53 protein-coding genes and 1 pseudogene (2 of these 54 running past the window's edge) are annotated in these 57,671 nt (G+C 44.8%); 18 read left to right on the top strand and 36 right to left on the bottom strand.

Annotated features, from left to right (window positions below):
* Positions 1 to 500: the 3' end of a hypothetical protein gene (locus tag NSQ58_RS25430; RefSeq protein ID WP_053325381.1), read on the top strand. It extends 913 nt beyond the left edge of the window; 500 of the gene's 1,413 nt are visible here — the last part of the coding sequence; its start codon lies beyond the left edge, outside the window; it ends in the stop codon at positions 498 to 500.
* Positions 501 to 717: 217 nt separating this feature from the next.
* Positions 718 to 1,152, top strand: a complete 435-nt coding sequence (locus NSQ58_RS25425; protein WP_279835996.1) for a VOC family protein — start codon at positions 718 to 720, stop codon at positions 1,150 to 1,152.
* A 61-nt stretch (positions 1,153 to 1,213) separates the two neighbouring features.
* Here NSQ58_RS25425 and NSQ58_RS25420 read toward each other — a convergent pair whose 3' ends face one another.
* From NSQ58_RS25420 to NSQ58_RS25405, 4 genes are all read right to left on the bottom strand, one after another.
* Positions 1,214 to 2,221 (bottom strand): FecCD family ABC transporter permease, encoded by a 1,008-nt coding sequence (locus NSQ58_RS25420; RefSeq protein ID WP_023988496.1) that lies wholly within the window; start codon positions 2,219 to 2,221, stop codon positions 1,214 to 1,216.
* A complete protein-coding gene (locus NSQ58_RS25415) occupies positions 2,218 to 3,243 on the bottom strand; it encodes a FecCD family ABC transporter permease (RefSeq protein ID WP_025721067.1) in 1,026 nt (341 codons plus the stop codon). Before NSQ58_RS25415 ends, NSQ58_RS25420 begins: the two co-directional genes overlap by 4 nt.
* A gap of 33 nt (positions 3,244 to 3,276) precedes the next feature.
* Positions 3,277 to 4,260 (bottom strand): ABC transporter substrate-binding protein, encoded by a 984-nt coding sequence (locus NSQ58_RS25410; protein WP_316243662.1) that lies wholly within the window; start codon positions 4,258 to 4,260, stop codon positions 3,277 to 3,279.
* A gap of 132 nt (positions 4,261 to 4,392) precedes the next feature.
* The gene (locus NSQ58_RS25405) at positions 4,393 to 4,842 is read right to left on the bottom strand and encodes an Imm63 family immunity protein (protein ID WP_028541366.1); all 450 of its coding nucleotides are present in this window, start codon (positions 4,840 to 4,842) and stop codon (positions 4,393 to 4,395) included.
* A gap of 179 nt (positions 4,843 to 5,021) precedes the next feature.
* Between NSQ58_RS25405 and NSQ58_RS25400 the strand changes: the two genes are divergently transcribed.
* A complete protein-coding gene (locus NSQ58_RS25400; protein WP_028541367.1) occupies positions 5,022 to 5,453 on the top strand; it encodes a hypothetical protein in 432 nt (143 codons plus the stop codon).
* Between the two features lie 51 nt (positions 5,454 to 5,504).
* Here NSQ58_RS25400 and NSQ58_RS25395 read toward each other — a convergent pair whose 3' ends face one another.
* The 11 genes from NSQ58_RS25395 to NSQ58_RS25345 form a co-directional block, all read right to left on the bottom strand.
* A complete protein-coding gene (locus NSQ58_RS25395) occupies positions 5,505 to 6,425 on the bottom strand; it encodes an aminoglycoside phosphotransferase family protein (RefSeq protein WP_075154170.1) in 921 nt (306 codons plus the stop codon).
* Between the two features lie 190 nt (positions 6,426 to 6,615).
* Positions 6,616 to 8,637 carry an NAD(P)/FAD-dependent oxidoreductase gene (locus NSQ58_RS25390; protein WP_341058426.1) on the bottom strand — a complete coding sequence of 674 codons (2,022 nt, stop codon included), beginning with the start codon at positions 8,635 to 8,637 and terminating at the stop codon, positions 6,616 to 6,618.
* A 279-nt stretch (positions 8,638 to 8,916) separates the two neighbouring features.
* Positions 8,917 to 9,447, bottom strand: coding sequence for a hypothetical protein (locus tag NSQ58_RS25385; protein WP_341058424.1), 531 nt, complete (start codon positions 9,445 to 9,447; stop codon positions 8,917 to 8,919).
* A gap of 141 nt (positions 9,448 to 9,588) precedes the next feature.
* Positions 9,589 to 10,464 (bottom strand): N-carbamoylputrescine amidase, encoded by an 876-nt coding sequence (aguB, locus tag NSQ58_RS25380; protein ID WP_025721082.1) that lies wholly within the window; start codon positions 10,462 to 10,464, stop codon positions 9,589 to 9,591.
* Positions 10,465 to 10,493: 29 nt separating this feature from the next.
* Positions 10,494 to 11,525, bottom strand: coding sequence for an agmatine deiminase family protein (locus tag NSQ58_RS25375; RefSeq protein ID WP_023988489.1), 1,032 nt, complete (start codon positions 11,523 to 11,525; stop codon positions 10,494 to 10,496).
* Between the two features lie 118 nt (positions 11,526 to 11,643).
* On the bottom strand, positions 11,644 to 12,195 hold the full coding sequence (gene yfcE, locus NSQ58_RS25370) for a phosphodiesterase (protein ID WP_076160914.1): 552 nt from the start codon (positions 12,193 to 12,195) through the stop codon (positions 11,644 to 11,646).
* A gap of 154 nt (positions 12,196 to 12,349) precedes the next feature.
* Positions 12,350 to 12,937 carry a sugar O-acetyltransferase gene (locus NSQ58_RS25365; protein WP_023988487.1) on the bottom strand — a complete coding sequence of 196 codons (588 nt, stop codon included), beginning with the start codon at positions 12,935 to 12,937 and terminating at the stop codon, positions 12,350 to 12,352.
* 99 nt (positions 12,938 to 13,036) lie between these two features.
* A complete protein-coding gene (locus NSQ58_RS25360) occupies positions 13,037 to 13,417 on the bottom strand; it encodes a VOC family protein (protein WP_023988486.1) in 381 nt (126 codons plus the stop codon).
* Positions 13,418 to 13,722: 305 nt separating this feature from the next.
* A complete protein-coding gene (locus tag NSQ58_RS25355; protein ID WP_071559638.1) occupies positions 13,723 to 15,138 on the bottom strand; it encodes a glycoside hydrolase family 1 protein in 1,416 nt (471 codons plus the stop codon).
* Between the two features lie 211 nt (positions 15,139 to 15,349).
* Positions 15,350 to 15,958 (bottom strand): DUF1349 domain-containing protein, encoded by a 609-nt coding sequence (locus tag NSQ58_RS25350; protein ID WP_013310225.1) that lies wholly within the window; start codon positions 15,956 to 15,958, stop codon positions 15,350 to 15,352.
* A 35-nt stretch (positions 15,959 to 15,993) separates the two neighbouring features.
* Complete coding sequence (locus NSQ58_RS25345) at positions 15,994 to 16,902, bottom strand: ROK family protein (protein WP_025721092.1); 909 nt, start codon at positions 16,900 to 16,902, stop codon at positions 15,994 to 15,996.
* A 283-nt stretch (positions 16,903 to 17,185) separates the two neighbouring features.
* Between NSQ58_RS25345 and NSQ58_RS25340 the strand changes: the two genes are divergently transcribed.
* The 3 genes from NSQ58_RS25340 (at position 17,186) to NSQ58_RS25330 (ending at position 19,327) form a co-directional block, all read left to right on the top strand.
* Complete coding sequence (locus tag NSQ58_RS25340) at positions 17,186 to 17,551, top strand: ribosomal protein L7/L12 (protein WP_068938727.1); 366 nt, start codon at positions 17,186 to 17,188, stop codon at positions 17,549 to 17,551.
* 17 nt (positions 17,552 to 17,568) lie between these two features.
* Entirely contained in the window at positions 17,569 to 18,048 is a 480-nt protein-coding gene (gene ybaK / locus NSQ58_RS25335) for a Cys-tRNA(Pro) deacylase (protein WP_023988482.1), read from the top strand.
* Between the two features lie 88 nt (positions 18,049 to 18,136).
* On the top strand, positions 18,137 to 19,327 hold the full coding sequence (locus NSQ58_RS25330; RefSeq protein WP_053325374.1) for an oxalate decarboxylase family bicupin: 1,191 nt from the start codon (positions 18,137 to 18,139) through the stop codon (positions 19,325 to 19,327).
* Between the two features lie 64 nt (positions 19,328 to 19,391).
* Here the strand turns inward: NSQ58_RS25330 and NSQ58_RS25325 are convergent, their stop codons facing one another.
* Both NSQ58_RS25325 and NSQ58_RS25320 read right to left on the bottom strand, forming a co-directional pair.
* Positions 19,392 to 19,568, bottom strand: a complete 177-nt coding sequence (locus tag NSQ58_RS25325; protein ID WP_226887860.1) for a hypothetical protein — start codon at positions 19,566 to 19,568, stop codon at positions 19,392 to 19,394.
* Positions 19,569 to 19,661: 93 nt separating this feature from the next.
* Entirely contained in the window at positions 19,662 to 20,381 is a 720-nt protein-coding gene (locus NSQ58_RS25320; protein ID WP_013310214.1) for a YebC/PmpR family DNA-binding transcriptional regulator, read from the bottom strand.
* 218 nt (positions 20,382 to 20,599) lie between these two features.
* Between NSQ58_RS25320 and NSQ58_RS25315 the strand changes: the two genes are divergently transcribed.
* Positions 20,600 to 21,364 carry a spermidine synthase gene (locus tag NSQ58_RS25315; protein ID WP_028541373.1) on the top strand — a complete coding sequence of 255 codons (765 nt, stop codon included), beginning with the start codon at positions 20,600 to 20,602 and terminating at the stop codon, positions 21,362 to 21,364.
* Here NSQ58_RS25315 and NSQ58_RS25310 read toward each other — a convergent pair.
* The 4 genes and pseudogenes from NSQ58_RS25310 to NSQ58_RS25295 all read right to left on the bottom strand — a co-directional run bounded on the left by NSQ58_RS25310 (position 21,361) and on the right by NSQ58_RS25295 (position 26,771).
* Positions 21,361 to 23,099, bottom strand: a pseudogene (locus NSQ58_RS25310) (proline--tRNA ligase). The gene NSQ58_RS25315 and the pseudogene NSQ58_RS25310 sit on opposite strands and share 4 nt — an antisense overlap.
* A gap of 320 nt (positions 23,100 to 23,419) precedes the next feature.
* Positions 23,420 to 24,115 (bottom strand): adenylate kinase, encoded by a 696-nt coding sequence (locus NSQ58_RS25305; protein ID WP_028541375.1) that lies wholly within the window; start codon positions 24,113 to 24,115, stop codon positions 23,420 to 23,422.
* 97 nt (positions 24,116 to 24,212) lie between these two features.
* Positions 24,213 to 25,256, bottom strand: a complete 1,044-nt coding sequence (locus NSQ58_RS25300; RefSeq protein ID WP_023988477.1) for a carbohydrate kinase family protein — start codon at positions 25,254 to 25,256, stop codon at positions 24,213 to 24,215.
* Between the two features lie 225 nt (positions 25,257 to 25,481).
* Positions 25,482 to 26,771: a glycoside hydrolase family 27 protein gene (locus tag NSQ58_RS25295; RefSeq protein WP_103744891.1), complete on the bottom strand. Its 1,290-nt coding sequence runs from the start codon at positions 26,769 to 26,771 to the stop codon at positions 25,482 to 25,484.
* Positions 26,772 to 26,981: 210 nt separating this feature from the next.
* On the opposite strand from NSQ58_RS25295, the gene trhO reads away from it, so the two are divergent.
* The gene (gene trhO / locus NSQ58_RS25290; protein ID WP_028541377.1) at positions 26,982 to 27,875 is read left to right on the top strand and encodes an oxygen-dependent tRNA uridine(34) hydroxylase TrhO; all 894 of its coding nucleotides are present in this window, start codon (positions 26,982 to 26,984) and stop codon (positions 27,873 to 27,875) included.
* A gap of 209 nt (positions 27,876 to 28,084) precedes the next feature.
* The gene (locus tag NSQ58_RS25285; protein WP_028541378.1) at positions 28,085 to 29,011 is read left to right on the top strand and encodes an AEC family transporter; all 927 of its coding nucleotides are present in this window, start codon (positions 28,085 to 28,087) and stop codon (positions 29,009 to 29,011) included.
* 17 nt (positions 29,012 to 29,028) lie between these two features.
* Here the strand turns inward: NSQ58_RS25285 and NSQ58_RS25280 are convergent, their stop codons facing one another.
* Together NSQ58_RS25280 and NSQ58_RS25275 are read right to left on the bottom strand one after the other, a co-directional pair.
* A complete protein-coding gene (locus NSQ58_RS25280) occupies positions 29,029 to 29,808 on the bottom strand; it encodes an ABC transporter ATP-binding protein (protein ID WP_023988473.1) in 780 nt (259 codons plus the stop codon).
* A gap of 194 nt (positions 29,809 to 30,002) precedes the next feature.
* Positions 30,003 to 30,551 (bottom strand): CGNR zinc finger domain-containing protein, encoded by a 549-nt coding sequence (locus tag NSQ58_RS25275; protein WP_023988471.1) that lies wholly within the window; start codon positions 30,549 to 30,551, stop codon positions 30,003 to 30,005.
* A 138-nt stretch (positions 30,552 to 30,689) separates the two neighbouring features.
* On the opposite strand from NSQ58_RS25275, the gene NSQ58_RS25270 reads away from it, so the two are divergent.
* The gene (locus NSQ58_RS25270) at positions 30,690 to 31,172 is read left to right on the top strand and encodes a DinB family protein (protein WP_023988470.1); all 483 of its coding nucleotides are present in this window, start codon (positions 30,690 to 30,692) and stop codon (positions 31,170 to 31,172) included.
* A gap of 87 nt (positions 31,173 to 31,259) precedes the next feature.
* Here NSQ58_RS25270 and NSQ58_RS25265 read toward each other — a convergent pair whose 3' ends face one another.
* Positions 31,260 to 32,123: a YheC/YheD family protein gene (locus NSQ58_RS25265; RefSeq protein ID WP_071558790.1), complete on the bottom strand. Its 864-nt coding sequence runs from the start codon at positions 32,121 to 32,123 to the stop codon at positions 31,260 to 31,262.
* 208 nt (positions 32,124 to 32,331) lie between these two features.
* Between NSQ58_RS25265 and NSQ58_RS25260 the strand changes: the two genes are divergently transcribed.
* Together NSQ58_RS25260 and NSQ58_RS25255 are read left to right on the top strand one after the other, a co-directional pair.
* Positions 32,332 to 33,168, top strand: coding sequence for a DUF6492 family protein (locus NSQ58_RS25260; protein WP_071558791.1), 837 nt, complete (start codon positions 32,332 to 32,334; stop codon positions 33,166 to 33,168).
* A gap of 60 nt (positions 33,169 to 33,228) precedes the next feature.
* The gene (locus tag NSQ58_RS25255) at positions 33,229 to 34,572 is read left to right on the top strand and encodes a sugar phosphate nucleotidyltransferase (RefSeq protein ID WP_071558792.1); all 1,344 of its coding nucleotides are present in this window, start codon (positions 33,229 to 33,231) and stop codon (positions 34,570 to 34,572) included.
* 225 nt (positions 34,573 to 34,797) lie between these two features.
* Here the strand turns inward: NSQ58_RS25255 and NSQ58_RS25250 are convergent, their stop codons facing one another.
* Entirely contained in the window at positions 34,798 to 35,541 is a 744-nt protein-coding gene (locus NSQ58_RS25250) for a succinylglutamate desuccinylase/aspartoacylase family protein (protein ID WP_076265377.1), read from the bottom strand.
* A gap of 5 nt (positions 35,542 to 35,546) precedes the next feature.
* Positions 35,547 to 36,581 (bottom strand): glycosyltransferase family 4 protein, encoded by a 1,035-nt coding sequence (locus NSQ58_RS25245; RefSeq protein WP_023988465.1) that lies wholly within the window; start codon positions 36,579 to 36,581, stop codon positions 35,547 to 35,549.
* 353 nt (positions 36,582 to 36,934) lie between these two features.
* Here NSQ58_RS25245 and NSQ58_RS25240 point away from each other — a divergent pair, with 353 nt between their 5' ends.
* Positions 36,935 to 37,408, top strand: coding sequence for a C40 family peptidase (locus tag NSQ58_RS25240; RefSeq protein ID WP_028541384.1), 474 nt, complete (start codon positions 36,935 to 36,937; stop codon positions 37,406 to 37,408).
* Between the two features lie 46 nt (positions 37,409 to 37,454).
* Here the strand turns inward: NSQ58_RS25240 and NSQ58_RS25235 are convergent, their stop codons facing one another.
* Positions 37,455 to 38,831 carry a sensor histidine kinase gene (locus NSQ58_RS25235; RefSeq protein WP_028541385.1) on the bottom strand — a complete coding sequence of 459 codons (1,377 nt, stop codon included), beginning with the start codon at positions 38,829 to 38,831 and terminating at the stop codon, positions 37,455 to 37,457.
* A complete protein-coding gene (locus tag NSQ58_RS25230) occupies positions 38,831 to 39,541 on the bottom strand; it encodes a response regulator transcription factor (RefSeq protein WP_341058414.1) in 711 nt (236 codons plus the stop codon). The genes NSQ58_RS25235 and NSQ58_RS25230 overlap by 1 nt, the downstream gene beginning before the upstream one ends.
* A gap of 147 nt (positions 39,542 to 39,688) precedes the next feature.
* On the opposite strand from NSQ58_RS25230, the gene NSQ58_RS25225 reads away from it, so the two are divergent.
* Positions 39,689 to 40,339: an undecaprenyl-diphosphatase gene (locus NSQ58_RS25225; protein ID WP_341058412.1), complete on the top strand. Its 651-nt coding sequence runs from the start codon at positions 39,689 to 39,691 to the stop codon at positions 40,337 to 40,339.
* A 42-nt stretch (positions 40,340 to 40,381) separates the two neighbouring features.
* Here NSQ58_RS25225 and NSQ58_RS25220 read toward each other — a convergent pair whose 3' ends face one another.
* The 3 genes from NSQ58_RS25220 to NSQ58_RS25210 all read right to left on the bottom strand — a co-directional run bounded on the left by NSQ58_RS25220 (position 40,382) and on the right by NSQ58_RS25210 (position 42,671).
* The gene (locus NSQ58_RS25220; protein ID WP_338533548.1) at positions 40,382 to 41,056 is read right to left on the bottom strand and encodes a phosphatase PAP2 family protein; all 675 of its coding nucleotides are present in this window, start codon (positions 41,054 to 41,056) and stop codon (positions 40,382 to 40,384) included.
* A 486-nt stretch (positions 41,057 to 41,542) separates the two neighbouring features.
* Complete coding sequence (gene yidC, locus NSQ58_RS25215) at positions 41,543 to 42,376, bottom strand: membrane protein insertase YidC (protein WP_023988458.1); 834 nt, start codon at positions 42,374 to 42,376, stop codon at positions 41,543 to 41,545.
* Positions 42,342 to 42,671, bottom strand: a complete 330-nt coding sequence (locus NSQ58_RS25210) for a hypothetical protein (RefSeq protein WP_231118746.1) — start codon at positions 42,669 to 42,671, stop codon at positions 42,342 to 42,344. The genes yidC and NSQ58_RS25210 overlap by 35 nt, the downstream gene beginning before the upstream one ends.
* A gap of 223 nt (positions 42,672 to 42,894) precedes the next feature.
* Between NSQ58_RS25210 and NSQ58_RS25205 the strand changes: the two genes are divergently transcribed.
* On the top strand, positions 42,895 to 44,250 hold the full coding sequence (locus NSQ58_RS25205) for an outer membrane protein assembly factor BamB family protein (RefSeq protein ID WP_023988456.1): 1,356 nt from the start codon (positions 42,895 to 42,897) through the stop codon (positions 44,248 to 44,250).
* 43 nt (positions 44,251 to 44,293) lie between these two features.
* On the opposite strand, the gene nadA is transcribed toward NSQ58_RS25205, so the two are convergent.
* Entirely contained in the window at positions 44,294 to 45,400 is a 1,107-nt protein-coding gene (nadA, locus tag NSQ58_RS25200; RefSeq protein ID WP_341058410.1) for a quinolinate synthase NadA, read from the bottom strand.
* A gap of 166 nt (positions 45,401 to 45,566) precedes the next feature.
* Between nadA and NSQ58_RS25195 the strand changes: the two genes are divergently transcribed.
* Both NSQ58_RS25195 and NSQ58_RS25190 read left to right on the top strand, forming a co-directional pair.
* Positions 45,567 to 46,721, top strand: a complete 1,155-nt coding sequence (locus NSQ58_RS25195; RefSeq protein ID WP_341058409.1) for an IscS subfamily cysteine desulfurase — start codon at positions 45,567 to 45,569, stop codon at positions 46,719 to 46,721.
* Entirely contained in the window at positions 46,718 to 47,257 is a 540-nt protein-coding gene (locus tag NSQ58_RS25190) for a transcription repressor NadR (protein ID WP_028541390.1), read from the top strand. Before NSQ58_RS25195 ends, NSQ58_RS25190 begins: the two co-directional genes overlap by 4 nt.
* Before the next feature lie 133 nt (positions 47,258 to 47,390).
* Here NSQ58_RS25190 and greA read toward each other — a convergent pair whose 3' ends face one another.
* On the bottom strand, positions 47,391 to 47,870 hold the full coding sequence (gene greA / locus NSQ58_RS25185; protein ID WP_013310174.1) for a transcription elongation factor GreA: 480 nt from the start codon (positions 47,868 to 47,870) through the stop codon (positions 47,391 to 47,393).
* A 365-nt stretch (positions 47,871 to 48,235) separates the two neighbouring features.
* Here greA and NSQ58_RS25180 point away from each other — a divergent pair, with 365 nt between their 5' ends.
* Positions 48,236 to 48,583 (top strand): hypothetical protein, encoded by a 348-nt coding sequence (locus tag NSQ58_RS25180; protein ID WP_023988452.1) that lies wholly within the window; start codon positions 48,236 to 48,238, stop codon positions 48,581 to 48,583.
* A 310-nt stretch (positions 48,584 to 48,893) separates the two neighbouring features.
* On the opposite strand, the gene NSQ58_RS25175 is transcribed toward NSQ58_RS25180, so the two are convergent.
* The 3 genes from NSQ58_RS25175 to NSQ58_RS25165 all read right to left on the bottom strand — a co-directional run.
* Positions 48,894 to 51,929: an endonuclease gene (locus NSQ58_RS25175; protein ID WP_341058407.1), complete on the bottom strand. Its 3,036-nt coding sequence runs from the start codon at positions 51,927 to 51,929 to the stop codon at positions 48,894 to 48,896.
* Positions 51,930 to 52,028: 99 nt separating this feature from the next.
* Positions 52,029 to 53,930: a serine hydrolase domain-containing protein gene (locus NSQ58_RS25170; protein ID WP_341058406.1), complete on the bottom strand. Its 1,902-nt coding sequence runs from the start codon at positions 53,928 to 53,930 to the stop codon at positions 52,029 to 52,031.
* Between the two features lie 265 nt (positions 53,931 to 54,195).
* On the bottom strand, positions 54,196 to 57,671 hold the 3' portion of the coding sequence (locus NSQ58_RS25165; protein ID WP_341058404.1) for an amino acid adenylation domain-containing protein. It continues 7,738 nt past the right edge of the window; 3,476 of the gene's 11,214 nt are visible here — the last part of the coding sequence; its start codon lies off the right edge, out of view; the stop codon is at positions 54,196 to 54,198.

Raw genomic sequence — 57,671 nt, 5'->3', positions numbered from 1 at the left:
CTGCACTTTTGGAATTCGACCAAGCTGGAGCATGGGCAGAAGTCATTGAATCGGAAGTCGACAAGGATCTATCAAATATTAAGCTTAACGGCAGAGCCATCGACGCTAATACAGCAAAACGTTCTGCACGAATTGTAGCTGAAGCCATTATGAAGACTAAACTTGCAAGCCTTGAAAATCACAGTCTGGATGAAATCCAAAACTGGAGAAACGAGGATGAGAGCGTCGCCGCACTTTTACGTACCTTGCTGCAAACCACCGGTTCTCTTACCGACGAGCACCGCTCTGGTTTCTACGCCGCGCATGTGGTAGCTGCTGCTGTTACTGAGGGACTTTCCCGGGAAGCGGATCTGCAGGTTATATTTAATCGGATGCTGTCCCTGTTAAAGCTGATGCACGATACCAATCCTGCTTGGGGACCACTTTTCGTACAGCATCCCGGCGATATTTCACGTCATCTGCTCTATCACCCTGCCACTCCAAACCTGATTTCCCTCTAAACAAGCCATAATCAGAACCCGCAAAATAGTTTGCTTAAGGACAAGCAGCCTTTTTGCGGGTTAGTTTAATTCTAATCCCTAAAAAAGACGCTAACATCCCCCTCAACGGCTACACGTTAGAAAGTCCATGAACACTTGGTATTTTTGCTTCTGCACAGGCTAATAATGATAGGTGAGAATTTGCAAGTAAAAAATCAGCCATAAAGGAGTGAAACACATGTCTGTTGATGTTTATCTTAACTTTAATGGAAACTGTCGCGAAGCAGCGGAGTATTACGCAGAGGCATTTGGGACTGAGAAACCACATATCATGACGTTCGGTGAAGCACCACCCAATCCCGATTATCCTCTACCAGAAGAAGCCAAAAATTTGGTCATGCACACGCGGCTTCAAATTGATGGTAGTAATGTCATGTTTTCAGACGTTTTTCCTGGTATGCCTTTCGTAGCCGGAAACAACATCAGCCTCGCCATCGTCAATAAGGACGAAGAGAAAATTCGATCGTACTTTCATAAGTTAAAAGAAGGGGGGACCGTAAACATGGAGCTTCAAGAAACATTCTGGAGCAAATGCTACGGTAGCCTTAAAGATAAGTTTGGAATTGAATGGCAATTGAGTTATGACAATGAAGAATCGCCCAAAGAACAATAAAAAAGACGTTAACCCAGCCATATTTTGCATGGACATGGGTTAGCGTCTTTTCATTATGCATTTAACTGGCTTTCGACAGCAAGTAAAGGAAATAAGGGGTAACCAGTATGGTGATAATAATTCCGGTTGGAATATCAGCTCCAAAACTAATCGTCCGAGTAAGTGTGTCAGCAATCAAAATGACGAGTGCACCAACTAATGCCGTCGTAGGTAGCAATAGCTTATGATTGGGTCCTACTAGCTTGCGTGCTAGATGGGGACTGACCATGCCTACAAAAAAGAAATTTCCGCCAAGTGCCACGCTACCAGAAGCGAGCGCAACGGCAGCAATCGTCAAGCCGATAAACTCTCTTTTAATTGCTACGCCGAGCCCCGATGCTGTCTGATTCCCCAAATTCAACGTATTGAGTGTGTTCGACCTGTAAAAAACGTAAAAGCAAATGATAAGCACCCACGGGAGCAGCACCATAATATAGCTCCAGTCGTCCCCCCACAGGTCTCCAGCCTGCCATCTCAGAGCAAAGTCATACTGTTGCTTGTCTAGCCGGAGTGTCAACATCAGAGATAATGCGCTGTAGCCACTGCCCATAGCGACACCGGTTAAAATTAAGCCTGTAGGCGAGATGTCTCTTCCCCGCCTGAAAGCAAACATAAAAATCAAAAATGCTGCCGTAAGGCCGCCTGCAAAAGCCAGTCCTGGAAGAAGAATAGGCGATAGCAATCCTTCACTAGCGAACAACGTAATATACATAAGTACAAATAACCCTGAGCCTGAGCTGATGCCGAGCGTCCCCGGGCTGGCCATGTCGTTTTTGAGCAAGCTTTGCATAATACAGCCTGATATCCCCATGCCAATACCTACCAATATAGAAAGCACAATACGTGGCAGTCGAAAGTCAAACACGATCAGGTTCTGTTTGCTCGTTCCTTCGCCAATGATGACCTTGAAAACTTCGAGTGGAGAAAGGTTCATTTTCCCAACATTCATACTGAGTACAGCCACTAGCAGCGTCAGCACTACTAACAGTAAAATAATGCTAATCCCCCTGGTATTACGGGACAGTTTCAACTAAACTCCCTCCTCTGCTTGCGCACAAGGTAGAGAAAATAGGGTACGCCCACCAAGGCAAAAATAATGCCAAGAGGTGTTTCGTGAGGGCGATTGATCAGTCGTCCGAGTAAATCTGCCGCCAACAGAAAGACTGCTCCATACAAAGCTGAGGCCGGGATAATATACCGATAATCCGTTCCGACCAGATGGCGCATAATGTGTGGCACGATCAAACCAACGAAGCCAACAGGGCCGACCACAATAACCGATAACCCTGTTAAAATTAATACAATTAAGGTTGAAAACAGCTTAATCCTATTCGCACGAATACCCAAGCCTGATGCCACATCCTCCCCGAAGCTCAAAATCGTAATCGAGGGAGAAAGCGCGATGGCACAGACCAAACCCACTACAAACAGTGGCGCAATAAAAGCTAATTCGCCCCACTTGGCACTGGCTGTACCACCAGCAGACCAGTAATCAAGGGCTTGGCCAATCTCATACTTAATAGCGATAAACGTACTAAACGCACCAAAAAGCATGGAGATGGACATTCCTGCTAACACCAGTCGCTGAGGCGTCATTCCTCGCTTGCCTATAGATGCGATGTAATACGTAATGCCTGTAGTGATTGCTGCACCTAGGCAAGAATACAGCATGGTTTCTCCGTAAGTGCGACCAGGCAAAAAGGCCATACATAACGCAATAGCAAATGTCGAGCCTGAACTTATGCCAATGAGTCCCGAATCCGCTAGTGGATTACGAGTGGTTCCCTGCATAATTGCCCCACACACAGCCAAGCTGCACCCTACTATGATATCTGCCACGGTACGTGGAAAACGCAAGGTGTGAATAATCTGATGTTCCGTAATGTTGGGATCAAACTGAAATATAGCCCCCCACGCCAGCTTCAAGCTCATTTCCGCAGCACCAAAGGTAATAGATGCTGCGGTAACCACCAGGAGCAGGAACACGCCCATGATCATATAGCCTATAAAATGAAATATTCCTTTTTTATTTGGTTCTTTGTGAGTAGACATCGATTACACCCTTAGTTGGTCAATTATGCAACGTTACTTAGTCTGTTCCAGCAATTTGCTAATAATATAATCTAGCTGCCCCGTCATACTAGCAACGTCCGAATAATAGAACAGTCCTGCATATTCCGCTGGAATTTCGATGATATGTCCGTTTTTAACGGCTGGAATACTGCTCCAGATTTTTGTCTTCGCATATTCGGATTCCTTGCCTTCCTGCTTAAACCAAAGGACATAATCTCCAAAGTATTCAGCAGCTACCTCGTAGGATAAAGAACCTCGACGCTCTCCGGAGCTTTTAACCAATGTGTTGAGCTTTTCCGGTTTGTGAAGTCCAAGATAATTGTAAAGCAACGTTCCTCCACGTGAGCCTGTTTCATAATAAATTCCATAGGAGCCACTGCCCCAGTCCTCGAAAATGCTAAACGTTTTGTCCTTGAATATGTCGGAATTTAGTTTTTCTTTGGCCTGACTCAGCTTGCTTTCAAACAGTGAAATCACTTTGTCTGCTTCTGCTTCATGTCCTGTGGCCTGACCAAGAAATTTCAAACGTTCTAGGGAGGTCATTTTATCCTCAGGTATCACAAGAACAGGCGCAATTTTAGAGAGCTTATCATAATCCTTTGTATCATATGTAATGATGAGATCAGGATCATACTTCATAATTTCCTCAGTTTCCCACTTTTCGATATTGGGGATGTCGTTAAACTTATCGTAAAAAGGCATCGTTTCTTGTTTCCACCCCATGACTGCGGCCGGCTTAATCCCTAGTGTAAATACATCGCCAACATACCAGTTCACTACTACCCGTTGAGGATTAGCGGGCACCTTCACATCTCCTTTTACCGTAGAGACTGTACGCGTATCAGAATCACTGCTTACCTCTTCCTTCGTGGGCGACGCGGGTTTAGCAGATGAATCAGAGGAACTGCCAGCATTCCCACAACCTGAAATAACAAAAATCACTACGAATAGTGCACATAAAATCATGTGAAATTTCTTGTTCATCATACGATGCATGTTGTAAATCTCCTTTGAAATATAGTAAGTGCAAAACATACTTAAAATTAGTGATATTGATAATCATTATCACTAATATAAAATTGTAAATTTTATATTAGTGATTGTCAACTGTTTCTTTATTTTTTTGTTTTACTTTAATGGGTTCTCCAGTGCTCCCCTTCTATTCGCTTCATGCCATTCCTGATAGATTCCTCCAATTTCATAAAATGCTTTGTTCATTGCAGTTGTCAGCTCCTTCGTGATTTCCTTGGTATATTTTAAATGAGTATTTATGTTATCCACTTTATATTTGCGAAGCAAATTTAGATGAGCAATGATGTGAATTGTATCTTCGATGATCCAATAAATCACATCCTCTTCCTCTTTCGTAAGCTTGTTCAGCATCTGTATGCCTCTTTCATACATCTGGAGCGTATAACCCCGCTTGCCCACTTGCACATACGGGCTCAGATCATCATAAAAATCCGTACGGAAAGGTCGTCTTACATATTGCTCATACTGGTCTTCATATATTGAAGTTTGTTCAAGCTGTTTAATAGTCATATCTATGAGTTCTTGTTCGCTATATATTTTTTTCATCAGATTTTCCCTTCCCTTTCTCTACTAAATAAATTCAAGTCATAATCATGTTAGATCACAAGTGATGCAATAAGAAGTCAAATTCTTTTTTTACCAACCATTAACAATTCTGTTTGATGCAAACGATAATTAGAATAGAGGGAATTTCCTCAATATATCCAACTGAAGGAGACAGGCGAATGAATAGAGTATGGACGAAAGCATCAGCTATTCTATTGGTAGTGGTATCCTTAATATTCAACGGAACGTACGCACTCGCAGCTTCGGCAACATCAACGTATATCGTTACGTTTCAACAAGCAACCTTGGTATCCAACGATCACGTAGGCAACGAATGGGCCATTGCTGCCCAGGTGGCAGATCAATCCATTAGTGAAGGTAACAGCGTGAAGGTGAAGGTCAAATCGAATGGTAGCATAAAGCTGTATGCGTACGCTGAGGAACAAGACAAAATTCCTGATGAAGGCGAAGCCACCAAGAATGTAAAGGTCTCCTCGGTTTCTGCTAAAGGTTCTACCGTTAAGTTAAGAGTGACGGTTACTGAAAACCGTGGACGTTATTCAGGTCATCAAGCCGTTTGGGAATTTACGTACAAGATTAAGAAACAATAATAGAATGCTAAAAAAAAGACCGTCACTCCCCAGGAGCGGCGGTCTTCGCTTTTACAAGTCGCTGTAACTGGGCACGTACCATTTCGGTATATAGGTTTGAAAGTAATTATACGCCTCCAAAACCTCTTCAGCTCGTTGCACCATATCGTCTACCTCTTCTTTGCCAAATGGAATGGCCCAGTGAATCGATGAAAGCTGATTGCTTGCAATATACAGAGCCATTAATCTAAAAAATAAATCAGGTACATGGTTATTAAAATAACTGTGGATACGGCCCGAAGCGAATAAAGGACTTAATGCTGCACACCAGGTAATTCTATTGAATTCCTCCCAAGGATCACCATAATCCATTCTATTAAAATCAATGATACCCAGTTCACCAGATGGGTTAACCACCATATTGCCTACATGATAATCCCCATGCTGAAAAGTCTGGGGACGATTTTCTAATAGATGGCGGTTTTTCTCAATAAAGCTTATGGCTTGATCTGCTCCCTTTAGGGGAATACCGCATGACTTATAGTTTGTAATATATCTGTTGATTTTGGCATTATAATGTTCAGCCCATGGGACTCGATCTTGCTCCGCATGAATCTCATGCATTTTTTTTAGTGCATCTCCTGCCTGAACTCCGAGTTGATACTGTTGTGCTGCGGTTAACGTGAGGATAATCTCTTCAGCATCTTTCCCTTCGATCCAGGTGAACAGAGAATACACAGATTGACCATCATGACAAATCCCAAATTCAAGCGGCCGGGACATGAACAGATTCTCCACGTGATTCAACTTTGTTACAGCTTCAAACTCGCGTTTCTTTTTATCATAATGAACCATATCCGACATTCTTAGCAGCAAGTCCCTACCGTCAGTGGTTTGAATATAATATTTTTTGTCACTAGACCAGCCTTTATGAATCTCTTCCACGCTGCTCCACATGCTGGCACCCGGTATTTCACTAAAGAGTCGATTCACGCTCATCCCCCCACGTTAAGATAGCCTTACTTACTATATTTGCTTTCCATAGTTTACCTTTGAAATGACAGAGGAATCAATCTTCTTCCAGGAAAAACTCAAATAAAAAAGGCTGAAAAGACAAGTCGTCTCTTCAACCTCAATATTCACTGGGTTGCCATCGTGAACACCCATCACTTGTATTGTCAAATTAGTAAGAATAAGAAAACTCATGTTTAAATTCGTCTACCCGTTGAATGGTTTTCAAAATATTGCGACCTTCACGTGTGCCATCAATAATACGACGAGCTTGTTTACTATCCCCGATATTAATAACTTCTACTTGATGTTCTTTACCATATTCGAGCAAGCTGTCCATCAGCGGACTGTACGAACGCATACCCAAGCATACGAATCCAAGATCAAAAGGAATCTCAAACTCCTGTTCTCCATGCTTTACTTTGAAGCGGTCGCTGCACACTTCTGTCAAAGCTGTTTCCGTATGGACGTTCACTTCCCGCTCCTCTACCATTTTCATCATAGAAATGCGAGTAATCATATCCAGGTCTTTACCCAGTAGCGGCATCATCTCAATGATGGAAACCTCTTGTGCCCCACGCTCTGCGTAATATTCGACAACATCCAGTCCCACAGCTCCGCCACCAACTACAGCAATGCGTTTACCTTCAAACTCCTGGAATTTCTCCATGTTGTGCAAAAGATCAAAGATAGAGAACACTTTTGTGCCCGGTTTGCCCAGTTGCTCATGTAAACCTGCAATTGGCGGAAGAAGTGGTGTGGCCCCCGTCGCATTGACAATAATATCAGGATTCAGGGCACTAATCATCGCCAAATCGGCTCGGGTCCCTGTTACAATGTTCAGATTGGTTAACTGTTTGGTGCGTTGAATCAGATAATCAGGGAAATCATTGATACGTGTTTTGTCCGGCAAGCGGGCAATATCACGAGCCAAGCCGCCCAACTCTAGTTTCTCCTCAAAGAGGGTTACTTTGCAGCCTACTTCAGCTGCCGTACATGCTGCTTCCATGCCAGCAGTGCCCCCACCAATAACAACAACCTGAACATTATTTTTAACACGTTGTTTCCGGTATTCAGCTTCCTTGAACAGATCCGGATTTACCGTACAGCAAATCGGTTTACTTTTGGAGATACGATGATCGGCACAACCAATGTTGCAAGAGATACATTTTCTAAGCAAATGTTCGTAGCCGTTTTGCACTTTAAGCACCCAGTTCGGTTCTGCAATCAACCCTCTACCCATAGCCAGCAGATCAGCGTCACCTCTCTCCAAAATATCCTGCGCAGCCTGTGGGCTCCGAATATTACCTGAGGTCATCGTGACCTTCCCGAATTTTTCTTTTACCGCTTTAGCCATATATGAGCGCCAACCATCCGGCAGGTTCATCCCGTCAATCTGGAACTGGATCGAATCATTCAGAGCAGCAGAAACGTTCAGAATATCTACCTCATCATTAAGATACTCCAATAACTCGAGTGTGTCTTCCAGTGTGTTCCCACCTTCTGTGAACTCTTCCGCGCTAAAACGTAAGCAAATAGGGAAAAATGGGCCGACCACTGAACGAATTTCATCAATGACTAATCTGGCAAAACGAGTACGGTTTTCTGCGCTTCCGCCAAATTCATCCGTGCGTTTATTATACATCGGTGAAAGAAACTGACTCAGCAAGTAGGAGTGTCCCGCATGAATTTCAACACAGTCAAATCCTGCTCGTTGCGCTCTTCCCGCTGCTTCTCCGTATTTGCGCACAATGGCGTAAATTTCTTCTTTTTGCAGAGGTCTTGGAATAGCTCCGCCCTTTTTAGAAGGAATATTCGAAGAAGATACAGGCTGAACTCCGTTCAGTCGTCCCGCATAAGCCGAAGCACCCGCATGGTTAATTTGTACAGAAACACAGGCTCCATAAGAGTGCAGGGCTTCTGTTAATCTAAACAGTCCGGGAATAAACTGGTCGTTATCCATACGCAACTGGGTTGTTCCGTTTGTACCCATCGGGAAATCCAGACAAACATTTTCTACTGTTATCAAGCCGGTACCACCTTTGGCCCGTTGCACGTAATAGTCAATATGATCCTGAACAAAGCTTCCGTCCATGGCAGCAAAGTTAGTTCCCATCGGGGGCATAACAATCCGATTTTTCAAGGTCATGCGTCGTATGGTTAGAGGTTCAAAGATAGCAGGATAGTGGTTCATTGTTCTTCCTCCTTGCGAGTTTACAAATTTCATGTTCAAGCTTCCATTAAAGCATTCTTATATGTGATTTTTTTCACTTTTGGGAATATCGAGATGTTATTGAGTACGATCATTCCTTATGACTTGATTTTATATCATCTAATCCATAAATTCTAATGCTATTTTATGTATCAAATCATAGTTTCAGTCTATAGATTAACTGGATTTAGACATAAAAAGGAACAATCCTATGAGAAATGTTCCTTTAGTGTGAAAAATCATGCTTATATTCCGGACCATCTACCGATCCGTTCTTTTGAAACCGTTGGGTACACGCTCCAAAATCCCTTCCCTAACATATTTGTCCAGCAGCCCACACATTGCGGCATATCCATTTTTTCTGAATAAAGGTACGTAGGCGTTGGCTTTAGGAGAGGTGTTCAGATATTTAAGAAAAAATCCTTCGTCGATCACCTGGGTATCGTAAATATAAGCCTCAATAGATGTATGCCGTTCTGGGTGATGCTCCCCAATATTCATAAACAGACAATGATCACCATGCAAATCAGCTGACCATATTCCATCAATAATCAAGCCTGTTTCTTCCTGTTTCAGCCATTCAAACTGAGTTGGGAACGGATCATACTCAGAAGGTCTGATTTGGTGGGTTTCGATAGCCATTCGTTCACATAAACGCTGAGCAGATAATGTGTATTTGTCCCACAATCCCAGAATAGCCATATCTCTTTCATGCGAGTATTCCCACTCTGGATCTTCTTCTGTCGAAGTTGTGAACTGTGCGAGCGATTGGTCTATACCCTTACGCCTCATTTCTATTTTCCTTCCTCCTATCCATCACTAGAAGTATTCCATTCAGAAACCAAAAATCCCCTGCCCGAAAAGCCGGATGAGTCCAAAGAAAGGAAACACCTCAGCTTGACGTCAAGGGAGACTTGTCTATCCGTATAAAGATTATACTTTTAGATCACCATCATAGGTGGCAATCATATTGTACAGTTCAGGACGACGGTCACGGAAAATGCCCCATTCAATCCGTCCTACTTCCAGCTCATCCAGGTCAAATTCAGCAGTAAGCACTTCCTCATCGGTACGACCCGCTTCTGCGATCTTGTTACCTTGATGCCCGGCAATAAAGGATGAACCGTAGAATGTAATACTGGAGTCCTCGTCTGTTTCAGTTCCGATCCGATTGGAAGCAATGACTGGGATCAGATTGGAAGCAGCATGACCCAGCATGCAAGTCTGCCAGTGATCTTTGGAATCAATGGCAGAATCCTGCGGTTCCGAGCCAATAGCTGTCGGATAGAACAAAAGTTCTGCGCCCATAAGCGCCATACAGCGGGCCGCCTCAGGGTACCATTGATCCCAGCACACGCCTACCCCAATTTTGGCATAACGTGTATTCCATACTTTAAAACCGGTATCGCCCGGATTAAAATAAAATTTTTCCTCATACCCAGGACCGTCCGGAATATGGCTTTTGCGGTATTTACCCAACACTTCACCGTCTGCGTCAATGACAGCAAGACTGTTGTAGCGCGCGTAGTTTTTCTTTTCATAAAAACTGATGGGCAGTACAACCTGTAATTCTTTGGCGATCTTCTTAAAATGGTTAACCGCCTTGTTGTGCTCCAGCTCAGTTGCATATGAATAATAATCAGACTTTTCCTTCTGACAGAAATATGGAGTCTCGAACAACTCCTGCAGCAAAATAATTTGTGCGCCCTGCGCAGCCGCTTCACGTACTAGCTTCTCTGCTTTGCTTATATTTTCTTCGATATTGGTAGAGCAGCTCATTTGAGTCGCTGCCACTTTTACTTTTCTCACTTTAGTCCTCCTTTTAGATGTTGTATCGTTCAACGCTTTAAAGCAGGCATCTGCTGGGTCGTACAGTGTACGTTACCGCCTTCACGGATGACCGCCATACCGTCTACAGTCCGAATGGTGCGATCTGGAAATACATTTGCCAGCACTTGCTCAGCTGCAAGATCGCTCTCAGCGGCAGTGCCGCCAAACACTGGCAAAATGATACCGCCATTCACAAAGTAGAAGTTAATATAGCTCAGTGTCAATCGGCTGTCTTCATAATCCACACGCGGCGGCTGACCGATCCGAATCACTTCCAGCTTACGGCCTTGGGCATCCGTTGCTTGCTCCAGAATACGCAGATTTTCCTGCGTGATTTCGTAATTTTCATCCTCAGGATCATCACATACTTGCATAATGACCTTGCCAGGAGCTGCAAAGCAAGCAATATTGTCCACATGGCCATCTGTTTCGTCGCCACTAAGACCACGTTTTAGCCAAATTATTTTCTCTACACCTGTATACTCACATACATACCGTTCAATTTCTTCTCTGCTTAATTCCGGATTTCGGTTGGAATTGAGCAAACACTCTTCGGTTGTAATCAGTGTGCCTTCGCCATCTACGTGCAGTGAGCCGCCTTCCATCACAAGCGGTGCATCAAACCGTGGAACTCCAAGTTTGTCCAAAATTCGCGACGCAACCTGATCATCCAGGTCCCATGGAGCGTATTTACCACCCCAGGCGTTAAACTTCCAGTTTACACCTGCCAGCTGACCATGCTCGTCTGTGAGAAAAGTAGGGCCATTGTCACGCAGCCACGCATCGCTGTGTTCAATCGGCAGCAGTTCTACACGTTCCCCAAGTTCAAGCGCCTTAACGCTCTCCAGATCATCCGGATTTACGACCACAGTAACTGGTTCAAATTCCGCCATGGCGCGTACAATTCCGGCATAGCCCTTGCATACATCAGCATGCATATTCGGGTAAACCATTGAAGATTTTACAGGCCAAGAAATATACGTGCGTTCATGTGGCGCCCATTCAGGCGGCATCTTATAATGTGAATCCTTAATTTGCATGTAATGAAGCTCTCTTTCTTTTTCATAATGTAGACTCCGCTCCTATCATACAATAATATGATCTTTGTCTCAATCGAAGCGGAAAAGTTTTAATAATTTACAATCACATTTGAGTAAATTACTTTGAAAACGTGATTGCTTTCACCGTATTCCCATCAAAATCCTTCACAGTGAAATGTGCTCCCTCCAGCACACCGTAAGAGGATGGATAGTTATCTTTTGGCAGCGAGATCGAACCGGGGTTCAGTATAAAGACCCCCTTTTCCACATCCGCTACCGGAATATGAGTATGTCCCTGGATGAACACATCTCCCGCTTCCAGTGGTGGTAAATTTCCGATACTAAAGCCATGTCCGTGCGTGACATAGATTCTCCGTCCTTCATGATACAGCCAAGCATAATCACCCATCATAGGAAACTCAAGTAGCATCTGATCCACCTCTGCATCGCAATTCCCGCGCACAGAAACCGCAATGTGGGACTTGTACTTATTCAGCAGAGCGGCCACTTCTGCCGGATTATACCCTTCTGGTAACGGATTACGTGGTCCGTGGTACATATAATCTCCGAGCAAGACAAGACGATCGGCTTTCTCCTCCCTGAACTTTTCCAGTGCCAATTGCAACCAGTGCAGCGAGCCGTGAATATCTGAAATAAACATCAATTTCATGATTGTTCTTTCCTTTCTGAATAGGCTAAAAAACATTCCACTTAAGTACATTATTGCATTATTCCCTGAACAAATCTGTGCAAAAATTTTCTCTCGTTTGATAATACTCTTTTAAGAAAATAAACTACAGCTCCGAGTGAGCTGTAGTTTATTATTAGTTCCTTTTGTACTTGGTCTTATCATCTTCGGTGATTTTACGGATTACCGTGCAAGGGTTTCCAGCAGCAATCACACCAGAAGGGATATCTTTGGTAACAACACTTCCTGCACCGATAATGGAGTTATCGCCTATAGTAACACCAGGCAGAACGCTGACATTACCACCGATCCACACATTATTGCCGACTGTAATTGGAAATGCAATCTCCAATCCCTCATTACGTTGTTCTACATCAAGAGCATGACCCGCAGTATAAAATCCGCAGTTAGGAGCAACAAACACATGATCACCAAAAACGATTTTTGCCCCATCAAGCAAAACTAGATTATGGTTACTATAGAAATTTTCACCGATTTCAATGTTATAGCCATAATCACATACGAAAGGTTGCTCAATCAAGAATCTATCAGTTGTTTTCCCAAGTAAAGTTTTGATGAGTGTTTCTCGTTCTTCGATATTTCTAGGATGGAGCTGATTATATTCGTGGCAGAGAACTTTAGCGTGTAAACGTTCTTCAATTAACTCTTCATCATAATTAGCATTGTATAGGAGTCCTAGTTGTGATCTTTCTTTTTCTGTCATGTCCATCCTCGCTTTGCTTATTTAGATACAGAATTCAGATTTCTTTTAAAGCTTCATTGTAGGATTCCACATGCTCACTCTTCAGAACTGGAAAGCTACTCACATTGAAATTTCCACCAAATTACCTTCTGGATCTTTAATTACGCTTTCATAATAGCCGTCACCTGTCAATCTTGGCTGACCCACAACTTCATATCCTGCATGCATGAGCTGCTCTGTCTTTTCATTCACCCGTGCTTTACTTCCAACGGAAAATGCCACATGAGCCCAGCCCGTAATATTTATCTGTGGTGAATGATCTACTCCCGTTTTACGCATTACCTCTAACCTTGCTCCATCCTCAAAGGTGATAAAATAGGACTCAAATCCTTTTGTAGCGTTATAATATTTATCGTTAGATTTTCCATCAAAATATTGCTCGTAAAAGCTTTTCATCTTTTCTAAGTCTCTCACCCAGATCGCTACATGCTCAATCTTCATTATTTTCCTCCTTCTGCAGCCCTCATCATTAATTTATACTGGACTCAATTTTTAACATCGTTATTATTAACGTTTTAATAAGTCTCAATATATCTCAGTAATTAATTTTTGTCCAATCTATTTATCATCAATTACCAATAAATAACGCTTACGAATCATTCATGAAAGCTCTTTCGTCCTCAGCTTGTAACCCGGTTGCTAATACCCCTAAAAAATTAGCGACCGCTTCGTAAAAGAGAAGAAGCGGTCGCTATCTATAAGCCTTCATTGTAAATTTAATACTTAATCACTGGTTTATTTATAAATTAACGTTTCAAGCTTTCACCGTTCGTAGCAATAACTTCTTTGTACCAATGGAACGATTTCTTCGGATATCTTTCAAGTGTACCGCTGCCATCATCATGACGGTCTACGTAAATGTAGCCATAACGTTTTTTAAGCTGAGCGGTCGATGCGCTGACAAGGTCAATACATCCCCAAGACGTGTAGCCCAAAACCTCTACTCCGTCCTCAATAGCTTCTCCAACTTGAACCAAATGATCATTCAGGTAGTTGATCCGGTAGTCATCTTCAACCGTTTTTTCGCCTTTTTCATTCGTGATCAGTTCATCAACGGCGCCCAGGCCATTTTCAACGATGAACAGTGGTTTTTGGAAGCGATCATAGAACGTATTCAGGACATAACGCAGACCTTGCGGATCAATTTGCCAGCCCCACTCACTTGCCTCGAGATGCGGATTGCTGACACCACCAAGGATGTTACCTTTACCTTTGACTTTTTTAGCTTCGTCAGCTGTCTCACAAGTACTCATATAATAGCTGAACGAGATAAAATCAACGGTATGCTTCAAATCTTCGGCATCACCTGGTTCAAAGTGAATAGAAATTCCGTTTTCTTTAAAGAAACGTTTCATGTAACCTGGGTATTGACCTCTTGCGTGAATATCGGCAAATGCCATGTTTCTGTGATCAAATTCCATCGCAGCAATCACATCGTCCGGATTAGGTGTCAGCGGATAAGTAGGCATGCTCAGCACCATACAGCCAATTTTGAAATCAGGGTTGATCTGATGACCGATTTTTACTGCTCTTGCACTCGCTACAAGCTCATGGTGAATAGCTTGATAAAGATCTTGTTCACTAAGTTGATCTTTTGGTGTGCTAATTCCTCCACTCATGAATGGTGCTTCAAGAATGGAGTTGATTTCATTGAAAGTCAACCAGTATTTAACTTTATCTTTGTAGCGATTAAATACAGTTGTAGCATAGCGCTCATAAAAATCAACAAGCTTACGGTTTACCCAACCATCGTATTCTCTGGACAAATGTAAAGGTGTTTCATAGTGAGATAATGTAACGAGTGGCTCAATTCCATATTTGTGAAGTTCATCAAACAAATCATCATAAAATTGCAAGCCTTTTTCGTTAGGCTCCAGTTCGTCACCTTTAGGGAAAATACGTGACCATGCGATAGAAGTACGGAATACTTTGAAGCCCATTTCTGCAAAAAGTTTGATATCTTCTTTATAATGATGATAAAAATCAATACCGATCAACTTCATGTTATCTTCTGTTGGTACATCCGTAACGGGCCCCCAGCCACCACGAGGAGTTACATCCTGAATGGACCAGCCTTTTCCATCTTCTTGATAAGCGCCTTCGAGCTGATTAGCAGCAACTGCTCCGCCCCACAGGAAATCTTTTGGAAACTGTGTACTCATATTTTCTCCGCCTTTGCTGATGTTTTTCATTAACTAGGATAGAAATACGTTACCTCTATGCTAATGTGTTATAAAGTACTTCTAACTGAATCTTAAGGTTTGTAACGCGTTTCATGTCAAGTATTATTTTAAAAACTTCCAGAGCTTATAATTGTATTATCTCCAATAATTACCCCCATATTTATAACTCTTCTATTATTGAGTAAAATGGCTATTCTTCAAATGGCGGATCTACATGAATGTCTCTATCTGGTTCAGTGCTTACCCAGCGAGTAAAGATAACCTGAAAACCGGCTCGAGTCGGCGCGCAGGCAAAAGGACCCGCCTGTTGTCCCGTTTCATAAGGAAAACGTGCTACACGTACGGTGCGCCAGCTTTGATTTTCGGTTCGGGCTCTAATGATAACTGCATCCTGTAGCTGTGAAGCACGAATCGTCACATTTTTCCCTACCCAATCAGGTACAGGAGCTAATGACCAATCGGAATAGCCATCCGTGACTACGACTGCCAGTTGAGGAATTCCATCATTTAATTCGATTCCGGCTTTAATCCACTTTTGCTGTCCTTGATACAGCATTATACCGGCCTGATCGTAGAGCTCCGTAAATGAGCCTAATTGAAACGTGACTTCGATGGCAGAGCCTTCTTCCCAGTCTGTAAGCAGGGAATGTCCGCTACTGCGTTCAAATCCATACAAAGTTTTTTCCCAGTAGTCGCTTCCTTCTCTGGTTTCAACTTTAAGGAACTGATCTTCTTCTATGGATGATACAGGGTGATTAGTCCATGTCCCTGTAGTCCATGCAATCGATTTTTGAGTCATTAATCTCATCCTCTCATGCTTTATTAAACGATGCCCTATTTCCTTTTCTCCACCAATTGCAAATTGTACGTCAGACTTTCAAGGGTCACCGAAATCAACCCACGCATGTATTCATCATGCGTATCATTTTTCACAAAAATCTCGGGCATATGTTCTTTGGGTACATCTTTTAGACAGCCGTTATAAATATCGTCCAACAGAGTCGGCTTGGATAACTCTCCAGTCAAAGCGATAGATACAGGGTCTATGATCGCAATAATGGAAGTTATCGTTTTGATCGCCAAAGGAACAAATCCCTCTGTGCTATTTAACTGTTTAAGCTGTTCCTCTCTTGTTAAATCAAAGGGTAAGAAGGAAACCTCCCCAGCAAATTTGGTATTTCCTTTTAACAAATGTCCATCGACAATAAAACCCGCGCCGGGGAAATTGTCTTTGGGAAACGTAACAATAGCAAAGGTTTTATCCTCATCATAATTCTGCATGTTATAAAATCCGTAGACTGTCAAATGCATATCATTTTCAATGGTAACTTCTAATCCGTATTTATCTTGAAGCCGTGGACCTACAGGGACTCCTATGAGCAGGTCGAGATCACAAACATCGATAATCCCTTGATGAACAACCCCGGGGATGCCAATCCCAATGGCTTTGACGTTTCCATAGTTATTAATCAGCTCTCCAATTTGGGTTTCTATGACCTCATAATCAATATGAGGCACATTGGAAGTATTCTCGATGATGATATCACCAAGCAAATTGGCAACAGCATAAGTAAGAGAATGTATACCGCCTTCCGTTTTCACATTTAAACAGATAATATAAGAATAGTCAGCGTTATATTTGTAACGTCTAGCCGGACGTCCGCCATTCGACTCTTCCAATTCCGTCTCTAATACTTCCCCGGTTTGAAGAAGCTCATTCAAAATATTTCCGCAAGTTGCCACACTAAGACCTGTGATACTGGCTATGGATGACTTGGTTGCATATTCCTTGGATTTCAGTGTGTTTTTAACTAACTCTACATTAATTTGTTTAACCCGAATGGTATTATTGGAGACTGGTTGTATTTGAATACACTCCTTTTCCAGTATTTATTAAAAGGTTTATAATAAGTTGTAATATAACGCTCTGCCTGCAAAAAGTCAATTTGTACACATTTTCCTCTTCTCTTCGATCATCATGCTATACTAGAAATAAGAATCAAATTTTTAGTGCGGCATCTTTGCGATGAAACTAAGTGAAATTGGGGGGATTCTGTTGTCAGCTATTGAGTATATAGCAATAATCGCGTTGCTCCTCTCCGTCATACTTTTAATTAAGGTCTACAGCCTTCAATCTCGGCTTAATGACTTGAAATCCGACGTGGAGCGTCTTGAAAATCGTTCAGGAATACAAGGCGCATCGCTGTCAGGTACCATCGCTGCCACTCCTCCACATATTCTAGATGCAGGAGCTTCAGAAGATATCAATGAAAGGTTGCTCCTGCTAATTAGGGAAGGTAAAAAGATTCAAGCCATAAAAGAGCTGAGAACCGCTAAGGATCTTTCCCTTAAGGATGCAAAGGATTATGTGGATCACTTGGAAAAACTCTAAAGAAAGGAAGAAATAAGATGAGTGCCAGCAAAACAAACGCCATGCGCATATTGGACGGGCAACATATACAATACAATATTTTGAGTTATGATCATCAAGACGGAAAAATAGACGGGATGAATGTGGCTGAGAAAATCGAGAGAGCCCCGGAAATGGTTTTCAAAACTTTGGTTGCACATGGCAAACAAAATCTGTTTGTTTTTGTGATTCCTGTACATAAAGAGCTTGATCTCAAAAAAGCAGCCAAATCCGCGGGAGAGAAAAAAATTGAAATGCTTCCAGTTAAGGATTTGCAAAAGTATACGGGATATATTCGCGGTGGCTGCTCCCCCATAGGAATGAAAAAGCTCTACCCCACTTTTATCGACCAGCCTGCATTGGAACTGGAAGCCATCGTTGTGAGCGGTGGGAAAATTGGGACCCAACTGGAGTTGAGTCCACACGATTTAGCTCTAATCATTCAGGCACAGTTTACAGATCTGACGCATACAGCATAAAACTCACCACATGATCATAAAATCTTTATGCGTATTTTCTCTTATCCCATACTTCATCAAGCTTCAACCTGGAGAGGAAGATCTAATGATGCATAATGATTGCCCGAAAAATGCAAGAATCCCCCAACCCATCAGAAGTGATGGTGCTGGGGGTATCGACAAGGGTCCACGTGATGTGATGAGGGATCTACAGAATCCTGATATGCTGGTTCCCCCCGTAACGGACAATGGTCTCATTCCGAATATGAGATTTTCTTTTTCTGATGCTCATATGCAGCTTAATCATGGTGGGTGGTCAAGAGAAGTAACAGTAAGGGAATTACCTATTGCTACAACCCTTGCCGGGGTGAATATGAGTTTAACACCGGGTGGTGTACGTGAGCTTCACTGGCATCAGCAGGCGGAATGGTCATATATGCTGTTGGGAAGTGCTCGCATTACGGCAGTTGACCAAAATGGACGTAATTTTATTGCTGATGTGGGTCCCGGGGATCTCTGGTATTTTCCTCCTGGCATTCCGCACTCTATACAGGGGCTTGAGGATGGGTGCGAATTTTTGCTGGTTTTTGATGATGGCAGTTTCTCCGATCTGAACACCCTATCCATCTCGGATTGGTTCGCACATACTCCCAAAGACGTACTTTCTGCAAATTTTGGTGTACCAGAAGCTGATTTTGCAGCGATTCCTCAAGATCAAGTATACATCTATCAGGATTCCGTTCCCGGTTCAATCCAAAGCCAAGCGGTTCCCTCTCCTTACGGGACATTGCCCCAATCCTTCAAGCATGAATTACTAGCCCAGCCCCCAATCAAAACGCCGGGCGGAAGCGTACGAATCGTTGACTCCTCCAATTTTCCGATTTCCAAAACCATCGCAGCCGCCCTTGTTGAGATTGAGCCCGGAGCCATGCGAGAAATGCACTGGCACCCCAATAATGACGAATGGCAATACTATCTGACAGGGCAAGGAAGGATGACTGTCTTTGGTGGTAATGGCGCGGCCCGCACATTTGATTTTAGAGCCGGAGATGTCGGATATGTGCCTTTTGCTTACGGTCATTATATTCAAAATACTGGCTCTAGCTCACTATGGTTTCTTGAAATGTTTAAAAGTGACCGTTTTGCAGATGTTTCCTTGAATCAATGGATGGCTCTCACGCCAACAGAACTGGTTCAGAGTAATTTACATGTAGGTACTGATGTGATCTCTAACTTACGAAAGGTAAAATGGCCCGTCGTCAAATATCCTGGTTATTCTTATGACCCTAAAAAGAAATAACCGGGAACGGTATCACGCTCGCCACTAGATTAGTGAACCTTCTTTTTGAATATGACGGGTTGATTCAATTGCCCCCTTCATTATTACTTCCATTTTCACGTATCCTTCTATCCAATCCCGCCAACATATCTGCATACTCTTCAGGCATTCCAGCGTGAACCATTCCCACTTCCAACTCTTCATCAGACAACGAGATATGCTGAATCGGTTGGCCTGTTACTTTCCCGATAATCTCAGCCACTCCGCCAAAGATTAGCGACTGAGGTCCGGTGATGACTATACAAAAAAAACACCGTATCGGAATACGGTGTTTTTATAAACTAACTAACAAAGACTATTCCTCAGAGTCTACATTGTGGTAAACCTGCTGAACATCCTCCAAATCTTCTAATGCATCAATCAATTTATCGAATTGAACCTGTGCATCTTCTGGAAGAGAAATATCATTTTGGGCAAGCATGGTGAGCTCCGCAACGGTAAACTCAGTCACTCCTGCTTGTTTGAAAGCTTCCTGCACAGCATGGAATTGATCAGGTTCTGCATATACGATGACGGCTTCATCTTCTTCAATGATGTCACGTACCTCTACATCTGCCTCCATCAGCAGCTCCAGCACTTCATCTGCGGTTTTACCCACCAGACCAATAACTGCTGTTGAATCAAACATGTAGGCTACAGATCCACTCACGCCTAAGCTACCGCCATTTTTAGTAAAAGCAGAACGCACATCTGATGCTGTACGGTTAACGTTATTGGTCAGTGCATCTACAATGACCATGGAACCGTTCGGTCCAAAACCTTCATAACGAAGCTCTACGTAGTTTTCATCGCCAGCACCTTTTGCTTTTTCAATAGCACGGTCAATGATTGCTTTGGGTACATTGTACGTTTTTGCACGTTCTAAAACGACTCTTAATACCCGATTGGATTCAGGATCAGGTTCGCCCTGTTTGGCTGCCACATAAATTTCCACGCCAAATTTAGCATATATACGACTCGTATTAGCATCCTTGGATGCCTTCTTTTCTTTAATGTTATTCCACTTACGTCCCATAATATCCCGCTCTCTTCCTGTATGAATATACACAACGAACTTCATTATATCCTTGTATATTATATCTCCTAAAGGACATACGAACAAGTTCAAACAACTCCGTTATGGAAAAATAAACAATTCTACCTAATTAGGGATGCTTGGAAATGTGAACATTCAATTCTCCTCATCTATGGACAATCCCCCTATCAATCTCTAAGATGAGGAGGAAGTCTGACTTGAAGGAGATCATTCACTTGGATGTCTTGTACAAAAAGTTGAGCCATAATCATGAAATCACAGTATACGAAACCACTGAGCTGTATGGTGAAAAGGGATTATTTCGAGTAATGCAGTTTTCAAATACAGCCGTCCAAGGCGCGGTGGACTTGAATCATCCGCAACGCATTGTGTTCGAATATCCGAGAGCAATCATCCATCTCATGGAGCTGAACGATCCGTCATTTGAAGATGTATTTGTTATTGGGCACGGTATAGGTACAATAGCGGGTCATTTTACAGATAAACGCTTTAAGATTGCCGAGCTGGATGCACAAGTCGTAGAGTTCAGCCGAACATTCTTTGGATACGATCAGGATAATGTGACTGTTGGCGATGGACGACGCATTCTGGAGAAGGAAGCGCCGGATGCTTATGACTATATTATTTTGGACGCCTTCACGGAGCAGGGTACACCCTTGCATTTAATATCCTGGGAATTTTTCAAGATGACCAAAGAAAAACTGGATTCCGAAGGCTCCCTGATCATGAATTTAATGGGCAAAAGTGAACACGACCACCTGATCAATGCCATTCACACAACGTTGCGTGAAGAATTCGCCTATGTCACAACTTTCTCGCTCCCCTCGGAAGGCGCTGCCGACATTCAAAATATCATTATGATTGGTCGGGACAAGCCCATCCGGTTTCAGGCACGTCAGATGGCGGACTTTCATGAGATTACACTTGGAGAAGGTCATATTCTACGGGATACAGATGCTTAGTGTAGTTCCAATATTCGTCTCTCTACATCTTCGATATGAATCGTCTCTTTGTTGCAGCTTTTTCGTTCCACTAACTCTACTTTCCCGTGTTCGGCATCTTTACCAACGACGATGCGCACGGGAATACCTACTAAATCGGAGTCTTTGAATTTAACCCCGGGCCGTTCCTCCCGATCATCCAGCAGCACCTCCACGCCACGATCCTGCAGCTGGTTGTATAATTTCTCGGCTATTTGCATCTGAAGCGTGTCTTTCACAGAAATCGGAATAATTTGAACTTGAAATGGGGCCAGCGCATAAGGCCATATCATTCCGTTCTGATCGTGATTTTGCTCTACAATGGCAGAAAGGATCCGGGATACGCCAATGCCATAGCAGCCCATAATCATCGCTTGCTCAGTTCCGGAAGCATCCAGAAAAGTCGCACCCAGCTTCTCACTATATTTGGTGCCTAGTTTAAATACGTGTCCGATCTCAATCCCACGATGAAGTTTCAATTCCCCTTCGTCACATCGAGGACATCTATCCCCTTCTATGACATTCCGCAAGTCAGCTACATGCCGAAGATCTATATCGCGTCTTGGATTCACATGTCGATAATGATAATCCAGCTCGTTCGCGCCCGCGATACCGCTGGACATTTGGACAACGGCGTAATCTACCCACACAGGGATCGTCAATCCGCATGGGCCTATGAACCCCGAGGGGGTTCCAGTCGCCTTGATACGGTGTCTGAACTTGCTATTTCGAATTTTTCACTACCTAAAATATGTTTAACTTTCACTTCGTTGACCTCATGATCACCCCTGACAACTATAGCAACAGGTTGATCGTCAGCCATATAAATCAGTGTTTTGATGATTTCTTCAGGTTCTATGTGAAGCGATTCAACCAGTTGATCTATTGTGCGCAGACCTGGAGTATGGAATTTTTCCATTTTAGCTGTATCGAAAGAAGGATGGCTGACATGTTCATTTTCATCTGAGACTGGGGCTATTTCTATTTCCCCCGTCGACCGCGCCACGGCTTTTTCAAGATTAGCTGCATATTCACAGCAGGTACATGCTACAATTGTGTCCTCTCCAATATCAGCTAGAGCCATAAATTCATGGGTTTCACCTTCGCCACCAATGGCACCCGCATCTGCTTCTACAGCACGAAAATTTAGACCACAGCGGGTGAAAATACGATGATATGCCTGGAACATGATCCAATAGGTATGATCTAGTCCTTCCCAATGTGCATCAAACGAATAGGCATCCTTCATTAAGAATTCTCTGCTGCGAAGCAGGCCAAATCGAGGACGTCGTTCATCCCGAAATTTGGTTTGAATTTGATACAGGGTTACAGGCAATTTGCGATAAGAATTCACTTCATTTCGTATTAAAGACGTAATGACCTCTTCATGTGTAGGCCCCAAAGCAAACTCCCGATCATGCCGATCTTGCAAACGCATCAGCTCAGGACCGTAAACATCGTATCTCCCTGATTCTTGCCACAGCTCCGTTGGCTGCAATACAGGCATCAGCAGTTCCCCAGCCCCTACGCGATCCATTTCATCCCGTACGATTTGCTCTACTTTTCTGAGCACCCGTCTGCCCAGTGGCATGTAGGTGTACATTCCAGCCGCCAGTTGGCGGATAAATCCTCCCCGCAGCATAAGCTGATGACTGATCACTTCGGCCTCTGCGGGTGCTTCACGCAAGGTTGTCAGTAATAATTGGCTTTGGCGCATGTGTAGCTACCTCCTTGTATGGACGATAAAATGTACGCAAAAAGACACATCCGTCAGGGACGAATGTGTCGTGTACCACCCTTAATTTGACCGTAACCATACACGGAACGGTCCTTCATCAGATAACGGCGTCTAGCCGGTAACGGTTTATCTTACAAACCGCTACAGCTCGCAAGGCAGGTAAACGTTCATTCGCGGCGAGAAACCTTTCAGCCCATGAGTTTCTTCTCTGTACAGCGGGTATTGAACCTTTGATCCTTGGTCTACACTATTCCTATATATTACAATTTTCACCACTTTACACGAAACGTAAGTTCTAGTCAAGGAGATAATCGTCTATCTGGAGCTGTCCAGGGACATGAACGATATTTAGATTTCAAAATAATCAAATTCCGTTGGTTACCATATTGCATAATGAGCGGCCAGATTTTAGGACGAATACGCCTGCGAAAACCCAGAACAAAGCGGACAAAGCGAGGCGAAATATCCCAAATACGAACTGCTTCCTCCTTTACTCCTTTAGGTAGCTCCTTGGAAAACAGAAAACGGTTGAGCGAACGTGTGATAACGCCTGTTATTGCTTCAAGCGTACTAACATCCATTACAATGATCGTATCGGCGCGCTGGAGTCGCTCGGTAAAATAACGCTCATGATAATTCCCTTCGATGATCCACTCTTCCCTTTGGAGCACTTCACCCAGCTGTTTGAGAAATTGTTTGTCAGTGCTCCGCTTCCACTCCGGGCCCCAATACAAATCATCCAAAGAGATATACGGCAATTGAGTCCACATGGAAAGACGTTTGGCCAAAAAAGTCTTACCGCTTCCCGGCGAGCCGATCACGATAATACGTTTAGCGTGCTGCACAGCACGAAACTCGTTATCCTGTCCTGCATGTAAGGGCCGCATGGAATAGATCAATCGATAGAGTAAACCTACTACCAAAGAACCTCCCTTTAAAAGCAAATAAAGGAGGCACAGTGGCAGAAAAACAATTACGTATTTCACACTGTCCATCAGACAACATGCTCCTTTTACAAATTCAATAATTGAGGCCATTACGTACGTGAAGCTCCAAATACGCGTTGTTGTAGGGTAGAGTTCTCTTGATTACTTATGTATCTTTCTTTTTAAAATACACGCCCTTGAAAAACACAAAATTTTGCGAATGTGTGCCATACAGCTCCTGAAACCTAGAATGGAGTTTATTCATAGAAAGGGTCTCTGAAACCGTCCGATCCGTTTGCAGGGTCAAGTCGACACAGCTAATTCCAAATTGGCACACTTGCTCCATAGGATAACCTTGGGTAATACCATAAATCATCCCGGCAATAAAAGCATCATCTGCGCCTGTGACATCAATGACCTCTTGAACAGGATGCATAGGAATTTGTCCATGAGTTCCATCCTGAGAGGCGTACAAAACACGATCAGCACCGCAGATAAAAATGACATTTTGAACCCCAAGTTTGTGAAAAATCCGGGTGGCATCCAACATATGCTGATCATCTGTAAGTTCTAGCCCCAAATAGGCTTCAGCCTCCACCGGTTTACATACCAGCCATTCCACCCCATGCAAATTTCGGGGAAGCTTTCTCATCTTGGAGGCTGATACCGAAGAAACGACAATCGGAACCCGATGCTCATGGCAGACATGTATGGTGGCCGCAATTACGTTCATAGAGAAATTAGTGTCCAGCAGAACCAGTCGGGACGAGGCGATTAAAGGAGCATTTTCAAAAATTACTGAAGGACGAATCTGATCATAAATCTCCATTTCTGCTGTCGCTACAATCAGTTCACCACGCTCGTTCAGCAAGGCAGTATAAACCCCAGTTGACGGTTCACCTTTGACTTGCAGAGGAACCACATGCATGTAACGGCTGGACTGCTCGATAATAAATTCACCTTCCGCATCGTCCCCAACCGCAGTTAGCAGGCTGACCCGCTGACTCAACCTCCCTAAATTTTCGGCTACATTTCGTGCTACCCCACCGCAAGATTGCAGCCTTGTACTGCTCGGATTGGAGGTATGAAGCTGAAATGTACCTTTAATCATGATTTTACGATCCAGATTGGCCCCCCCGATACATAATATTGGTTTGCTAGAGGGCCAAGGCTCGTCCTGTTCATTTTTGTGGATTTTTTTTAATTTCATCATTTGACTCCTTTCTCGAGTCTATTCGTTAGAATGATTTAAATTTGTACAGAAATAGGCACTATATAAAATTAACACGTTCCAAATGTCATATTCCCAAGAATAATGTCGAGTTCGTTAAAATATCCTAAAGTTACACATGCAAAAAAACACCCTATCGTAAAGATGCCTTCCACTTTTACGATAAGGTGCTTGGGTTGGAACTGCGCATAGTTCTTCCTTACATTATTTCAAAATAAATAGCGCTGCTCCGTGAGGAGGTAAATCTGCGGACAGTTCTTGTGCTAAAACACCTAAATCTATATGGTTCCATAAATCTCTGGCATTTGGATGCCCTTCAATACCAAGGTCTTTTAAGGATACACGCACCTTTGAAGCTTCATCTCCAGCATTAAACAAAGCTACATATACATGACCCTCCTCGTTATGTGAAGTCCAAACGATATGTTCATCCTTTCTATACACCTGCCGCGCATTCAAACCGTTGTGATGAGCATTTAACACTTCTTCATTAGTTAGCAAGGAAAGGGTCCATGCATCATTATCCCGCAGTTCCCCCCCGAACATCAGTGGAGATCGGAAAATGCTCCACAAGGTCATCATCGTTAGCTGCTCATCCTTCGTAAAGCGTGTCCATCGGTCATGGCTGCCGGAATCTACCGAATCTACCGAACGAATACCCAGATGACCCAGTGGTAGCATGTCGCAATCCGGCCAGTGACCTGGACCTACATGTTCCGCCCATTTTTCGCAGCGCTCAAACATACCATACAGTAAAGGCCATACATCCCAGAAGTCATCCGTCATACGCCACATATTCGCGTTTGCGATTAAATCGGATGCATGCTCCAGCGGTGCCGGACCAGGCGATAGACTCAACACCATCGGACGTCCGCATTGGGCGATAGCTCGCCTAATCAATTCAATTTCCGCCAAATGAATACCATAGAGACGTGATGCAGCAATGTCATCTACTTTGACAAAATCCACACCCCATTCCGCATACAGGTCAAACAATGAATTATAGTACTCCTGTGCGCCCTCCTTGGATGCATCTACCCCATACATATCTGTGTTCCAAGGACAAATAGAGTTGGGATGCGCAATTTGTCTCGCCGTGGCTGTGGTTCCCAAAATCGGGGTATCCTGGTGCACCGCCTGACGGGAGATGCCTCTCATAATATGTATACCAAATTTCAATCCCAGTCCGTGTACATATTCCGCAAGAGCTTGGAAGCCTCGTCCATCTGCTGCCGAAGGAAAACGATTCACCGCTGGAATAAGACGTGAAAATGAATCCATTTCCAATGGGACAAACGGGCGATACTGTGAAGATACTGCTCCTGACTCATACCACTGAATATCTACCACGACATATTCCCAACCATATTCCTTCAGGTGCTCCGCCATATATTGAGCATTTCCCCGTACTTCCTCTTCCCGTACTGCTGCACCGTAGCAATCCCAGCTATTCCACCCCATAGGTGGTGTATGCGCTGTCAAATGATGTTTCATTTCATTCATCCTTTCATCTAGTAGAACTCATCCTGCTACTAAAAATCTCCTCATCACTACGTTACTATTATAATGTAAACCCTTACTTTTGTCGCTCGTCATCTTTTCCATTTCCACTTTTTATACATTTAAGTTGACTAACTTAAAGAATGTGGTACATTTAAAATTGCTTGTTAAAAAACTTTGACTTGAATCAGAGGGTGATTTTACGTGTGTGAACATGCTTATCGAATTTTGTTGTTTTACAAATATGTCAACATTGAAGATCCTGCCACCTTTACGGCAGAGCATCTGGCTTACTGCAAGGAGCTGGGCGTCAAGGGAAGAATCTTGATTGCTGCGGAAGGAATCAACGGAACACTGTCTGGTACAGTAGAGCAAACGGAGCAATATATGCGTGATTTGCGCGCCAATCCGAAATTCCACGATATCGTTATTAAAATAGATGAGTCTGACGGTCATGCGTTCAAGAAAATATTTGTACGCCATCGTCAGGAGCTTGTTACGCTGCGTCATGAAGATGAGCTGGACCCTAATGAAATTAGCGGTAAGCGTCTGTCACCAAAGGAGTTTTATGAACAGCTTCAAGATGAAGATGTAGTTGTTCTGGACGGACGTAATGACTATGAATATGACATCGGTCATTTCCGTGGGGCGATTCGCCCCGAAGTCGAATCGTTCCGTGAATTTCCACAATGGATTCGCGACAATATGACTCAGTTCAAAGACAAGAAAATCCTGACGTACTGCACCGGAGGTATCCGTTGCGAAAAGTTGTCAGGTCTTCTGATCAAAGAAGGATTTAACGATGTAGGCCAGTTGGATGGCGGCATTGTGACTTACAGCAAGGACCCGGAAGTACAAGGACGTTTGTTTGACGGTAAATGCTACGTATTTGACGAACGAATCTCGATTCCGATCAATCATACGGATGAGGACGTCATTGTTGGCAAGTGCTTCCATTGTGAAACGCCGAGCGATCATTATATCAATTGCCCGGTGTGCAATCTCCAGCATATCGTATGTCCGGATTGCGAAGAACAGCATCAGCACTATTGCTCTGACGATTGCCGAACCAAAGCGGAAACCGTGGCTACTGCATAAATCAGCAGAATCATTAGTTCATTATAACAAGAGGGATGCCCTATTAGCCGTTCAACATGGCTGTGGGCATCCCTTTTGTTGTTTTCACAATAAGTGTCGAAAGCTTCATAGTATGTACCTATGACCTTGATTGTATTTTCATCTTGGACGGGCTCGAAAGTAGCGTCTTATAATGGAAAATGTCATTACAGAAAGGATGGGTGGAATTCATGATTCAAATCGTACTTTCAACTCTATTATCCGTTATCGTTCCGCTGTCCATTCCGGTGATCGCCGGATTTTTACTCGGCAAATTCATGAAGCTGGAAACGAAACCGCTCTCGACTTTGTATTTATATTTTTTAAGCCCCGCAATGATTCTGGACACGCTACTCAAAGCACAGCTTTCCTGGCATGATGTGGCGCAGACTGCCGCTTTTTCAATACTGAACCTGCTGCTGTTGTGGGGAATTGCACAATTAGCGGGGAAAATCTTTAGACTGAGCACTCCGGAAACGGCTGGACTTACCTTAATCTCTACGCTGACCAATAGTGCAAATTATGGCCTGCCCCTTATTTTACTTGCCTTTGGGCAGCTCGGTCTGGATAAAGCCTCCGTGTATGTCGTCATCCAGATGATTATGGTCAATACCATTGGCGTTTACTTTGCAGCCCGCTCTGAATTTTCTGTTCAAAGTGCTGTTAAGTCGGTGTTTTCACTTCCTGCGATCTATGCAGCTCTACTCGCCATGGGACTGCGGCTGCTGGACTGGCATCTTCCCTTAGGGATTCAGTCAGGCGTCTCGATGATTGCTGCCGCCTATTCTCCGGTCGTGCTGGCGATCCTTGGCACCCAGATGGCTTATGTGAGAATATTCAAGCTGGAGTCGTCTATTAAAAAAGCCAGCTACGCCGGACTAACAATTCGGCTTCTGCTCTCGCCGCTTGCGGCTTGTCTTGCTATGCTGATACTCGGAATTTCAGGCCTTTTGTTCTCCGTTCTTTTCATTTTGGCCTCGATGCCGGTTGCTGTGAATGCTGTCATTTTAGCAGAAAAATTTAATGCATCGCCAAAACTGGTTTCCACCTGCATCCTGTGGAGCACGCTTGCCTCATTCCTGATTTTGCCTATTCTGATTATGTTGGTAGCAGGTTAGCGAGCAAAAAAGACTCTCTACACCATAGAGAGCCATGCGCGATTCTGTCTCCATTCTACTTGCACAGGCGTTTCAAAAAAAGCACTAAGCGTTTCACTGCTTAGAATATCAGTCGTTTTACCTTTGGCAAATACCGTGCCCCGGCGGATTAGAATCGTATGCGTGTACATCGGTAGAATTTCTTCGATATGATGTGTAACATACAGTAAATTCGGCGAAGCCGGCGACTCCGATAACTGGCGAACGCTATCCAGCAATGCTTCCCGGGAGAAAAAGTCCAAACCATTACACGCCTCGTCCAAAATCAGTAGCTTGGGCGAGGCCATTAATGCACGGGCGATAAGCACTTTTTGCTTTTCTCCCTGTGAGCATCCCTGATACAACCGATCCACCAGATGAGCACACCCCAGTTGCGTCATAAGCTGAACGGCCTGTTCATAATCTGTATCCGTCGTCTGATCATAAAGTCCAATGGAGGCAAATTTGCCACTAATGACAACATCCTGCGTACGCTGACTCCCATTAATTCTTTCCTGTAAAGAGGAACTGACCCAACCGATAGATTTGCGCAGTTCCCTCAGATCCACATCTCCAAAGGTATGGCCCAATACACCGACACTACCTGTGGTTGGCCATATGTAACCGTTAATCATATTGAGCATCGTTGTTTTACCTGACCCATTCAAGCCGAGTACAGCCCAGTGCTCTCCCTCAGCTACCTGCCAATTGATTTGGTCCAGTATGGTGCGGTTATCTCTTTTCCAGCTTACATTGTTAAGTTCAATGACAGAATTCATGGCTTACATCCTTTCTATTCGTCGTATCATCAGATGTTTATACGCATAGTAAAGATCATCGTTAGTACGTCTAGCTTCTCTTTCATGTAAGCATAGCATAGGGTCACTGGTTGTTCAATTTTAAATAACCCACTCCATTGTTCATATAGGAGTGGGCTCAACATGTACTGCTCATGTAAATTCTCTCGCTTCATCTACTGTTTCTTACGTTCGCGAAATCGACGTACCTTCATCAAATTACCGCACATCTTATCGTCGCAAAACCGCTTTGACCGATTTCGGGTATCATCGTAAAATACCCATCGGCAATCGGTATTATCGCAAATACGAATTCTAGAGCCGCCGCTATTGACGAATGCCTGGGCAAAATCGGCTACCACCTCTGCCAGCACTTTTTTCCAGCCGTTTGCCACAGGTTCCAGCACAATGTTGAAATGCTCATCCTGTTGCTTTAATAAGCGAGTGACCGGCCCCCCTTCTATCATCTTCCGGTTAATCGTATCCACCAGATCAGATGTCATTTGTCCTCCGGAAGTCAGGTGCTCAGCGAAGCTACGCAATTCCCGCCGGAGAATTTGCATTTCTTCGATATCTTCTGCACTGGCTGGGACCGGAGCGGAAAATTGCCACTGTATGAGAAAGTCATTTTGCCATTCCGGCTTCAACAAACGATCTTCTGAACGCCCGCTACCTCTCCAGTCATGCCATTCGCTGTTTACAAAATCAGTCCAAAGTGTATTCAAAAGAGTTCCCCCTACCGCCTGTAACCACTAAAATCATTTTAACTGGTTGCAAATCTTATTTTGTCATGCTACATTATTAATTGTAACGATTTATTCTACATTTAGCTAGTTACATCCCTACAAAAGGAGTTGGGTTAGGTGAGCCGAGATCGAGTAAATATGCTGGTATTGCAAAGAGAAAATTCATGGGATAAGGAAGAATGGATTGTTCCTCTTGCCGCAGCACTTCACGGTGTGAATACACAGGAAGCCACTTGGACACCACCAGGTGGAGGAAACACGATTTGGCAAACGGTTCGTCACATTAATTATTACAATGAGCGTATTTTGAGACGTTTAACTGACCGACCTGTAAGCTCAACTGGAATAAGCAACGATGAGACATTCGGTCCGCCAGGGGATACTGAAGACCATGAAGGATGGCAGAAGACACTGAAAGAAGCAGAAGCTATTGTAAACCAACTGCTTGTCGCCATTACTGCTTTGACTGATGCTGATCTGGATAAGCCTTTCGGCTCCGAAACTCTCGGTGCAGAATTATCGCGGTGGACGCTGCACGATGCATATCATAGTGGACAAATCGTACTTATACGTAAACAACTGGGTACTTGGCGCGTTTAAAAATAAATATCCTAATTAAAAAGGATGAATTATGAAATATTCATCCTTTTTTCTGTATTAGCTGCTGGCAATGAAGCAATCTACTGGTCAAGATATTTTTTCTTTTTTTGAATCTTTAATTACATTCTTATTTTTATCTTTACTCTTATCTTTATTCTTGTCTTTATTTGTATCTTTGCTTGGGACGGAGACTTTCCTTTTTTCATTAGCCAGTCGCCAATAGCTTAACACTTTACTGTACATGGACTTATCTGTTAATTGGTTAAAAATATATGGGTCCGGCTTCGTATTCACCTCAATAATCCACGGGATAAAGCGATGATCCAGTCCAATGTCCACACCAATTTGCCGGAAATTCGGATATGTTTTTTGCAGTTGTTTGGCGATGGTAAGACCCAGTTCATTTAGTTTCTTGACCAGCTCCGCCTGTTTGCTTTGCGATAAATGGGATTTTAGTAACTGCTCCAAGGCCATCGGCTTACCACCACTATGATAGTTAGTCACGATTTTACGAGGATGACCAAGACGTCCAATAATTCCGGTAGACTCCCATAGCCCTTTTTCATTCCGCTGCACCATAACCCGAATATCAAAATAACGCATTTGATGGCGTAGTAAATGGATTCCCTTTTGAATGAGATAACTTTTCTTCCCCGTATGTTTCGATAGGCTGGTATATAGTGCATCCAAATGTTTGAATTCTTGACGCGTTTCCTCATATTGATAGGCGAAACGCTGGCCGGCCTCCTGCTCTACTCTCATTACACCTTTACCAAAGGTACCTCGCTCGGGTTTTACATAGACCATACCGTATTTCTCCAGCATTGACTTCAAATTTGCTTTGTTATATTTGCGAGTTTCTGGTACATAAGGTTTGATGCTTCCATGCTGGAGCAACAATTGGGTTTTATGCCATTTGCTGCGCAACGCCTGCGCTTTTGAAGAATTCACTTGCCCCTCTCCTCTCTACTCTCAGGTAGAACGCTCCTGTTAAAAAAGATCAATCTATCGTATGCGCTAACTCCCCATTCGAAGCTTCATCAGCCCTGTCCTGCATAGAAATGGACGTTTGACCTTGCCCGGTCGAAAGCGCCTGTCCAAGCATACGATATTGTGAGACGCTGGGAGCATATATTTGCACATATAGGGAGTGAATAACATGTCAGCGCAATCGGATGGGCCACGGAAGGGTTCCCTTACAATCGATGTTCTGATTCCCGCAATTGATAAAGATATTGCCACACTACCGCTGGTGATTGATAGTCTGCGCCGTCACGTGCAGCACCGAATTGGAAATATTTATATCGTTTCACCGCAAAGCACCGGGATTCGCCGTCTGTGCGTAAACAAGAAATGTACATTTATAGACGAAAAAACGGTGCTGCCCATCACCAAAAAACATATTCATTACGGGACAACGCGCTGGGACCGCTCAGGCTGGCTGTATCAACAATTGCTCAAAATGAATGGCGACAAAATCAGTAAAGCCTCTTTTTTTCTCGTCATTGACGCGGACACGATTTTGATTCGTCCACATACGTTCCGTAAAGACGGAAAAACGATTTTTTACTACCGCAGCTGGAGCCAGCCTGAGTATTTTCGCACCCATCACAAGTTGATGGGCGTTAAAGCGCCCTCACCAAAGTCCTTTGTTACTCACTATATGCTTTTTGAAAAAGCGCGGCTTACCCAGCTCAAGCAAGTTATCGAGGCCCGACATGGAAAACCTTGGTACAACGCAATTATCCACAGTATAGACCGGACAAAACAGTTTGGGTTTTCCGAATATGAAACGTATGCCAACTATTTATACAGCAATCAGCCCTCTCGGATGATTTTGCGCAAGTCATTGAATAAAGCGCTTCATAGTCGGGCTTCTTCCCTGTCGCAAAAACAATTGGATGTCTTGGCCAAGAGCTATCGCTCCTTATCTTTTCATCAACGCAAGGTGTACCAGCTTGCTCCAAAAACAAAGATTGAATCATCGCTAAAATAGTTCTTAAAATCCTGCAAAATGATGCAGTACAATGGATCTGCATTGAAGGAGGAAACGTCCGTGCGCATCGTATTGTTATGCGGTGGTGCCGGAAAACGGCTATGGCCACTATCCAACGAAATCCGGTCGAAGCTGTTTCTCCGGTTGTTGTCCGCTCCTGACGGGCGAAAGGAATCTATGCTCCGCCGGGTGTACCGTCAGCTCACCTTAGCCGGGCTGGATTCCTCAGCCCTGCTTCTGGCTCATCGGAGTCAGGTAAATCTAGCCTTTCGCCATACAGAAGGTCGTCTGCCCGTTCTAGGCGAGCCTGCCAAACGGGGAACCTTCACCGCAGCTGCACTGGCGGCTGCTTATTTTCACACCAGAGGCACGGGGCTGGATGAAGTTCTCTGCATTGCTCCAGCGGACATGTATGCAGGGGAGGATTTCTTCCATAGCATAGCAGCGCTCTCCGGCTTATTGCTTGAGAGCGGAGCCGATCTGGCTATGCTTGGGACAAGGCCTACTCATCCCTCCGACCAATACGGCTATGTCGTTCCGGGTCTGCAAATGATACGGGAAGGGAAAACTTCTTATGCGCAAGTTGCCCGCTTCACAGAAAAGCCGGATCTCTCCGGGGCACAACAGCTTATTCATCAGGGCGCGCTGTGGAACTGTGGTGTTTACGCTTTTACATTACGGTATATGCTGTCCTGTATGGAGCGAAGTTATTTGCCGCTGAACGATAAAGCATTATGCGCAATGTATGATAGCCTCCCGGTTCGCAGTTTTGATGAGGAGATTGCAGAGCGTGCCGAACATGCCATCGTCCTGCCCTACGATGGCGAATGGCACGACATCGGCAACTGGCAGGCCCTAACAGAGCAGCTAAGCAGCCAAGTGATCGGGCGTGGACAGATTAGTGGTCAGACTCTTGGTACGCACATCGTCAATGAGCTGCCCTATCCAATTCATGTCATTGGCGTGGAAGATATTATTGCTGCTGCGAGTCCCGACGGCATTCTCATTGCGTCCAAGAGCCATGCCCACGTAATCAAGGAGCAGCTAGGTAAACTTCAACTTCACCCCATGCATGGTGAAACCTCTTGGGGCAGTTACCGGGTGCTGGACGAGTTTGATCATCGGAGTCTGAACGATATACTGGCCATACGGCTGACGGTACTGCCAGATCACCGCTTGAATGGCCGTATTCACGGCAGTGGACTTAAAGTATGGACGATTGTGTCCGGTCGTGGAGAGGTCATGCTGAACGGAGAGCGTTTTGCTGCCGCAAGCGGTTCTGTATTTAGCATTCCGGTTGATACGTATCACACGATCCGTGCCGATCTGGATACACCACTGGAGCTGATTGAGGTACGTCTGGGGAACAGCTTGGTGAATGCCTTCTATAAATCCGAGGCCTGACAACACATAGATCAGGATTTTGCAAAATTCGATTCCAGTCGCTCCAAAGTGCAATATATAGACGAACTAGAGCATTGCGATCTATATATTGTTCATTGGAAGTCGCTTATTAGATTTTTGCAAAATCCTCAGATATAACATAGCACGCTACGGATTCTGAACGGAGGTCGCACATAATAAATCGCTCCTGAGCAAGGTGAAAAAATCCTTGCTCCAGAAGCGATTTTATTTTGTGATGCCATATTTTCTTGAGATAATAGTTCTAACCTTGGCAGATAAATATACCTCGTTGCCTTTGACTATTCCGGCTTCTTTTAAAAAATGCCGGACAATCTCTAACTGATAGTGTATGCGTACTTTCTTGGGCAGGCTCCAACCCGTTTCCACGGTAACCGCGCGTGTACCTAAAATGCGGGCTGCAGCAGTGCGGGAGGAACCTGGGAGCTCATGCAGCCGAATGTTGAAATGTCGGTCGCTCACCTGGATGGAGCGATTCATTCGCTTAATAATCCGGCGAACCGCAGGAACCACCGAATTGGCTTTGTTGGTGATTAGCGTTTGACCAAGCACCTTGGAATCCTTTTGTGACAATCCGTTAGCCTCATGCAAGTCGAGATACCATTCCGGTTGATGCTTTTGTGTTAATTTGAATAGAGCAGCGGAAAGTGGTTGTGTTGCCAGCTGCTTTTTTTTGCGCGGAAAGGTTCGATTAAGATCAGGTATTCCTCTAATCCGTTTGCGGTAAGCCTCTTGATTTACAATCGGTACAATTATAAGCTTACCCTGGCTAAATCGCAGTTTTTGCTGATTCAAAAGCTTTACCAGTTTCTCAGCAGCTCGTATGCTTGCTATTTCTTTACCATGTATTCCCGCCACCACCATCACACACGGACCTTTCTGTGCCCCTGTGGCTATATAATAAGGAGTTGCCCAAGAGCCCTTTCCGAGCATATACCGTTTAACCTGCATTCCCCTCACCTCCGTGTAGGCTGTCGTTGTCCTCTCTTTTGTTCTCGCCGACGGATGATTTCACGGTATAGTCTTAAGTAGTTACTGGTCATCTGTTTGTTGGTAAATCTTTGAGTCACATACAAACGCAGCTTCGCTGGTGACGGGTAGTTTTTTTGCTGTGCTTTTCGTGCCATTTGGCTAACCGATTTGCAAATCAACTGTGGAAAGCCCGAGAGCACCTCGGGAACGGAGCCGTTTTTTAATGCCAGCACCGGTGTTCCACAAGCCATGGCCTCAACCATAACGAGTCCAAATGGCTCTTCCCACAGTGTCGGAAACAACAGACACTCTGCATGTTTCAGCAATTTCTGTTTCTGATCGCCTCCAACTGCCCCCACATAGCGTATATTCGGATTACGCTGAATTCGTTTCTGAATCTCTTTGCGGAAAAATTCTGGAGCTTTGATAGGACCTGCAATAAGCAGTTTTTTTCCTGTTCGTTCTGCAACCTGAATGGCCTGCAATACACCTTTATTTCGTATAATTCTGCCCATGAACAGCAAGTAGCCACGCTTCTCACTGCTGAACTCGTATTCATGTGTGTTAATGCCGTTATAGATATAAAATCCTTTGCCCCTGCCCATCAGCTGACGTGCTCGTTTACTGACATATACCGGGTTTTTACCGTGTCTCTTCACTGGAAGATGAACGGTGCATACTGATGGACAAGGCAGCTTCCTACGCCCTACAGCAGAACGAAAGGTATGATCATGAATGATATGTGTGTCGGAAGGCATATGCCGGAGTACATATTGGGGGATCTGACTATGTTTCAAACCCTTGGGATAGGTAATCAACCGCGCACTGCTCCTGCTCCCAAGAGCGGCAAAAAGAGATACATGATGCCCTCGTCTCACCAATTCCTCAGTTAATTCATGCACGACCTTTTCCGTTCCGCCCTTGTTGGAGGGTACCGGCTGTGCATCTGGATAGTTAGAAATGACCTGAACAATGGTTAGACGCCGTTTTTTGAGTGCTTTATTCTGTTTTGAAGCCATACGAATTCCCCTTCCTGACCGGAAATACGGTGTGATCCTTACAATGTCAACGGGAATCAGAGCATACTCCCGTACAAGTTATAAATTGTAGTATATAGGTATGTATATTTTGCGTGATTGCTTGTGCCAATCGTCTGCAAGTCGCTTTTTGTCATACGAGCCTATCTATAAGTGGAGTCTATACAATTTGTCAAGCCAAAATTAAGGAGAAAATTCTCATCGTTTTCTAATAAATGAGGACAAAGCGTTGGGGTAACAGGTTTGTAACCATGAGTGGTAAATTCCGGATATTTTATTTGTGTTATTGTCATTTCAGGACATCAACACAATACGAATAACGGAGGAATTTATATATGAAACATACTTCTAAAAAATTGTGGATGGGTATTTGCTTTACTATGACTTTGGCATTGAGCGCAGGGAGCTTCGTCGTTGGACCAGCCACCACTCATGCTGCTTCGGCAAGTAAAGCTGATCGGATTATTTCTAAAGGCTCCCAGTTTATGGGTGTGCGTTATGAGCATGGAGCCCCAGCTGGCAATACAAGCTCTTTTGACTGCTCTTCATTCACTCAATATGTATTTGCACAAAATGGCATTAAGCTACCACGTTCGTCTAGACAGCAATCAACTGTTGGCACTTTTGTACCGCGTAGTCAGCTGAAAAAAGGCGATTTGGTCTTTTTCTATGCACCAATTCATCATGTAGCCATTTACATGGGGAACGGCAAAATTCTGCATACGTATGGTAAAGGCGGCGTAACGGTTACAGATCTAAATTCCGGATGGTGGAGTCGCAATTACACAACAGCACGTCGTGTCCTTTAGAATAAATTTTAGATGATAAAAAGGGCTGTCCCGCTAGTAGATATATCTACTGGAGGGACAGCCTTTCCTGTTGTCTTTGGGGCAGCGTGACGATGACTACCGTTCCTTCTCCTTCTACGCTCTCCATGCGTATCGTACCCTGATGGGCATCTGTAATTGCCTTGGCAATTGGCAACCCCAGCCCCGTTCCTCCGGTTTTACGATGCCTGGAGCTATCTACCCGATAAAATCGTTCAAAGACCCGCTTGATCTCGCCCTCAGGTATTCCGATCCCATAATCCTTAACCTGGATATAGACATCCTTTTCATCTGTAGATAACCCTATTTCGATCTCATCCGAGCTGTATTTTAATGCATTATCCAGCAGGATCACTAGCAACTGCTTTATTTTTGTCAGATTGGCATCCAGCCAAATTTCGTTCTCTTCTGTTAAAATAGAAATTTGACGATCATGTACAGGCTTGAGATGCGCTACCACCTGTTGACAACAACCGATCATTTCTATCCGCTCATGCGGCTCAGGATCTTTCTGCTGTGAGGAGGCAAGAGTCAGCAACTGCTGTGTCATCGTACGCATTCGCTGAGTTTCTTCATAGATCGATTCAATGGATTCCTTACGAATGTCCTCGTCACGCGTGCCCCACCGCCGCAGCATGTTGGCATAGCCCTCAATAATCATAAGAGTGGTGTTCAGCTCATGTGAGGCATCTGAAACAAACTGCTGCTGGCTCTGAAAGCTTTCTTCTAATCTCTCCATCATTCGGTTAAAAGTGGCGGTCATTTGGGACAATTCATCTTGATTATGACTGCCAGCGGGGATTTTTTTAAATTTCAAGCTTCTTTCAATTTCCTGCATCGTTTGAATACTACTGGAAATCGGCAGCAATATGGCATTCGCCAAAATCGTGCTTCCTACCAAGCTTAGCAACATAGCCCCTACAGTCGATGTGATGAGAATCGTATTTAAAATATCGAGATTGGTTTCGAGTGCATCCCATTTTTCCACGATCTCCAGCGTCCCCTTCTGATTGCCCTCCAGAGAAAGCACAGGCAGATGGATAACCAGAATTTTATGACCCTGTACATCTGTCAGTTGAGAGCTTTGAGAAGTGTTAAAACGTATATCGCCCAGCTTAAAGCGGGACTGGCGACTTACTTCATACAAAAGTCGGGATTGCTGATCAAATACCCTCAAAATGGTATCTCCAGAAAGCTCATCTTTCAGTTTGGGGCCCCATGCATTCTTCAGAATCATCGTGGGTCCGGTTTCGGCAATGATTTCAGTCCACTTATTTTGCAGCACTTCTCTTTCATTTCGCGTAGCGATTTTGACGAACAATAGGTGAACTGTAACATCCACAAACAGGAGTATCGACATCACTAAAATAGAACTGAGCAGGGTGATTTTGGTCCGAAGCTTCACTAGTCTTCCTCCCGGATGAAGTACCCAACACCGCGCACGGTTTTTATCAATTTCTTTTTGTATCCATGATCAATTTTTTTGCGAACATATCGGATATACACATCTACGACATTCGTATCACCGACAAAATCAAATCCCCACACGTCCTGAATCATTTGATCCCGCTGCAATACCTGATTTTTGTGCTCCATCAGATAAAGAAGCAGATCATATTCTTTTGGCGTCAGTTCGATTCGGTTTCCTTCCCGCACTACTGACCTGGTTTTGCGTTCCAACACCAAACTATCCACTTGGAGCCTAGACGGCGGCTTGTCCTCTTCTTGTAAAGCGGTAGCTGTTGGCTCCATTTGATGCCTCATACTGGCCCGCATCCGCGCTAATAACTCCTCGATCTCAAAAGGCTTCGTAATGTAATCATTGGCACCTTCATCCAGACCTGAAACCTTATCAGGAGTCGTGTTACGTGCAGTGACCATAATTACTGGTGTATGATTGTCCACTTTTCGAATCTGCTTCAGTACCTCGACCCCGTTCATCTCCGGCAGCATTACATCCAGTATGATGATATCCCATGTACCTACTAGAGCTTTTTCCAATCCTTCTCTGCCCGTCTGTGCGATTTCAACTGCATATCCTTCATGGGATAACTCCAACTGAAGCAATCTGGATATCTTCTCTTCATCATCAATGACCAGCACCGACTTTTCCATCGCAAAACCACCTATTTTCTATAGAAAAAACAAATGAGTAATGGAAATGACATTCATTTTTTATTTGATTTTAAGCTTTTATCCGTGTAGTCGCTCTATAATATAACTTTGTTATTCAATTTTTTGATGTTAAGGAGTAATTTATTCATGTTAATTAATGTAGATTATGCTTTATTTCACTGGATCAATGAACTGGCTAATTCCCTCGCCTTTTTGAATGGAACCATGCGTTTCTTGGCGCAATATGCACCATATTTATTCGGAGTGGCTTTGCTGATTTACTGGTTCACTTTTAAAATGCCGCATCGGATGATGGTTTTAGAAGCCGTTATAACGGTTTGTATCGGTTTTGTAATTAGTTGGGGCCTTGGACATTTGTTTTACAGAGATCGACCTTTTGTCGGACATTCAGTCATTCAGCTTGTTCACCATGATCCTAATGCTTCATTCCCAAGTAACCATGCACTTGGAGCGTTTGCTCTGGCTGCCATTTTATGGATTCATCATCAAAAATCCCGTGTTCTCTGGGTTATCTTGGCTGTACTCATCGCAGTATCCCGCGTGTGGACCGGAGTGCATTATCCCTCGGATATTTTGGCAGGTGCGCTTATTGGTGCAGGTTGTGCCATTGGCGTTCATCAATTCATTCGAAGCCGGAAGCTTCCTGGCATCTTCATGCAGGCGGCTATTATATTTTATGGAAAATGGGAGCAGAAGCTGGGGCTCAAGCCTGGTGAACAGGCCAGAACTAAGATGACTGAACACACTTCCTCTGTCCAAATGAAAAGCAGACGCTAAAGCGTCTGCTTTTTTATATGCTTCATTTATTTATGCTACCTATTATGCTGTCGATTTGGAGCGAAGTGGCAGCATTCGTCGTTCTTCGTACCGCTGATAAAACCAAATACAAGCCGCCATCCAGCAGCCACTCATAAAATAGCCACCCACAACGTCGCTCGGATAATGTACGCCCAAATAAATGCGGCTCGTTCCGATTGCTACAATCAGCAGACTGCTGAGCACAATAAGAAGGATACGCCCCAGCCTAGAAGGAACATGCTTCCACACTAAAAATGTCAGCGCAGCGTACATGCTGAAAGCTGTCATGGAATGTCCGCTCGGAAAGCTGTATCCATTCTCTTCAATAATACGGTTAATCTCCGGTCTCGCACGCTGAAAAAGCAATTTCAGTATCGTATTCAGCATTACCGATCCCAACACACCAACCGCCAAAAAAAGCAGTTCTCTGCGGTGTCCCAATACTCTATAAAGCACGAACATGGCAATTAAAATGATGATCACAACTGGAATCCCGCTGCCGATCATGGTGAAAAATTTCATTAGACGGGTCATGGCGGGCGACTCCAGCTGTCGAATAGCCATAATAATTTTCTGGTCAAAATACCGTATTTGATGGTCGCTCACCCATAATGCGATTAAGCTAAAACCGAGTGCACATACTATACATGTGAGCAGTGCTAAGGAAATGGGCAGCTTTGTTGGTGTTTGCTTCATTTTCTATAGTTCCTCCATAACATTCATTGCGTGATAAAACAAAGTCCAGCATTAGCTTTCGTATATATCTTACTTTACCCATTTTTCTGTTATCATTTCATTCAAAGACTAGGTGCATCCTCCACATGTTGAAACCCATTTTTTTGAAAAGGTCGGGAGCAGGCGCCCATGAGGCATCCCTGTTGGTATATAGCCCGGTGCTTTTTGCACGCTTCTCATGCAATAGCATCCGTCCTCCCTTATTTGATGATCATACCATTCTATGGACGTGGTTGGAGTTCTCATATAGCCTCTCCCAACTTTAAGAATCATTTTATAATATAAGGATTTCATATTGACTACAAAATCACAAGCGGAATGTAGCGAAAAAGCAGCATCAAAAAAGGACGCCATTCTAAGCCTTATAAACGGCTCGAATGACATCCTATGATTACACTTGGCATACTACAAGCGCAATTCCCAAGTTAAACAAACATCATCTTCTATTTAGGTTGGTGTGACTTCTCCAAGTTTAACCTTACTCTCTGCTTCCTCTATTGGATAGCGTCTGCGGAACCACAGCGACTGAAGCAGCAAAAAGGTGCCGCTTACTGTCCAATATAATGGCATGGCAGAAGGGGCATTAAAGGAAAAGACCGCCATCATAATCGGTGAAAGATAGCCCATAATCGCAAATTGCTTGCGCTGGTCAGGCGTCATCTGAAGCTGAGAAAGCTTGGCCTGTGCCAAGTATACAACTGCGACGACGATTGCCAAAATCCAGTCCGGCTGTCCGAGCCGGAACCATAGGAAGGAGTGTGACGCCAGCTCCGGGGTTAAGCGGATTGCAGTGTACATACCGCTCAAGATCGGGAGCTGAATGAGAATAGGCAGACAACCGATATTAAGCGGATTGAATTGATGCTCTTTATAAAGCGACATCATTTCCTGCTGCATACTCTGCTGGCTGGTGGTATCTTTCTTGTTTTCATACTTCTTCTTAATTCGGTCCAAGTCGGGCTGCATGGCGCTCATCTTACGCTTCATCCCCTGCTGGGCACGCGTTTGACGCATCATAAGAGGCAGTAAGGCCAGCCGGACAATGAATGTCAAAGTCATAATCGCCAGCCCAAAGCTTCCACCAAACCATTGCGCCAATTGCTGAATAAGCCAAGAAAGCGGGAACACCACGTAATGATTAAAAAATCCGGGTGTCTGTGCATTTATCTCCGCAGCATTCGCACCACAACCAGACAGCAGCATAACCACCGCCAACGCTACCATTAATCCTAATATCCGTTCTTTTTTACCCCAAAAGGTGAATCCCTTGAATCGTTTCATATGTTCCTCCTCGTTGATTGGCTGTGCCATCGTTCAACGAGGGAGAACAATCGGATGCATCTTCATCCGGCGCTTCCTTACGCCGGATATGTCGGGCCAGCCGGACAGGCATGTCCTGTCCACGGGCAGACATCGGCATCTGTGGAGAAGCATGCGACCTTACGGGCCCGCCTTCGACCCAGCATTCGGGTACATTGCCGTGCAAATGAGCGAGATATGCATAAGTCACTGTGCACAGCAAGCCGATTGTAAATAAATAAGGGAGTAGGTCCTGGAGCTCAAACAAGGGATTCACCTCCTTCGGTTTGTTGCTACAATTATAGCACGAAAACCGGACAAGCGACTAATCTTTAATTAGAGATACAGGTTGGACACAAGCAACTGAATTTAAGTATTTATGCTCAAAACAACCAAAATGTAAATACAACATGAAACTTTTGGGTTTATTTACAGTCTAATCAAAGGTGACTTTCTATAAAGCCTTACTCCCCTATTAACCATTAAAGGAGCCAGCGCGTATGAGAAAAACGATACACAGCACATTGTTTACAGGATTGGCGTTAGCCAGCATTGGGCTGCCCTTAATCAGCGATGGATTCACTGAAAAGGCAAGTGCAGAGCAATCTGCAGTCTCCATGAGTAACGCCGCTTATAGCACCACAATCCAGGCACCTGTGATCAAACCTTCCTGGTCTTTTCCCGTTATCCCAATCGATAGAAACCGATATCCAGATAAGGCGGTAGCAATAGCGGAAAACGGTAAGGTATTCGCGGTTGACTCGAACCATAGACTGGTTGCCCTTGAGGCCAGTTCGGGTCGGAAATTGTGGCAATATGGTGATCAACTTACCCCTGTTTTAACGTACAACAAAGGTATCATCTACGGAATGACACGAAGCGGTTCTATCTATGCCGTTACAGAAGCTGGCAAGAAAGTGTGGTCCACTCCGCTTGGATTTACTGAAGCATATGGTATTCAGCGCATTGGTCCAACTATATATATTATGCAATCGGTGCAAACGGCTGCCATTGATGCTGTCAGTGGCAAGGTGAAGTGGAAAATCAGTGAGGATAAGAACTCATACAGTGGTTTGGGCGAAATAATGGAAACTGACGGTGTGCTTATCCGCAACTATAATGTACAGGGCAGCCTGACCTTTGAACAGATTAATGCCTATGACGCTAAAACCGGCAAAAAGCTTTGGGACAGCTTCAGAAGTTCTTTTCCACTGGCCGTTAAAGACGGGATTGTCTACTCTGTTGCCAATACGTTTATGATTGATGATGACCCGGTAAATCGAAAAGTTACGATAGCACAGTACGACCTCAAGACAGGTGAATCCAAAGGAGATCGTCAGTACCGATGGACTGAGGCTGAAAATAAAGATGGCACTTTCCAATCTGGAGGCATATACGGTTCTGCTTTTTTGTACGGTAAAGACCTTTATGTCTTTCAGGGAAAGATACTAGCTTCCTATGACTTCTGGAACTATAAACCAGATAGCAAACCTGCTCGCAAGTGGGCGCAAAATGGCTATGATCAACTTGTTCCTTTATTGTCTATTCATGAAGGTCGCATGTTCTACCAAGATTTTAGTACATCCAGACTGACTGCTATGAAGCTGTCCTCAGGTCAATTCATTCATTACGACGGCGATAATCCGACCGTTCAAGCTGACGTATTCGGTAAAGGAGTCTATGTCGGGCAATCAGATGGCGTATTTCATGGCTATGATTTGATGAGCTTAAAGCCCGTGTTTGCTGTCAACACAGGCTCACGCTCCTTCGGTCCAACGCTCAAATCCGGTGGAATGATATTTATTCAAAGCGGAAACCGTCTGCTTGGCGTCAAGCTCCCTGCTTCTTTAAAATAAGACCAAAGATTTTAAGCAGCATTCTCGCTGGAACAGCAAAAGGTTAACGGATAGCAAGCATACGATTCAATGCTAGTACAGCATCCTGTCTGATCTGAGCATCCACACGAATCACACCCACAGGCTCACCCCGATCAAACTGCTCCATTGCCCACAGCAAATGGGGAAGATCGATCCGGTTCATGGTCAGACAGGGACACATATCGGGATTGAGCGATTCAATCTGCTGTTCAGGGTACTGCTGTTTGATTCGTTGCACGAGATTCATTTCTGTGCCAACAGCCCATTGGGTTCCCGGCTCTGCCGCGCGAATGGTATCGATGATGAATTTTGTGGAGCCCGCGCAATCTGCGAGCTGTACGACCTCATAAGAGCATTCGGGGTGCACGATGACCCGGATGTTCTTATCACGCTCGCGGACATTGCGAATGTGATCTACCGTGAATTTTTCATGAACAGAGCAGTGCCCTTTCCATAAAATAATTTTTACGGTTGCCGGGTCCTGTTCAGTCTCCAGCTGATCGGTCATGGGATTCCACACGGCCATTTCAGCCAGCGGAATTCCAAGATCGTAAGCTGTATTGCGACCTAAATGCTGATCCGGCAAAAACAAAATACGTTCCTTTTGCTTCAGCGCCCACTCCAGCACTTGTTTGGCATTCGAAGAGGTCACGGTAGCCCCGCCATGTCGTCCTACAAAGGCTTTGATCTCTGCTGTGGAATTTACATACGTTAACGGAATGATCGTATCTCCTACGAACTCCTGTAAATGCTTCCACGCTCGTTCTGTCTGCTCTATGTTCGCCATATCTGCCATCGAGCAGCCTGCGCGCATATCCGGCAGTACAACAGTCTGTCGATCGGTAGTCAGCATATCCGCTGTCTCCGCCATAAAATGTACCCCACAAAATACAATAAACTCCGCTTCCTGATTTTGTGCAGCCATTTGAGCAAGCTGTAGAGAATCTCCTGTTATATCAGCAAATTGAATAACCTCGTCCTTCTGATAGTGATGGCCTGGTATAAGCAGCTTGGGTCCCCATTTTTGTTTCAGCTCGGCCACTCGCTGCTCCATGTCAGCAACCGTCAGTGTCTTATAATGCTCTGGCATAAGCCCTCGATTTCCTTGTAAAACGTTAAGCATAGACATTAGAATCCCTCCATATCGATACGGCTGATCGTTCCCGCTCTCACGAACAGATAACCGCTTTGTGTACATACATATTTACAAGTGTCTTGACACTTATATTTACACATGCCTACAATAATCTCAAGAGTTTTTGAATGGAATTATTTTTGAGCAGGGAGGAATTGCTGTGATTTATCTGGACTATGCCGCTTCCACACCTATGTGTGACGAAGCTCTAAATATGTATAACGTATTAAATAAGGAAATGTTCGGAAATGCCAGCAGCCTCCATGATGCGGGCGGTCAAGCAGCCTACACGCTGGATTACAGCAGGCAACGAATAGCAAATATGATTGGCGGGCAAAAGGAAGGCATCTATTTTACAACCGGGGGAACAGAATCCAATATGTTGATTGTGCAATCAATCCTGAACGGGTTGCCGCAGCATAAAAAGCATTGGATCATGAGCGCTTTGGAACATCACTCGATGTACAACCTTGCTACTTTGCTGGAACGTCAGGGCTATGAACTGACCATTGTGCAACCGGATCGGGAAGGACGAATGACTCGCGAAGCTCTTTTACCTCACCTGAGAGAAAACACCGGACTTGTATCTGTACAACACGCCAATTCGGAAACGGGACTGGTTCAGGACCTTGCTGCCATATCTCCCCTGCTACACGAACGGGGTATTTTGCTGCACAGTGATGCGGTACAGACATTTGGGAATATTCTCTTAGATGTAGAAGCCATGGGAGTAGATGCACTCTCTGTATCGAGCCATAAAGTGTATGGCCCCAAAGGTGTCGGTGCTGCATATCTCAAACCCGGAACCCCGTGGCGTCCCGTGTACCCTGATACGCTACATGAAAACGGATTTCGTCCTGGAACGGTTAATGTTCCCGGGATTGCAGCCTTTGTCGCGGCGGCAGAAATGATGACCGAACAGATGGAGTCGCATCAGGAGCGATATGCTACCCTGAGAAGACACTTTATTAGGAAAATTCAGGAAAGATCCATTCCGTTACGTTGGGTCGTACAGGAAAGCGAGAATAAAGCAGTGCTTCATCATATAGTTGGATGTTTTTTTCACGGTTACGAGGGACAATATGTTATGCTGGAATGTAATCGCAGAGGTGTCTGTATATCAACCGGAAGCGCATGTGCCGCCGGACACCACGATCCTTCGCCTGCCTTACAAGCGCTTGGAGCATCCGACCGTGAAGCATTACAATTTATCCGTATTTCTTTCGGAAGGGCAACCACCATCGAGGAATTGAATGTACTGGTAGATATTTTGACAGACCTGACGCATCGACAAGAAAGGAGCTTATCCCGTTGACTGAATCTTTAAAGCGGTCAGGTACGGATCGCCGCGAGCAGCTGCTGTTGTGGCTGAAGAGCGAATCACCGCTGACCGGGAGCGAACTGGCACGCAGATCCTCCGTTTCCAGACAAGTAATTGTACAGGATATTTCCCTGTTAAAAGCAAGCCAAGAGCCTATCCTTGCAACGAGTCAAGGATACATTTATATGGAGCCTGCGGGTCAGACAGCCCCCTTAGCCTCACGTATTATTGTGTGTAAACATCGACCTGAACAGACAGAAGAGGAACTAAAGCTGATTGTGGACTACGGTGTAAGTGTGCAGGATGTTATTGTTGAGCATCCGGTATACGGGGATCTAACTGCTCCGATACGGGTTGGAACTCGCAAGGAAGTGGACGATTTTATCCGTAAAATCAGTTCCACCCAGGCCACTTATTTGTCCCAGCTGACGGGAGGCATCCACCTGCATACCTTGAATGCCTCGGATGAAGATAAAATTAACGATGCCTGCGCTGCACTGGAGCAAGCAGGCTTCCTGATGACGGACTAACTTAGTGCGCTATAGCGGAGTAAAGAAAATCCTGTCCAGTATGTGGAGTGCAACTGTGCTCCACATGGACGGTATGTAAGTAGCGAGAAATAAAAAAATCCCGGCCCCCTCATATAAGGGAATCGGGAATGAACTATGTGAGCTTAATTTCAAGCAACTCATATTTGATTACAGCCATGGGTGCATCCACATGAATGATACTGCCCACTTCTTTCCCCAAAAGTGCCTTGCCTAAAGGACTCTCATAGGAAATTTTGTTATCCAGAACATCCGCCTCAGCAGGACTTACAATTTTGTATTCCATCTTCTCCGAAAATTCGATGTCATTCAGAATGACAGTCGATCCGATACTAACGGTTCTAAGGTCTAAATTACTCTCGTCCACGACCCGGGCTTTGGTCAGCATCTTCTCCAATATGAGAATGCGGGTTTCCATAAATGCTTGGTCGTCCTTGGCTGAGTGATACTCACTATTTTCCTTCAAATCACCGTAGCTGATAGCCAACTTAAGCCGTTCGGCTAGCTCCTTACGTTTTACGGTCTTCAGTTCCTTAAGCTCATCCTCTAGCTTGGCCAATCCCTCTTTAGTTAACAATACTTCTTCATTCGACATATTTTATCTACAACTCCTATTTCAGCATTTGCTTAATTCCAATTCAACGCTCAAAAATACAATAAACGAACTAAACCGTTTCGGTCTAAACATTGCTGATTGGAAACGCTCTTGGGATGTATGCAAATTGCTCATTTGGCTTGCTTTATTGTAGTTTACTCTAAATCGGACCAACATGCGAAATAAATTACTGATAATAGTAGCCAACTACCTTCAGCCAGGGTGATTCTTATAGTAACCAATGCTCTCTTATTCGCATATCGTATGATCATAACGTATATTGATGAGCACATGCAGTGCCGCTGTCCTTGTCCCGAATTTTGTGAAAACCAGGCAGGAGCAGTATATGGCGGGAGGAAGATTCAATGGCTTCCTTAGGAAAGAATGGTAATGGGAATGGGAATCGTAAATCCAAATCCCCCCCCAACGGTCAAAAGAAAAATGGATTAAACAGTAATTCGGCTATCTTTTCTGCTCTTCAAGGGAAAAATGTGGAGGTCTTAGTGGCAGCCCTCCTACTAACAGGAAAACTAAACGTCGATTCCGTGACTTTATACAGACAAGCAACATTGTTTTTGGGACTCACAGGAAAATACAAAACATTAGCATCTACTCCTTCCAATGTCGATAATATGGTGAAATTTTTAAATGATAACGGGAACATGACACTGGACCAGGTAATACAGGCCTTTTCACAGAAAGTAAACAATTAACAAGTGGCGAAAGGAGATATTTGTGGTGAGTGAGTTTGATGGAGAATATTTTGCAGAGGTTGTCATTATTGTGATACTAGTTGCCTTGTTCTTCTATGGCTCCTCAGATATAGAGGGACTGTCTGCTCAACCAACACAATCCTAAAATGATAGTACCCGCTGCGGGTACTTTTTTCATGCTTCTCTCTTATATAAATACAGCTCGACAGAACACCATAGTGGCAGACATATCGTAAAAATAAAATAGAGCATCTATAGACTCTCGAAGGTCAATAGATGCTCTTGCTTTTTAACGATCCATCATTTTTACTTAACGTTCCTTCACTTCCACGCTTATCGTTTTACTACTAACTTCTCCTGAAGCATTGACTAGCTCGGCCCGATACTCATATGTACCCGGCTTTTGATTTTGGATGTTGGTGACTGCACTTTGGGCCTGCGGGCTTTGGCTTGGCAGATCCTGTGCGTCGATCAGTTCTCCATTTTCATATAAGTTGTATTTTGTCGCATTCGTGCCCCACCACATGTTCATTGTAAGGGTGTAGGTGCCGTCACCGTCCCAATTGTCATGAGACAGCACTGGAATGCCAGGGGATGCATCGGTCACTTCGACAGTTAATGGGTCGCTGGTCGTTTTACCAGAAGCGTTGATCAGTTCTGCAGTATACGTGTAGGTACCATTGGTCTTGCCTGTAACAGGAATGACTGCATGCTGTGCTCCAAGGGAAGCGGCTTGCAACGATTGGGTGCCAATCAGCTTGTCGTTTTCATACAACTTGAGCTCATCACCATTCGTACCCCACCACAGATTCATGGTGATGTTGTAGTTGCCATCCTTCAGCCCGGTGTCCTGCCCGTTATCATGCGACAGCACAGGTTTTCCTGGCACTTCACCTACAGCAGTCTTTTTGACTCTAACGGCTACAGGATTGGATACCACTGTTTGACCGTCCAAGGTGACGCTGGCTGTAATCTCCGCGCTCCCCTCTTTTAGGGCCTTAAGTTCTCCATACGTATCCAGTGAAACGGATTCATGACTGCTGATATACTGAACAGAAGCGCGGCTTAAATCAGCTTCGCTGCCATCTGTCAGCGTACCCTTGAGATGTGTCGCTGCCGTATCCCCAATGTTGAGGGTCGTTTGATCCAGTGAAAGCTCTACTTCCTGCAATGCTGCGCCTGTCTGAGCTGAAAAATCATCCAGTCCACGCGGTTTTAACTGATAATTCCCTTTGAAAATCGCCGAAATTCCCTTCAGCTTCACTTGCTGTCCTTCTTGATATGGAAAAGATGTCCGTGTTAAGCCTGTACGTGCATCGACGCGCACATGGTGACTTACTTCACCAGATACTGCATCAAATTCAAACGAACCTACGGGAGTCGCGTCTATCACATTACGAATCATTGCCGTAGGAAGCTCAACTAACTGTCCTTGGTTCGCATCACTGAGTTCGGTGACTTGTACAGCTTCCGGCGTTTGTCCTTCTCCCGTTTTTTCAATTGCCACTGGATCGGTTAACTCTAGCTCACTATTATACAGTGCCAAGCTTGCTGTAAGCTTTACTCGATCACCTTGGTGAAAGCCGCTTTGGTTCTGATATACATAAATCCCACCACTTTCATCCTGCATGTAAAAGGCTTGACCGCCGAATGCACCTGGTTCTGTCGTCACAACACCCTCTAAGGTCACGACTTTGCCAGCCGGGAGACTCCGTGCTTCTGCGACACTGATACGAGCTGGAACCGTATTGCCTTCCTCAGGCAACGGCTGGGCCGGGACATCAGCCAGCACGACGGATTGGGTCAGCAGATTGCTGCCGTTTTGCCTCAGTCTAAGATTAGCTGAACCACTGGTTCCCGGCTTGATCCGCACCGTCAAGTCCTTATAGGCATGCCCTTTGCCGTTGGACTCCAAACTAAATGTTCCGCTATAGCCGTAAGAGGTTGGCCAGCTTCCATCCGGATTTTGAATCTGGGCTACTTGATTGCCGCCCGCTACATAAATACCTGTGCTAAATCCGCTAATCGTGCTGTTAGGAGCCAGTTGGTCGGCAGTAACTCGAATTTGAAAAGGCTGTGCATTGGGCAGCTGCTCTTGACGAACGATGCTGTACACTGGTTGCGCACTGGCTGTAGATCCGCCATAGGACCCTGCCTTGAATGTTCGCTGATCCCACCATTTGTAGCCGGCTGCGGGAGCGGACCAAGGCTCGGCTTGTGGTTCCGTGGAAGTCTGTGGCTCTTCAAAAGGCAGTAATGCCGTCGGCTGGTCCAGCTGTAAGCTTTTCACTTCCGTCAGACTGGTATACTCCTCCTTGTTGGACAACCAGTCTACGATATTGACCAGTAACACGGCGTCATCCTGCTCCTTAAAGCCGTCATACGTTGTCTTCTTGGTTCCTGTCTCTTCGCGCAAATATTTTGGCGTTGCATCTTCGACAGGAGACGAGTCCCCAATGAAAGCAGCTTTGCCTAGTCCTACTTTCGATACAGCTGCATAAGGTCCTTCTGGAATTCCGCCTCCGTTATAAACGCCCTGATCTACCGCGTTGCCCCAAGCCTGATTGGTTTTAGGAAGATATACGATTCCCTTGGCTTTCGCTGGGTCGATAATCGCGAGTGTTGATCCTGCATGCATTGCCACATTACTCACTCCAGCTGTAATGCCAAACGCCTGCGCTGGCTCGACAATCTGATTGGCCGTGATATCGCCTAATGCATTGTAGCGAAAGCGCACACCAAACTGGCTGCCCAGCCAATCTGAGCTGACTACGCCCTGCATCGCTGCTGAGCTTTTTTCTTCTGCACTCATTCCCTTCGCAGGGTCTTCCCATGCACCACGACGGTAGCCATTAATGCTCTCCGATCCGTCCCAGCGATTCTTGTTGCGGTCCGCGTTATAATGATCTCCAATGAAAAAAATACTATTGCCTGCTTTTACATACTGCTCCATTGCAGCCTGTTCGCTCTGTTTAAAAGGAATATTTGGCTCTGCCGTAACAAATACATCATAATTCTTTAGATCATTGTAAGTAATAGGCGTAGATTGGCGAAGCTCGTGTACATCATAGCCATTGCTCGCGAGGGCTTGGCCGAAGTCTGAAAATCCACCATCAATCACCCAATCTGCTGCGCCAGCTGTCTGTCCATGTGTATTATCAAACAGCACTTTTCTACCAGCGTTCTCATTGACCACTTTCGCAGCAATGAAGGGGGCTGGGTCCGCCGGACCTTCTGCCCGTACCGGTTGTATGCTGCCCGCAACACCAGCGTACAACGATAAAGTGAAAACCATAGCAGTTGCGTATTTGAAGCTACGGGATGTAAAGCGACGAAAGATTCCCATTATTCTCCTCCTGTTTGTTGGTTTAAAGCCCCTCTGGGGGGCATCAGATACAAATTTTAGCATTCATTTATGTTCGAATATGCATTGTTTTGTAAATATTTAGGAATAATGAATAGGAAGTAAATTCCAATAAAAGAGATACACCGTATGCAGCAATGTGAGTACCGCAAATAGGATTTTCCCAGCAGCCCGGGGTCTCCTTTCCCCTGTAATCAGCTTTGCGCCATTCACGATCAATACCCATACGGCAATGAGAGCTGAAATGAGCGGTAACGTGCAAATTCCCCAGATATACCAGGCGGAATAGCCATACACTATCTGATTGTTACCATAGATGACCTGCACCCCGAGAAAAATCGAATTTAGTGACGCAATGAATGCAAGGTTGGACGAAATGTGATTATTCGTTTTACGGATATCTCTGATCACATATCTTACAATCCAAATCAGCAAGGTTGTGATGAAAAATAAGGAGGCGGCAGCGTAGCTGACAAGCAGAGTCCAGGTACGGTGCCAAAGTGTCGTCTGCTTCATGGTCTTACTGTCTGGGGCAACCATCATCCAAGTACCGTTTTCCTGATACAGCAAAATTTTAAGCTGGCCCCCCTTTTCCACAAACAATCCATCACCTGCTGCTTGAAACACTTTGTCTGTTGCTTCATTCTCATTTGGGTGTTTTCCTTTAACAATTAACGTATGATCATCTTGAATTCGCACGGTGTATGTAATGCTTCCCAGTATCCGAATCCATTTTCCCCAACCATGAACAGGATTAGAATCCACCTGATATACGCCCTCGATCTCTGGCGAAAGTTTCACTTGTGTGGAAGAGCGAGCTAGTGACTGCAAAACGGCCTGCGGCTCTGAGGGCAGCATTTGGGCTATCGCATGGATGACTTTTCCATGAAGCAGGGTGTCCGTGTCAGCTGAATTAATGATCACAAAAATACCGATCTTTTGGGACGGAATCAATACCATTTCAGAAATAAAATCATCAATTTCCCCGGTAGCCCACAGCATAGGTACTCCCGTCTCCAAATGACCACGAAAAAATCCGTAGCCCACGCCATCCAGGCGTGCATCGACTGCAAATTGCTGCGCATGCATCACTTTTACCGTATGTGGCTGGAGCACCACTTTGCCCTCATACTTGCCTTGGTTTAAATGAGTGATCAGATAATGGGAAAACTCGTTGGGTGTGACGTTCAACGCTCCTGCTCCCGGCAGATTGATATACGACAAAGGCTGTTTCAAATACGCTCCATCCTTCCACTGATACGACTGGGCCAGTGCAGGATGATTTAACGGCAATTCCAGTGTCGCGCTGGGCATATTCATCGGCTGGAACAGATGTGTACGGAGGTAATCATTCAGTCCCTGACCGCTTACTTGCTCCACGATATTACCGATCAGACCGTAGGCGACATTGCTGTAATCATACTGAATTCCAGGTTTGCGGATGGGAGGCTGATTTTGAAAATACGTGCTGAGATACTGCTCTGTGGGCAAAACGCCTGCCCGAGTCGAGCTGTTAATGTCGTACAGTGCTTCATCTAATCCCGAGGTATGTGTCAAAAGCTGATGCAAATTGAAAGGCTGATTTTGGTATTGCGTAGCTTTATAGCTGTGGAGATAGCTGTTCACGTCTTCATTCAAATCAAGCTTATTTTGCTCAACCAGCTGCATCGTGGCGCTTGCACTAAAGGATTTGGTTAGAGATCCGACACGAACAATGGTCTTTGCTGGATCGAATGCCACTTTCCGCTCCATATCTGCATATCCATAGCCTTTACTAAAAAGGATTTGGTTTTCCTGGGTCACGACGACTGCAGCCCCCGGAATATGCAATTTTTCCAATTCTGTACTCATGATATTGTCCACTGTTTTTTCCAATGAATCAGGTGTTATGCTGTCTGTTGCCCATGCCGAAGCAATGAGCAGGTTCCAGAGAAACAACGCTGCTAAAAATGTGGATAGGTAGCAAAAGCCTTTATTCTTCATATTGAAGTACCATCCTTACGTATGAAGTTGATTTAATGATTTGAACCGTGCGGTGATTGCATAGCGAGCAGATATTTATACTCCGTATGGAAGCCATCAGCATGGCGCTATGGAATCATCGCACTTCCCATCGCGGGAGTGCACATAATAAAGCGAATCCTGATCGAGTCGCGTAAGCAGAAGGCTTCTTACCTGTCGATCAGGATTCATGTGTTACAGATTAAAAATTAGTGATTCAGTTCGTTACATCATCGACCGTAGATTTTCAAGATTTATGATGTGCCAAGTCTTGTGTCATGTCTTTGTCCGTGTTCCGAGTTATCTTTTGTATGGTGGCACGGATACTTTTTACATTTTCCTCGATAAATCCGGGTTCCAGCAGTTCATAATGATTGCCAATCAAGCTATGCTCTTCATAGCTACCTTGTGTAGCGTCTTTCCATAAAAGTCGATTATCTCCTGTACCCTTGACCGTTTCTGATCCAACGGCGACAAAGCCGTGAATATTCGCCTGAACGCTCTCTGTATTCACAAGCTGGTTGCCATATACCGCGTAAGCGATCATTTTACGTTGGTACGTTTCATTCAACAGCTCACGGTAGGAGTCGGGAACTTGTTCCAGCATGTCATGAATTTCATGCTCTGTTTCTTCAACTGTGAAGGGCAGGGCTTCCGCCCTTTTGACCGAATCGAGCATAAAAATATCGGATACAGTATGACCTTGACGTTCCAGTGTGTCAGCAACCTTATGCGCCAGATTACCACCTATGGAATAACCAAGCAGCACATACGGACCTTGCGCTTGCGTGCTGACGATCAAATCAACGTAACGTGCCAGCATGGCCTGCTCATCCGCAGCATCATCTACGAACTCCAACCCATACACGACTGCGTCCTGATCCAGTTGTTTCGCAAGCTCCGCGAACGACAGCCCGTATCCAAGCATAGGAGGAAAGCAGAAGATGGAGATCGGACCGTGTTCATTCAACCGAATGATTGGACTATCGGCCTTGTACTCCAGATCGGCTTTCAATAATGTGAGCGCCTGCGCTTCTATAGTTGGGAAGTCCAGAACACTACGGATGGGAAGCTCAATATCTGTAGCAAGGTGAACTTTGCGTATAAGCTCCAGTACTTTTAAGGAATGTCCACCTAACGTGAAAAAGTCATCGTGGATACCCACTTGTGGAATTTCAAGTACTTCCTGCCAAATGGCTGCCAGCAACTGTTCCACATCAGTTCGCGGTGCGACATATTCTATACCCGTGTGCAGCCCTTTGTCCGGCACAGGTAAAGCTTTGCGGTCGATTTTGCCGTTTGTCGTCAGCGGAAACCGATCCAGCTGTACAAATGCGGATGGAATCATATAGCTCGGCAGACTGGCCGACATAGCAGCTCGAATCTCACGGATGGTCAGCTGTTCATCGGCAGTGAAGTAAGCACATAATTGCTGCTGACCTGCTCCATCCCGCAAAGCGATAACAACGCTATCCCGCACGGACGGTACACTTGCCAGCCGCGCCTCCACCTCGCCCAGCTCAATCCGGTAACCGCGAATTTTAACCTGTTGATCAATCCGTCCAGCGTATTCCAGTATGCCGTCTTCACGCCAGCGAACAAGGTCTCCCGTACAGTACAGGCGATCTCCGTCCACCCACGGGTTAGCAAGAAATCTCTCAGCCGTCAGCTCAGGACGGTTCAGATAACCACGTGCAACTCCGTCTCCGCCGACAACCAGCTCACCCCAAGCTCCGACCGGCTGCAGGTTAAATGACGAATCCACTACATACGCCGTCGAATTGCGGATGGGGCGTCCGATCGGCACAGAATCCAGCTGTTCTTCCGTAATGTGATACGTCGTCGAAAAGGTTGTATTTTCCGTTGGCCCATAGCCGTTAATGATGTTGATGTCCGGATTATCGCGCAGGACCCGGTTAATATGGGGTGCAGACAAAACATCACCACCAACCAGCAAATACTTCACATCGCCGAAAAGTTTACTATCCTGCTGTGAAAGCTGATTAAATAACGGAGTGGTCAGCCACATCATGGTGACGCGATGATCTCGTATCGTCTCTTTAAGCTTGGCCGCGTCCAATAGATCATCCTTATGCACAAGAACAAGCTGACCGCCGTTCAGCAGCGCGCCCCAAATTTCAAACGTAGATACATCAAATACAAACGCGCAAGTCTGCAGCATTCGGGTCGATTCATCAAATGGCACATAATCCGTATTGCGGACAAGGCGCACGACACTTTGATGCTCAACAACGACACCCTTAGGCTTACCTGTTGAACCTGAGGTATAAATGACATAAGCAGCATGATTACCCGCTCCATCTATACCCAGATTGGAAGCATCTGCACTGTAGGACGTATCCTCATTCAGATTGACAATCTGTCCGTCAAAATAGCAACGATCCAGTAAATCCTGCTGGGCCAGCAGCAGCTTGGCTCCCGAGTCCTCCAGCATATAACGGATACGGTCCTCCGGATATTGAGAGTCTACCGGCACATACGCGCCACCAGCCTTCAAAATAGCGAGTGTTCCCGTAATCATATCCAGTGAGCGCTCCGTCAAAATGCCCACAGGTTCATCGGATTTCACCCCTGCATCACGCAGCGTATGCGCTAAACGGTTGGCTGTCTCATTGAGTTCCCGATAGGTCAATGATTGATGACCCAAAGCTACGGCAATATGATCCGGCGTGCGCTCTGCCTGCTCCTCAAACAGTTTTTGGATCGTGTGATTGCTTGGATATGCAGAGGCAGTGTCATTAAACTCTCCTGTAATTTGTTGTTTTTCCGCCGCTGTAACCAGTTCCAGCTCTTCTACGCAAACATTCGGGTTAAGCAAAACTTGCTCCAACAGGTTCACAAAATGTCCATGCAGACGCTCAATGCCTGTTTGATCATAACTTAACGCGTTATACATAAAACGAATCTTGATGCATTCTCCCGGCATAACGACTAAGCTCAGATCATAGTTAGTCTGCTCTGCAGCCACCACATTGGAAATCGAGAATGTATCCTGCCCGTCACTTCCCAGTTCCTCGACCTGCTCATCTACTGGATAATTTTCAAACACCATAATATGGTTAATTAAATCCTGTTTCTGGTCGGTCAATGCCTGAATCTCAAACAGTGGATACGTATCATATGCATGAGAAGCCAGCGCCTGCTCCTGCGTTTTCTTCATAACTTCTGCAAAAGATTCCCCTGCCTCACTAAGAATGCGAACGGGAATGGTATTAATGAACAAGCCGATAATATCCTCTACCCCGATAATATCTGATGGACGGCCTGAGACGACACTGCCAAATACGACATCACTGTGGTTGTTATATTTTTGCAGCACAATCCCCCATGCGGTTTGTAATAACGTATTCATGGTCACTTGATATCGCTTAGCCGTCTCCTCCACCCGGAGGGTCAACTCACGTTCCAAAACCGTCACCCAATCACTAGCCGTGTTGCCTTCACTCTTGCGACCGGATTTTACAGCTGGTAACGCTGTTTGCTGCTCATATCCGGATAAATAGCTGCTCCAGTAGTCGGTTGCCGCCTTGCGATCCTGTGCTTCCAGCCATTCAATAAAGCGGCTGTACGGCACTGCCGGTGCCAGTTCTGGTACTCTGCCCTCCTGAAGTGCTGCATAGCTTTCAAACACTTCTTTGTTTATAAGGGACAGACACCAGCCGTCCATGACGATATGATGAAAGCTCCATACAAAATGATAGC

Source organism: Paenibacillus sp. FSL M7-0134 (genome assembly GCF_038007865.1).
In the GTDB taxonomy this organism is placed as follows: domain Bacteria; phylum Bacillota; class Bacilli; order Paenibacillales; family Paenibacillaceae; genus Paenibacillus; species Paenibacillus polymyxa_B.
This window is presented reverse-complemented; position numbering and strand designations above follow the sequence as displayed.

Coding starts and splice junctions, on each gene's coding strand:
- NSQ58_RS25260 (WP_071558791.1), top strand. CDS start 32,332: ATGTCAGCGCAATCGGATGGGCCACGGAAGGGTTCCCTTACAATCGAT.
- NSQ58_RS25330 (WP_053325374.1), top strand. CDS start 18,137: ATGCATAATGATTGCCCGAAAAATGCAAGAATCCCCCAACCCATCAGA.
- NSQ58_RS25295 (WP_103744891.1), bottom strand. CDS start 26,771: ATGAAACATCATTTGACAGCGCATACACCACCTATGGGGTGGAATAGC.
- NSQ58_RS25285 (WP_028541378.1), top strand. CDS start 28,085: ATGATTCAAATCGTACTTTCAACTCTATTATCCGTTATCGTTCCGCTG.
- NSQ58_RS25250 (WP_076265377.1), bottom strand. CDS start 35,541: ATGCAGGTTAAACGGTATATGCTCGGAAAGGGCTCTTGGGCAACTCCT.
- NSQ58_RS25340 (WP_068938727.1), top strand. CDS start 17,186: ATGAAACTAAGTGAAATTGGGGGGATTCTGTTGTCAGCTATTGAGTAT.
- NSQ58_RS25240 (WP_028541384.1), top strand. CDS start 36,935: ATGAAACATACTTCTAAAAAATTGTGGATGGGTATTTGCTTTACTATG.
- NSQ58_RS25355 (WP_071559638.1), bottom strand. CDS start 15,138: ATGAGTACACAGTTTCCAAAAGATTTCCTGTGGGGCGGAGCAGTTGCT.
- NSQ58_RS25245 (WP_023988465.1), bottom strand. CDS start 36,581: ATGGCTTCAAAACAGAATAAAGCACTCAAAAAACGGCGTCTAACCATT.
- yfcE (WP_076160914.1), bottom strand. CDS start 12,195: ATGAAATTGATGTTTATTTCAGATATTCACGGCTCGCTGCACTGGTTG.
- NSQ58_RS25225 (WP_341058412.1), top strand. CDS start 39,689: ATGTTAATTAATGTAGATTATGCTTTATTTCACTGGATCAATGAACTG.
- NSQ58_RS25205 (WP_023988456.1), top strand. CDS start 42,895: ATGAGAAAAACGATACACAGCACATTGTTTACAGGATTGGCGTTAGCC.
- NSQ58_RS25375 (WP_023988489.1), bottom strand. CDS start 11,525: ATGCAAATTAAGGATTCACATTATAAGATGCCGCCTGAATGGGCGCCA.
- nadA (WP_341058410.1), bottom strand. CDS start 45,400: ATGTCTATGCTTAACGTTTTACAAGGAAATCGAGGGCTTATGCCAGAG.
- NSQ58_RS25360 (WP_023988486.1), bottom strand. CDS start 13,417: ATGAAGATTGAGCATGTAGCGATCTGGGTGAGAGACTTAGAAAAGATG.
- NSQ58_RS25350 (WP_013310225.1), bottom strand. CDS start 15,958: ATGACTCAAAAATCGATTGCATGGACTACAGGGACATGGACTAATCAC.
- NSQ58_RS25320 (WP_013310214.1), bottom strand. CDS start 20,381: ATGGGACGTAAGTGGAATAACATTAAAGAAAAGAAGGCATCCAAGGAT.
- yidC (WP_023988458.1), bottom strand. CDS start 42,376: ATGAAACGATTCAAGGGATTCACCTTTTGGGGTAAAAAAGAACGGATA.
- ybaK (WP_023988482.1), top strand. CDS start 17,569: ATGAGTGCCAGCAAAACAAACGCCATGCGCATATTGGACGGGCAACAT.
- NSQ58_RS25175 (WP_341058407.1), bottom strand. CDS start 51,929: ATGGGAATCTTTCGTCGCTTTACATCCCGTAGCTTCAAATACGCAACT.
- NSQ58_RS25385 (WP_341058424.1), bottom strand. CDS start 9,447: ATGAGGCGTAAGGGTATAGACCAATCGCTCGCACAGTTCACAACTTCG.
- NSQ58_RS25425 (WP_279835996.1), top strand. CDS start 718: ATGTCTGTTGATGTTTATCTTAACTTTAATGGAAACTGTCGCGAAGCA.
- NSQ58_RS25390 (WP_341058426.1), bottom strand. CDS start 8,637: ATGAACCACTATCCTGCTATCTTTGAACCTCTAACCATACGACGCATG.
- NSQ58_RS25180 (WP_023988452.1), top strand. CDS start 48,236: ATGGCTTCCTTAGGAAAGAATGGTAATGGGAATGGGAATCGTAAATCC.
- NSQ58_RS25280 (WP_023988473.1), bottom strand. CDS start 29,808: ATGAATTCTGTCATTGAACTTAACAATGTAAGCTGGAAAAGAGATAAC.
- NSQ58_RS25170 (WP_341058406.1), bottom strand. CDS start 53,930: ATGAAGAATAAAGGCTTTTGCTACCTATCCACATTTTTAGCAGCGTTG.
- NSQ58_RS25400 (WP_028541367.1), top strand. CDS start 5,022: ATGAATAGAGTATGGACGAAAGCATCAGCTATTCTATTGGTAGTGGTA.
- NSQ58_RS25405 (WP_028541366.1), bottom strand. CDS start 4,842: ATGAAAAAAATATATAGCGAACAAGAACTCATAGATATGACTATTAAA.
- NSQ58_RS25220 (WP_338533548.1), bottom strand. CDS start 41,056: ATGAAGCAAACACCAACAAAGCTGCCCATTTCCTTAGCACTGCTCACA.
- NSQ58_RS25305 (WP_028541375.1), bottom strand. CDS start 24,115: ATGGACAGTGTGAAATACGTAATTGTTTTTCTGCCACTGTGCCTCCTT.
- NSQ58_RS25365 (WP_023988487.1), bottom strand. CDS start 12,937: ATGACAGAAAAAGAAAGATCACAACTAGGACTCCTATACAATGCTAAT.
- NSQ58_RS25415 (WP_025721067.1), bottom strand. CDS start 3,243: ATGTCTACTCACAAAGAACCAAATAAAAAAGGAATATTTCATTTTATA.
- greA (WP_013310174.1), bottom strand. CDS start 47,870: ATGTCGAATGAAGAAGTATTGTTAACTAAAGAGGGATTGGCCAAGCTA.
- NSQ58_RS25410 (WP_316243662.1), bottom strand. CDS start 4,260: ATGCATCGTATGATGAACAAGAAATTTCACATGATTTTATGTGCACTA.
- NSQ58_RS25230 (WP_341058414.1), bottom strand. CDS start 39,541: ATGGAAAAGTCGGTGCTGGTCATTGATGATGAAGAGAAGATATCCAGA.
- NSQ58_RS25300 (WP_023988477.1), bottom strand. CDS start 25,256: ATGAAATTAAAAAAAATCCACAAAAATGAACAGGACGAGCCTTGGCCC.